Annotated in this window: 47 protein-coding genes (2 of these 47 only partly in view); 24 read left to right on the top strand and 23 right to left on the bottom strand. The window is 42.7% G+C overall.

Annotated features, from left to right (window positions below; all coding sequences use genetic code 11):
* Both BSZ04_RS01695 and phaC read left to right on the top strand, forming a co-directional pair.
* A protein-coding gene (locus tag BSZ04_RS01695) for a phasin family protein (RefSeq protein WP_005433494.1) crosses the window boundary here: on the top strand, positions 1-7 show its final stretch. The gene continues 341 nt to the left of window position 1, outside the view; only the last 7 of its 348 coding nucleotides appear in the window; the start codon falls outside the window, past its left edge; it ends in the stop codon at positions 5-7.
* Between the two features lie 65 nt (positions 8-72).
* Positions 73-1,848, top strand: a complete 1,776-nt coding sequence (phaC, locus tag BSZ04_RS01690) for a class I poly(R)-hydroxyalkanoic acid synthase (protein WP_088879325.1) — start codon at positions 73-75, stop codon at positions 1,846-1,848.
* A gap of 284 nt (positions 1,849-2,132) precedes the next feature.
* On the opposite strand, the gene BSZ04_RS01685 is transcribed toward phaC, so the two are convergent.
* From BSZ04_RS01685 to napF, 6 genes are all read right to left on the bottom strand, one after another.
* The gene (locus BSZ04_RS01685) at positions 2,133-2,267 is read right to left on the bottom strand and encodes a TIGR02808 family protein (protein WP_005433365.1); all 135 of its coding nucleotides are present in this window, start codon (positions 2,265-2,267) and stop codon (positions 2,133-2,135) included.
* 15 nt (positions 2,268-2,282) lie between these two features.
* Positions 2,283-2,861, bottom strand: coding sequence for a NapC/NirT family cytochrome c (locus BSZ04_RS01680; protein WP_005433285.1), 579 nt, complete (start codon positions 2,859-2,861; stop codon positions 2,283-2,285).
* 28 nt (positions 2,862-2,889) lie between these two features.
* The gene (locus tag BSZ04_RS01675; protein ID WP_010451318.1) at positions 2,890-3,345 is read right to left on the bottom strand and encodes a nitrate reductase cytochrome c-type subunit; all 456 of its coding nucleotides are present in this window, start codon (positions 3,343-3,345) and stop codon (positions 2,890-2,892) included.
* Positions 3,346-3,417: 72 nt separating this feature from the next.
* On the bottom strand, positions 3,418-5,907 hold the full coding sequence (gene napA, locus BSZ04_RS01670; protein ID WP_010451319.1) for a periplasmic nitrate reductase subunit alpha: 2,490 nt from the start codon (positions 5,905-5,907) through the stop codon (positions 3,418-3,420).
* The gene (locus tag BSZ04_RS01665) at positions 5,904-6,212 is read right to left on the bottom strand and encodes a chaperone NapD (protein ID WP_010451320.1); all 309 of its coding nucleotides are present in this window, start codon (positions 6,210-6,212) and stop codon (positions 5,904-5,906) included. The genes napA and BSZ04_RS01665 overlap by 4 nt, the downstream gene beginning before the upstream one ends.
* A gap of 41 nt (positions 6,213-6,253) precedes the next feature.
* Positions 6,254-6,739, bottom strand: coding sequence for a ferredoxin-type protein NapF (gene napF / locus BSZ04_RS01660; RefSeq protein ID WP_088879324.1), 486 nt, complete (start codon positions 6,737-6,739; stop codon positions 6,254-6,256).
* A gap of 246 nt (positions 6,740-6,985) precedes the next feature.
* On the opposite strand from napF, the gene narQ reads away from it, so the two are divergent.
* The 7 genes from narQ (at position 6,986) to BSZ04_RS01625 (ending at position 14,974) form a co-directional block, all read left to right on the top strand.
* Positions 6,986-8,707 (top strand): nitrate/nitrite two-component system sensor histidine kinase NarQ, encoded by a 1,722-nt coding sequence (gene narQ / locus BSZ04_RS01655; RefSeq protein ID WP_088879323.1) that lies wholly within the window; start codon positions 6,986-6,988, stop codon positions 8,705-8,707.
* Position 8,708: 1 nt separating this feature from the next.
* Entirely contained in the window at positions 8,709-9,341 is a 633-nt protein-coding gene (locus BSZ04_RS01650) for a response regulator (protein ID WP_010451324.1), read from the top strand.
* Between the two features lie 298 nt (positions 9,342-9,639).
* Complete coding sequence (locus BSZ04_RS01645; protein WP_010451325.1) at positions 9,640-10,644, top strand: response regulator; 1,005 nt, start codon at positions 9,640-9,642, stop codon at positions 10,642-10,644.
* The gene (locus tag BSZ04_RS01640; protein ID WP_010451326.1) at positions 10,644-11,081 is read left to right on the top strand and encodes a PAS domain-containing protein; all 438 of its coding nucleotides are present in this window, start codon (positions 10,644-10,646) and stop codon (positions 11,079-11,081) included. Before BSZ04_RS01645 ends, BSZ04_RS01640 begins: the two co-directional genes overlap by 1 nt.
* Before the next feature lie 77 nt (positions 11,082-11,158).
* Complete coding sequence (locus BSZ04_RS01635; protein ID WP_088880218.1) at positions 11,159-12,694, top strand: NAD(P)H-hydrate dehydratase; 1,536 nt, start codon at positions 11,159-11,161, stop codon at positions 12,692-12,694.
* A 442-nt stretch (positions 12,695-13,136) separates the two neighbouring features.
* The gene (locus tag BSZ04_RS01630; RefSeq protein WP_010451329.1) at positions 13,137-14,180 is read left to right on the top strand and encodes a GMP reductase; all 1,044 of its coding nucleotides are present in this window, start codon (positions 13,137-13,139) and stop codon (positions 14,178-14,180) included.
* A gap of 479 nt (positions 14,181-14,659) precedes the next feature.
* On the top strand, positions 14,660-14,974 hold the full coding sequence (locus BSZ04_RS01625; RefSeq protein ID WP_088879322.1) for a hypothetical protein: 315 nt from the start codon (positions 14,660-14,662) through the stop codon (positions 14,972-14,974).
* A gap of 98 nt (positions 14,975-15,072) precedes the next feature.
* Here BSZ04_RS01625 and BSZ04_RS01620 read toward each other — a convergent pair whose 3' ends face one another.
* The 3 genes from BSZ04_RS01620 to BSZ04_RS01610 all read right to left on the bottom strand — a co-directional run bounded on the left by BSZ04_RS01620 (position 15,073) and on the right by BSZ04_RS01610 (position 19,891).
* Positions 15,073-16,638 carry a sensor domain-containing phosphodiesterase gene (locus BSZ04_RS01620; protein WP_088879321.1) on the bottom strand — a complete coding sequence of 522 codons (1,566 nt, stop codon included), beginning with the start codon at positions 16,636-16,638 and terminating at the stop codon, positions 15,073-15,075.
* Positions 16,639-16,711: 73 nt separating this feature from the next.
* The gene (locus BSZ04_RS01615) at positions 16,712-18,634 is read right to left on the bottom strand and encodes a methyl-accepting chemotaxis protein (RefSeq protein WP_088879320.1); all 1,923 of its coding nucleotides are present in this window, start codon (positions 18,632-18,634) and stop codon (positions 16,712-16,714) included.
* Between the two features lie 84 nt (positions 18,635-18,718).
* Entirely contained in the window at positions 18,719-19,891 is a 1,173-nt protein-coding gene (locus tag BSZ04_RS01610) for a DUF3500 domain-containing protein (protein WP_088879319.1), read from the bottom strand.
* 454 nt (positions 19,892-20,345) lie between these two features.
* Here BSZ04_RS01610 and BSZ04_RS01605 point away from each other — a divergent pair, with 454 nt between their 5' ends.
* The gene (locus BSZ04_RS01605; RefSeq protein WP_088879318.1) at positions 20,346-20,912 is read left to right on the top strand and encodes a hypothetical protein; all 567 of its coding nucleotides are present in this window, start codon (positions 20,346-20,348) and stop codon (positions 20,910-20,912) included.
* Here the strand turns inward: BSZ04_RS01605 and BSZ04_RS01600 are convergent.
* Positions 20,907-21,485: a TMEM175 family protein gene (locus tag BSZ04_RS01600; RefSeq protein WP_088879317.1), complete on the bottom strand. Its 579-nt coding sequence runs from the start codon at positions 21,483-21,485 to the stop codon at positions 20,907-20,909. The genes BSZ04_RS01605 and BSZ04_RS01600 overlap by 6 nt on opposite strands.
* 255 nt (positions 21,486-21,740) lie before the next feature.
* Here BSZ04_RS01600 and BSZ04_RS01595 point away from each other — a divergent pair, with 255 nt between their 5' ends.
* A complete protein-coding gene (locus tag BSZ04_RS01595; RefSeq protein ID WP_151899058.1) occupies positions 21,741-25,919 on the top strand; it encodes a hypothetical protein in 4,179 nt (1,392 codons plus the stop codon).
* Positions 25,920-25,921: 2 nt separating this feature from the next.
* A complete protein-coding gene (locus BSZ04_RS01590; protein ID WP_088879315.1) occupies positions 25,922-26,185 on the top strand; it encodes a hypothetical protein in 264 nt (87 codons plus the stop codon).
* A 64-nt stretch (positions 26,186-26,249) separates the two neighbouring features.
* On the opposite strand, the gene BSZ04_RS01585 is transcribed toward BSZ04_RS01590, so the two are convergent.
* From BSZ04_RS01585 to BSZ04_RS01575, 3 genes are all read right to left on the bottom strand, one after another.
* On the bottom strand, positions 26,250-27,338 hold the full coding sequence (locus BSZ04_RS01585; RefSeq protein ID WP_161493750.1) for a formylglycine-generating enzyme family protein: 1,089 nt from the start codon (positions 27,336-27,338) through the stop codon (positions 26,250-26,252).
* 163 nt (positions 27,339-27,501) lie between these two features.
* The gene (locus BSZ04_RS01580) at positions 27,502-28,314 is read right to left on the bottom strand and encodes a heme/hemin ABC transporter substrate-binding protein (RefSeq protein WP_088879313.1); all 813 of its coding nucleotides are present in this window, start codon (positions 28,312-28,314) and stop codon (positions 27,502-27,504) included.
* 41 nt (positions 28,315-28,355) lie between these two features.
* Entirely contained in the window at positions 28,356-30,434 is a 2,079-nt protein-coding gene (locus BSZ04_RS01575; RefSeq protein ID WP_088879312.1) for a TonB-dependent receptor domain-containing protein, read from the bottom strand.
* A gap of 153 nt (positions 30,435-30,587) precedes the next feature.
* Between BSZ04_RS01575 and BSZ04_RS01570 the strand changes: the two genes are divergently transcribed.
* From BSZ04_RS01570 to BSZ04_RS01560, 3 genes are all read left to right on the top strand, one after another.
* Positions 30,588-30,806, top strand: a complete 219-nt coding sequence (locus BSZ04_RS01570; RefSeq protein WP_088879311.1) for a DUF2798 domain-containing protein — start codon at positions 30,588-30,590, stop codon at positions 30,804-30,806.
* Between the two features lie 93 nt (positions 30,807-30,899).
* Complete coding sequence (locus tag BSZ04_RS01565) at positions 30,900-32,270, top strand: EAL domain-containing protein (protein WP_161493749.1); 1,371 nt, start codon at positions 30,900-30,902, stop codon at positions 32,268-32,270.
* A 150-nt stretch (positions 32,271-32,420) separates the two neighbouring features.
* A complete protein-coding gene (locus BSZ04_RS01560) occupies positions 32,421-34,274 on the top strand; it encodes an RICIN domain-containing protein (protein WP_151899057.1) in 1,854 nt (617 codons plus the stop codon).
* 77 nt (positions 34,275-34,351) lie between these two features.
* Here BSZ04_RS01560 and BSZ04_RS01555 read toward each other — a convergent pair whose 3' ends face one another.
* On the bottom strand, positions 34,352-35,125 hold the full coding sequence (locus BSZ04_RS01555; protein ID WP_161493748.1) for a nucleotidyltransferase domain-containing protein: 774 nt from the start codon (positions 35,123-35,125) through the stop codon (positions 34,352-34,354).
* A 48-nt stretch (positions 35,126-35,173) separates the two neighbouring features.
* Positions 35,174-35,377 (bottom strand): DUF3955 domain-containing protein, encoded by a 204-nt coding sequence (locus BSZ04_RS25425; RefSeq protein WP_010451341.1) that lies wholly within the window; start codon positions 35,375-35,377, stop codon positions 35,174-35,176.
* A gap of 233 nt (positions 35,378-35,610) precedes the next feature.
* Between BSZ04_RS25425 and BSZ04_RS01545 the strand changes: the two genes are divergently transcribed.
* The 3 genes from BSZ04_RS01545 (at position 35,611) to BSZ04_RS01535 (ending at position 39,161) form a co-directional block, all read left to right on the top strand.
* Positions 35,611-36,132: a prepilin-type N-terminal cleavage/methylation domain-containing protein gene (locus BSZ04_RS01545; RefSeq protein ID WP_029561075.1), complete on the top strand. Its 522-nt coding sequence runs from the start codon at positions 35,611-35,613 to the stop codon at positions 36,130-36,132.
* Positions 36,133-36,312: 180 nt separating this feature from the next.
* Positions 36,313-37,575, top strand: coding sequence for a metal-dependent hydrolase family protein (locus BSZ04_RS01540; RefSeq protein ID WP_088879307.1), 1,263 nt, complete (start codon positions 36,313-36,315; stop codon positions 37,573-37,575).
* A gap of 155 nt (positions 37,576-37,730) precedes the next feature.
* Positions 37,731-39,161, top strand: coding sequence for a pyridoxal phosphate-dependent decarboxylase family protein (locus tag BSZ04_RS01535; RefSeq protein WP_088879306.1), 1,431 nt, complete (start codon positions 37,731-37,733; stop codon positions 39,159-39,161).
* A 322-nt stretch (positions 39,162-39,483) separates the two neighbouring features.
* Here BSZ04_RS01535 and BSZ04_RS01530 read toward each other — a convergent pair whose 3' ends face one another.
* Complete coding sequence (locus BSZ04_RS01530) at positions 39,484-39,804, bottom strand: hypothetical protein (protein ID WP_010451345.1); 321 nt, start codon at positions 39,802-39,804, stop codon at positions 39,484-39,486.
* A gap of 583 nt (positions 39,805-40,387) precedes the next feature.
* On the opposite strand from BSZ04_RS01530, the gene betI reads away from it, so the two are divergent.
* From betI to choV, 6 genes are all read left to right on the top strand, one after another.
* Complete coding sequence (gene betI, locus BSZ04_RS01525; protein WP_079401311.1) at positions 40,388-40,987, top strand: transcriptional regulator BetI; 600 nt, start codon at positions 40,388-40,390, stop codon at positions 40,985-40,987.
* A gap of 16 nt (positions 40,988-41,003) precedes the next feature.
* A complete protein-coding gene (gene betB, locus BSZ04_RS01520; protein ID WP_088879305.1) occupies positions 41,004-42,464 on the top strand; it encodes a betaine-aldehyde dehydrogenase in 1,461 nt (486 codons plus the stop codon).
* A 19-nt stretch (positions 42,465-42,483) separates the two neighbouring features.
* Positions 42,484-44,184, top strand: coding sequence for a choline dehydrogenase (gene betA / locus BSZ04_RS01515; protein ID WP_088879304.1), 1,701 nt, complete (start codon positions 42,484-42,486; stop codon positions 44,182-44,184).
* Between the two features lie 295 nt (positions 44,185-44,479).
* On the top strand, positions 44,480-45,418 hold the full coding sequence (locus tag BSZ04_RS01505; RefSeq protein WP_005530544.1) for a choline ABC transporter substrate-binding protein: 939 nt from the start codon (positions 44,480-44,482) through the stop codon (positions 45,416-45,418).
* 62 nt (positions 45,419-45,480) lie between these two features.
* Positions 45,481-46,323 (top strand): choline ABC transporter permease subunit, encoded by an 843-nt coding sequence (gene choW / locus BSZ04_RS01500; RefSeq protein WP_005425967.1) that lies wholly within the window; start codon positions 45,481-45,483, stop codon positions 46,321-46,323.
* A gap of 1 nt (position 46,324) precedes the next feature.
* Positions 46,325-47,509: a choline ABC transporter ATP-binding protein gene (choV, locus tag BSZ04_RS01495; RefSeq protein WP_088879303.1), complete on the top strand. Its 1,185-nt coding sequence runs from the start codon at positions 46,325-46,327 to the stop codon at positions 47,507-47,509.
* A gap of 94 nt (positions 47,510-47,603) precedes the next feature.
* On the opposite strand, the gene BSZ04_RS01490 is transcribed toward choV, so the two are convergent.
* The 7 genes from BSZ04_RS01490 to BSZ04_RS01460 form a co-directional block, all read right to left on the bottom strand.
* Complete coding sequence (locus tag BSZ04_RS01490; RefSeq protein WP_088879302.1) at positions 47,604-48,458, bottom strand: DUF3859 domain-containing protein; 855 nt, start codon at positions 48,456-48,458, stop codon at positions 47,604-47,606.
* 262 nt (positions 48,459-48,720) lie between these two features.
* Positions 48,721-49,377, bottom strand: coding sequence for an NAD(P)H-dependent oxidoreductase (locus BSZ04_RS01485; RefSeq protein ID WP_088879301.1), 657 nt, complete (start codon positions 49,375-49,377; stop codon positions 48,721-48,723).
* A gap of 209 nt (positions 49,378-49,586) precedes the next feature.
* Positions 49,587-50,369: a slipin family protein gene (locus BSZ04_RS01480; RefSeq protein ID WP_045386727.1), complete on the bottom strand. Its 783-nt coding sequence runs from the start codon at positions 50,367-50,369 to the stop codon at positions 49,587-49,589.
* 9 nt (positions 50,370-50,378) lie between these two features.
* Positions 50,379-51,749 (bottom strand): NfeD family protein, encoded by a 1,371-nt coding sequence (locus BSZ04_RS01475; RefSeq protein ID WP_088879300.1) that lies wholly within the window; start codon positions 51,747-51,749, stop codon positions 50,379-50,381.
* Positions 51,750-51,889: 140 nt separating this feature from the next.
* A complete protein-coding gene (locus BSZ04_RS01470) occupies positions 51,890-54,610 on the bottom strand; it encodes an EAL domain-containing protein (RefSeq protein ID WP_088879299.1) in 2,721 nt (906 codons plus the stop codon).
* A 415-nt stretch (positions 54,611-55,025) separates the two neighbouring features.
* Positions 55,026-56,678: a response regulator gene (locus tag BSZ04_RS01465; RefSeq protein WP_088879298.1), complete on the bottom strand. Its 1,653-nt coding sequence runs from the start codon at positions 56,676-56,678 to the stop codon at positions 55,026-55,028.
* A gap of 56 nt (positions 56,679-56,734) precedes the next feature.
* Positions 56,735-57,671 carry the 3' portion of an EAL domain-containing response regulator gene (locus tag BSZ04_RS01460; RefSeq protein ID WP_088879297.1) on the bottom strand. The gene runs 206 nt beyond the window's last position, so only the last 937 of its 1,143 coding nucleotides appear in the window; its start codon lies off the right edge, out of view; the stop codon is at positions 56,735-56,737.

Here is a 57,671-nt window from a genome sequence, read left to right as displayed (position 1 = left end):
TGCGTAATACGTCCGCTTGCGCCGCCCGATTTTTAGGGCGGCGTTGTTTTTTCCGAATATAGGAGTAAGACTATGTTTCAACACTTCTTTTCGGACTATCTTGTAAAGCTTCAGGAAACCAATCAACAGTGGTGGCATGATTTCGAAGTGAACAAGGCAGTCGTGAATTCTCCTTTGAATAAGGCCATGCAAGAAGTGAACTTTGAGGATACTGCTAAACTGTTCGAACAAGCGGCGAACCAGCCGGCTGCAATATTACAGTTGCAGGCTGAGTGGTGGGAACAGCAGCTTAAAATTTGGCAGAATGTGGCTCTAGCAGGCAATCAAACACAGATTATTGAAGCAGAGAAGGGCGATAAGCGTTTCTCAAATGATGCTTGGCAACAAGAAGCGATGTATAGCTTCATCAAACAATCATATTTGTTATTTAGCAAAACCTACCTAGATACACTTGATTCAATCGAAGGGCTAGACGAGAAAACCAAAGAGCGAATTACTTTCTTCTCTCGTCAAGCTATCAACGCACTCTCTCCTTCAAACTTCATCGCGACCAACCCCGAGCTGCTAAAACTCACTCTTGAACAAAACGGTGAGAACCTACTGACGGGGTTAGAGAAGTTAAAAGAAGATGTCGAGTCGAGCGCGGATATTCTCAAAGTACGCATGACCAACAACAATGCGTTTCGTGTGGGTGATGACGTTGCAACGACAGCGGGCGATGTGGTTTTCCAAAACGAACTATTTGAGTTGATTCAGTACCGTCCTTTGACAGAAAAAGTGAATGCGACACCTCTTCTGATCGTTCCGCCTTTCATCAATAAATACTACATCCTCGATCTAACGGCTAAGAACTCGATGGTTCGTTGGTTATTAGAGCAAGGTCACAGCGTATTTATGATGTCGTGGCGAAACCCAGGTAAAGAGCAGGCTCACGTTGAGTTTGGCGATTACGTAACGGAAGGCGTTGCTAAAGCTGTGACTGCAATTGAAGACATCACAGGTCAAGAGCAAATCAACGCTGCGGGTTACTGTATCGGTGGTACGGTTCTGGCGAGCACCGTGGCGTATTACGCTGCTAAGCGCATGAAGAAGCGTATCAAGTCTGCGAGCTTCTTTACGACGTTACTCGATTTTTCTCAACCAGGAGAAGTCGGCGCGTACATTAACGACACGATTATTAGTGCCATTGAAACACAGAATAACGCCAAAGGTTATATGGATGGTCGCTCGCTAAGTGTGACGTTCAGTTTACTACGTGAAAACAGTTTGTACTGGAACTATTACGTCGATAATTACTTGAAAGGTAATAGCCCGGTTGATTTTGACCTGCTCTACTGGAACAGCGACAGTACAAACGTGAGTGCTGCGTCCCACAACTTCTTACTGCGTGAACTTTATCTAGAGAATAAGCTAGTACAAGACAAAGGCGTCAAGATTGGAGGAGTGTGGATTGATCTGAACAAGATTAAGATCCCAAGCTATTTTGTGTCGACCAAAGAAGACCATATCGCGTTGTGGCAGGGTACATATCGCGGCGCACTAAATACAGGTGGCAACAAGACCTTTGTTTTGGGTGAATCAGGTCACATTGCTGGTATCGTCAATCACCCTGCAAAAAACAAATACGGCTATTGGCTAAACGACAATCTTGATGACTCGGCAGACGAGTGGTTTAACAACGCGAATCATCAAGAGGGTTCTTGGTGGACGCATTGGCATGACTGGTTGATGCAATTTAACCCGAAAGAGCAAGTCGAACCATTCCCGGTCGGCTCTGAGCAGAATTCTGTAATTGATGAAGCCCCCGGTCAATACGTTAAACAAGTATTGCCTATCAAAGAGTCCTAGACTGCTCCTTATAGCAGTTGCATTTGGCGACCTACACGGGTCGCCTTTTTTGTTTCTGGCGTATCTTAGGGTGCCTAGGAGGTTTAGTGGGGAATGAAGTAGTGAAGTACGGAAGCCTGAGCCGTGGTAATGAGAATTTGAGTCGGTGGGAGGTTGAAAGCAAAACTTCTTAGAGCATTGTCAGCGCTCTTGAATTCTCGGAACCACAAAGAAAAAACGCCAAGCAAATGCTTGGCGTTTTCCGTCAACAAAATAGGCAAAAATGTCGACTGGTTTGAGGCGGTTTAGACCTCTTTATCCTTACCTAGTGAGAGTAGCCATAGAGAGATTGCTGCTACTCCGACAAAGCCGGAAAGAATAATGACTGGCATTGCGCTGTATCCAAGGAAATGCCAGATAAAGGATTCAAGATTACTCATATTCTGTATTTCTCCTTATTGCCAGCCTTCAACGCCATGCATGTCAGGCAGTTTGTGTGCGATACCTTTGTGACAATCTACACAAGTTTTGTCGCCTGACGCCAACGCGGTAGAGTGTTGAGCGGAGGCACGTTTACCTTGCTGAGAGTAGTCCATGTAATCAAACTGGTGACAGTTACGACATTCCAACGAGTCGTTTTTCTTCATACGCGCCCACTCACGTTCAGCTAAGTGTTCACGACGAGCTTGGAATTTCTCCGGTGTATCGATCGTCTTCGTTACGAAGTGTGCAAACAACTCTTTAGATGCTTGAACTTTACGAACGATTTTATCGGTCCATTCGTGTGGTACGTGACAATCAGAACAGATTGCACGAACACCAGAGCGGTTCGAGTAGTGAATCGTTTCTTGAATTTCAGCAACGATAGGAGCGTGACAGCCAGAACAGAATTCTTCTGTATTGGTCGCTTCCATACCCGTGTTGAATGCGCCCCAAAACAGAAGACCACCAGCGAAGCCTAGGAATAAAACTACACCGGCGGCAGCTTTACTCGGGCTCGACAGTCTCTTCCAAAACGCTTTAAGTATTTTCATAAGTAACCTCTTAGTACTCGCGTTTCAATTACTGAAGCGAATCGACTGCCTTAAATTCGTTTACCACTAAAGGTTTTCCATCCGTTTGTGGAACGTGACATTGCAAACAGAAGTAACGACGTGGTGACATATCTGCCAGAACCGCGTCTTCACGGTTAACGTAGTGCGTTACACTGATCTTTGTAGCGCCTGCGTCTTTTGCATTTTTCCAGCTGTGACATGCTAAACATTTGTTTGCATTCAAAGATACTTCGTAATTGCGGATGCTGTGTGGGATCAGTGGTGGCTGATAAACAAAGCTGTCTGCAACGATTTGGTCTTTTGGAAAGTCTTTGAAGTCATCAGCAGGGCGTGTGTCTTCAAGTTGTGCAGTACCACGTAGAGACTCAAGTCCGCCGGTGCCGCCCGGGTTATCGAGTTCGGCTACTGCTGCACCACTAACTAGCGCACCTACAGATAACAGTGCAATTAGAAATTTTTTCATTATTAATTCTCCGCCTAATGGCTAAATTCTTAGGTATGACTGCTGCTTTCACAGCAGTCATCGCACTCTTAATTAAGCAATTTTTGTGATCTTCACTGGACACTTCTTAAAGTCCGTCTGCTTAGACAGAGGATCCGTAGCGTCTAGGATCAGTTTGTTAATCAAAATACGAGCATCAAAGAATGGTACGAATACCAAGCCTTCAGGTGGACGGTTACGGCCGCGAGTTTCAACACGAACGCGTACTTCACCACGTTTGTTTGCAATCAGAACTTCTTCACCGCGACGTACGTTACGTTTCTTCGCATCAGCAGGGTGCATGTAAACCACTGCATCAGGAACCGCTTTGTAAAGCTCAGGTACACGACGAGTCATAGTACCTGTGTGCCAGTGCTCAAGAACACGTCCTGTACACAGCCACATATCGAATTCAGCGTCCGGCACTTCTGGTGGCGCTTCGTATGGTGCAGAGATAATCAGTGCTTTACCATCTGGCTTACCGTAGAAGTCCCAACCGCTGCCAGCTTTAGCGTATGGATCTGAGCCTTCTTTGAAGCGCCAAAGCGTTTCTTTTCCATCAACCACTGGCCAGCGTAGACCACGAACTTGGTGGTAAACATCATATGGTGCTAAGTCATGACCATGGCCGCGACCAAACGCTGCGTACTCTTCAAACAGACCTTTCTGTACGTAGTAACCGAAGTGGTGTGCATCGTCGTTCAGCTCACGCGCTTCTTCAATTGGGTATTTGTTAATAACGCCGTTGGCAAATAGCATGTCGTACATGGTTTTACCGCGGTACTGAGGTGCTTTCGCTAGTTGCTCTTCGGTCCAAACTTCTTCCATCTTGAAGCGTTTAGAGAACTCCATCACCTGCCATAAGTCAGACTTAGCTTCGCCTACAGTACCGACTTGTTGGTACCAAGCTTGAGTACGACGCTCTGCGTTACCATAAGCGCCTTCTTTTTCGATCCACATTGCTGTAGGTAGAACTAGGTCAGCAGCTTGCGCTGTTGCTGTTGGGTATGGGTCAGAACATACAATGAAGTTTTCTGGGTTACGGTAACCAGGAAGACGTTCACCATTGATGTTTGGACCGGCTTGCATGTTGTTGTTACACATTACCCAGTAAGCGTTTAGCTTGCCGTCTTTTAACATGCGATCTTGAAGAACCGCGTGGAAGCCAGGTTTAGGTGGAATAACACCATCAGGAATATTCCAGATACCTTCTGCAATCTTACGGTGTTTAGGGTTAGCAACCACCATGTCGGCTGGTAGGCGGTGGGCAAACGTACCAACTTCACGAGCGGTACCACATGCTGATGGCTGACCAGTAAGTGAGAACGGGCTGTTACCTGGAGTCGCAATTTTACCTGTTAGCAAGTGAATGTTGTAAATCAGGCTGTTCATCCATACGCCACGAGTATGTTGGTTCATACCCATTGTCCAAAGTGACATTACTTTTGTGTTTGGATCCGCGTATTGTTTTGCAAGCTCGATCAACTTCTCTTGCTCCACACCAGATAGCTCAGAAGCTTTCTCTACTGTGTAAGGTGCAACGGATTTTTTGTACTCTTCGAATGAAATAGAGCTCATTTTGCCAGAGTTAGGGTTAGCGGCAGCTTTTTGAAGTGGGTCATCATCACGTAGGCCGTAACCGATATCTGTTGTCGCTTGCTTGAAGTTTGTATGCTTGTTTACAAAGTCCCAGTTTACGGCATCATTTTCGATGATGTAGTTTGCAATGAAGTTTGCGATTGCTAGGTCAGATTGAGGTTCGAAGATGTAACCTTTGTCTGCTAGTTCAAATGAGCGATGGTAGTAAGTCGATAAAACGTTAACTTTAACATGTGGGTGACTTAGGCGACGGTCAGTAATACGAGTCCACAATACCGGGTGCATTTCTGCCATGTTTGAACCCCAAAGCACGAAAGCGTCAGCGTTCTCGAAGTCATCATAACAGCCCATTGGTTCATCGATACCAAATGTACGCATGAAGGCACCTACAGCAGAAGCCATACAGTGACGAGCGTTAGGGTCGATGTTATTTGATCGGAAACCGGCTTTCATCATTTTTGCAGCCGCGTAGCCTTCCATTACTGTCCATTGACCAGAACCGAACATACCAACACCAGAAGGGCCTTGTTTTTTAAGTGCTTCTTTCCACTTATCAGCCATAGTGTCAAATGCAACATCCCAAGATACAGGCGTGAACTCACCGTTCTTATCGTATTTGCCATCTTTCATACGCAGTAGCGGTTGAGTCAAGCGGTCTTGACCGTACATGATTTTCGATAGGAAGTAGCCTTTGATACAGTTTAGACCCTTGTTCACTGGTGCTTCTGGGTCACCCTGCGTTGCTACTACTTTACCGTTTTGAGTACCAACAAGAACAGAACAGCCTGTACCACAGAAACGACAAGGCGCTTTGTCCCATGTGATTTTGGTTTGATCAGAGCTCGCAATCAGATTGGTTGCAGAAGCTGGTAGTGTAATACCTGCGACAGCAGCAGCTGATGCAGCCGCGTTTGCTTTCACAAACGCACGTCTTGTCATTTTCATACTTCACCCTCAATTTGGGAATGTTGTGTTCCAGTGTCTTCTTTGTCCGTTTCTTCTAGCCCAGTTTCGATTTGGTGATAAACCAGCACTGTGCTTAAGACATTCGGTAAATTATTAATCGCATCGATCGTATCGGTGATGAAACCTTGGTTTTCGGTTTCTAGCACCACCACAATTTTGCCTTCTGGGCTATCCCCATAAATTTCTGCGTTTTCGTACGCTTCAATCTGGGTCTTTACTTCAGCCAGGTGCTCAGGCAGAACATGGATTACCAGACTCGATATGTGCACTTCGTTTAGTGACATGTATGTCTCTCGTTTCTATCGCCTTTAGCGCTAAATAAGGGCTAGGCTGTTATATTGCTCACATTGATGGATGAAGTAGGGCAAACTGATACACAGGCGCCGCAGCCGTTACACTCATCAAGGTCTATATTTGGTTGTGCTACTTTGCCAATTTCCAATTGGAACTTAATTGCCATTGGGTCGCACATATCCCCACAGCTTCGGCATTCGACATTTTGCGTTGCTAAGCAGCTATCGTTGATCGTTGCTTTTGCCTGCCATGGTTGCTCTTCTTCTGCTAAAAAAAGCGGCTCAGGACAAGCATCGGCGCATTGATAACAAAACGTGCACTCATCAATCGAAAAATCAACGGCAGGAAAACCGCCGTCACTTTTGGTAATAATCTTGGCTTCGCAAGCCTCGATACATTTACCGCAGCGAGTACAGTCATCGATGAACTGAGTTGGTTTTGCCAGCCAAGGAAGACGTACCGAATTATCCGGTTGCGTTTTTCTTGCAAAAAGTCTTCGTCTAGAAAGGTCTACCACTTAGTTACCTCAAAGTTAGAAACCCAAACTAAGCATAGTCCACAATTTCATTAATAAACTGTCATTTAAGTACACGAAATTGTAGTTTTTGACATATATCTATAAATACCTCTTAGGAGGTAATTGGGATGCAATGTTGTTTTGGATCAATAAATTCCAACGCAGGTGATCACATATTGATAAAGTTAAAAGATAATGCGTGTTACATAGTAAGAAATGCGGTTGTCGTATCAGCGGAGTTCAGAGTTGTTTAATAATGTGAAAAAGTCAGTAACACGTACCATCGCATCTGCCATGATGTTGATTTTGCTCCTCTCAGTGGCGACGACTGGCTTTGCTATTTTCACTCTTGCATCGAGCCTTAATGATGCAGAGGCCGTCAATGTGTCTGGTTCAATGCGTATGCAGAGCTATCGATTAGCTCACGATATTCAGAGTGAATCTGTAGATTATTCTTCACATATTGACTTATTTGAGCAGTCTATATACTCCCATTCGATGCTGGCTCTGCAACATTGGTCAGTACCTGAAGACATCACAAAAGATTACTACCGTTTGATCCTTCGCTGGCATGAACTGAAATCGGTGTTGAAGAGCCAAGATAGAGACCGATATTTGGTGTTGGTAGCGGGCTTTGTGAAACAGATCGATGCGTTCGTTTTTAAGCTACAGCATTATTCTGAGCAGAAACTGATCAACTTAGCGTGGATTGGTGGATTAGGGCTCGGAGGCATTTTGTTTGTTAGCATGTTTGTTGTGCATTTTGTCAGGCTTGAGGTGGTCAGGCCGTTACGTGCATTAGTATTTGCTAGTGAGCAGATTCAGAATCGTTCATTTAACGTGTCATTGAACGTTTCAAGTGATAACGAAATGGGTATCCTAACCCGAACCTTCAACAACATGGCGCACGATCTAGGCCAGTTGTATCGGGGATTAGAGCAAGCAGTTAATGAGAAAACTCGAAAATTGCAACATGCTAACCAGTCGTTACAAGTGCTTTATGACTCATCGAAGGAGCTGACCGCTTCGCGCATTCATCAAGAGAACTTTCAAGCAATCCTACAACATATTGTAAGCTTGGAAGGTATTCGTGCTGTAAAGCTTGAAATCGACCAAATTGGCGAACCAAACTGGATACTGACTGAAGGTGAAGAGTGTCGTCATAATTGCGATAGTGAGTGTCATAGCAAAACACTGACTCTCGATGGTGAGCACCTTGGTTACTTACACTGGAAAGCGGGCTTACCGTGTCCTAATGAGTCACTTATCGATAACTTTGTGCAGATCTTATCTCGTGCGGTATATTACAACCGCGCACAAAGGCAAGCCGAACAGTTATTGTTGATGGAAGAACGAGCCACCATTGCGCGTGAGTTGCATGATTCATTAGCTCAAGCTCTTTCTTATCTTAAGATCCAAGTCTCGTTACTAAAGCGAAGCGTAAAAGGACTACCGGATGAGGTGGCTGTTGCGCAAACTGCGCAAGTTATTGCCGAACTCGATACTGGGTTATCGTCAGCTTATACTCAATTACGAGAGCTTTTAACGACGTTTCGTCTCTCGATCAAAGAGGGCAGCTTTGGGCAAGCCCTACAAGAAATGGTTGCAACACTGGATGAGCAAACCACAGCGGTCATTTCATTGAATAACCAACTTTCGTCTACTGAGCTTGATGCGCACCAGCAAGTGCATCTACTACAGTTGATAAGAGAAGCGACAATCAACGCCATTAAGCATGCGCAAGCTGAGAACATTAACATTGAATGCCTTGAATCAGACGGTTTTGTCACCGTGAGAGTCGAAGATGATGGCGTTGGGTTTGATAGACAAGATGAAAAGTTAAATCACTACGGTATGAGTATCATGCAAGAGCGTGCGGCAAGGCTCCACGCAGATTTGAGTGTTGAGGCTCAACGCGACATGGGCTGTACCGTAACATTAGAATTCCAGCAGAGTAAGGAAGTATAAATTGACAGTGTGTAAAGTAATGCTGGTGGATGATCACCCACTGATGCGCCGTGGTATCCAACAGTTATTGAGTTTCGAACAAGAATTCGATGTAGTTTGTGAGGCAAGTAGCGGTGCAGATGCGATTGCACAAGCGCATGAGCATGAACTGGATTTAGTGTTACTCGATCTAAACATGAAAGGTATGTCGGGCTTAGACACACTAAAAGCACTACGTGCGGATGGTTGTGAAGCTCGTATTGTAATTTTGACGGTTTCTGATAGCCCAGCAGATATTGAAGCGATTGTTCGTAGTGGTGCAGATGGCTACCTTCTAAAAGATACGGAACCCGATGAGCTTGTTGAGTTGCTAAAAAGTGCACATCAAGGTGACAAAGCCTATAGCCAAGCCGTGGCTAACTATCTAAGTGAGCGTTCTGATCAAACGGATGTTTTCGATTCACTAACGGATCGTGAAACACAAATTCTGCAAGAAGTTGCGAGGGGTTTCCGTAATAAGCAGATTGCAGACCGACTGTTTATCTCGGAGTCTACGGTTAAAGTGCATATGAAGAGCCTTTTGAAAAAACTGCAGGTTCCATCGCGTACAGCCGCAACGGTTTTGTATCTGGAACGATACGGTGAGGTGAAATAAAAGGTCTCAGGGAATGAGCCGTTGAACTAAACAATTACACACTGCAAAGCTTCTCGTTCTCACTTAAAACCTTTGATTACTAATGCCTGCGCCTTTAAGCGTGGGCATTTTTGTTCGTGACGTCTCTTTTTTAGGGCTCTTTCCAAGAGTTTACTTGGATTGGTGTTCACTCAACTATTCATCTTGCGTATGCTAGAAGCCATAATAATGAAAATAAACTTGTCAGTTTTCTCGTACTATATGCGGTAACAATCTGATAAACTTCTGATCAGGTTGTTGAATATTTGAAGGTGGTTGAATGTCTTTTCCTGTACTCATCTGTGATGACTCAGCGCTCGCGCGCAAACAGATGGCGAGGTCACTGCCTGCAACACTGAATGCAGATATCACTTTTGCCATTCACGGTAAAAACGCGCTAGAAGAGCTAGCGCAAAAAGAATTTAAGCTCATGTTTCTTGACCTCACCATGCCTGAGATGGATGGTTTTGAAACACTTGAAGAGATGCGTAGGCTGGGGAACACCACGCCTGTTGTTGTTGTATCGGGGGATATTCAGCCTAAAGCAAAAGAGCGCGTTTTTGCGCTTGGCGCTAAAGCATTTATTCAAAAGCCCATCGGTAAAGACGAGCTAAAAGCAACACTAAAAGAGTTGGTTGAGCCGCCTCAGGTTCCGCAAGTTGTTATGCCTAGCGTTGTTGAGCTGCCAATTTTGCGTAGACGCGATATCTACATGGAGGTGGCCAACGTCTCGATCGGTCGTGCAGCGGATGCTTTGGCTCGCCATTTCGACGTATTTGTTCATCTGCCTTTGCCAAACGTTAATATTTTTGAGCTCAGCGAGCTTCATATGGCGCTAAGAGATTTGGCCTCACATGATAATGTCTCAGGTGTTTGCCAAGGCTTTTGTGGAGAAGGGATCGCCGGAGAGGCCTTGGTTATCTTAAGCGATTCGAGTGTTTCTGATCTGAAGAAACTCATGAAGGTACCTGCTGATAGCGAAGAGCTTGAAGAGCTAGAGCTGCTAATGGATATCTCCAATATCTTAGTCGGGTCATTTTTGAATGGTTTAGGGGAACAAGCGGAAGTTCGTTTCTTCCAGAGCTCTCCTGTTCTTTTGGGTCAGCACATATCAATTGACTCGATTATCGAATCCACGACGGGCGCGTTCAGTAGAACTATGACCTTCGAGGTGAGTTACAATATTGATGGCACTTCAATTCGTTGTGATCTTTTGTTTATGTTTGTCGATGAGTCGCTTCCGCTTCTTGACAACAAACTGTCGTATTTGATGGAGGATTTCTGATGTTGAATCTGCCTGCAGAATTTGAACAGTTCCACTGGATGGTCGACATGGTTCAAAATGTCGACATGGGATTGGTGGTTTTGGACCGAGATTACAATGTTCAAGTGTGGAATGGCTTCATGACTCACCACAGTGGCCTTCAATCTCATGATGCAATTGGCCGCTCGATCTTTGATATTTTTCCAGAGATCCCTCAAGAATGGTTCAAGCTAAAAACGAAGCCTGTTTATGATCTAGGTTGTCGAAGCTTTATTACTTGGCGCCAGCGTCCATATCTTTTCCGTTGTCGTAACGTTCGCCCTGTTACACAACAAGCGGAGTTTATGTACCAGAATGTAACGCTTAACCCAATGCGGACCCCAACTGGGAAGATAAACTCATTATTCCTTTCTATTAATGATGCGACCGCAGAAGCGCTACTCGCTCAACCAAAATAAACACAGAGAAGCCGAGGTTAACCTCGGCTTTTTTGTATACCCTTATAGATAGGGCACACGGTATGCAGATTGATGATATGGACTTTAGTTTAGCGTTGAAACTCTACACCGCAGAGCAAGTGAAAAGCGGAGAGGTGGAGGCTGCTCGCTTGGCGGGCATCTCTATGTATAGCTTGATGCAACGTGCGGGGATGGCGGTATACGAACGCTTTCAAACTCTTTACCCTAGAGCGAAGAAGGTCGTTGTTTTGTGCGGAAAAGGCAATAACGGTGGTGATGGGTATGTCTTTGCGACGCTCGCACAACAAGCACAACTTGATGTTTCAGTCTTTCAAGCCGGAAAAGAAGAAGCACTCAAGGGTGACGCCCAACTCGCTTTCCAAGAATGGGTTCTTAATGATGGCAGGCATTCAGACTGGAATGATTGGGAGGAAGCCCTGTTTGAAGCGGATGTCATTATTGATGCCTTACTAGGCACTGGTCTAAGTGGGGACGTTAAGAAGCCGCTAAGTGAGCACATTGACCAGATCAACCGCATACGATGCCCCGTCATTTCTATTGATATTCCATCAGGTCTTTGCGCCAATACAGGTAATGTATTAGGCCATGCCGTTAAAGCCGACCATACCGTTACATTTATCGGTGTTAAACAAGGACTCTGTACTGGGCAAGCGCGGTCGAACGTCGGGGAGCTTCATTTTGCTGGATTGGGTGTTGAGCGAGAGTTCCAGTCTATCACTGATGAAAGCGCTCTAGGCATTGATCAGAAAATAATTAGTCGGTTGTGGCCAGAAGCGAATCCAACGGCCCATAAAGGTGACAACGGTAAGTTACTGTGCGTGGGTGGTAACCAAGGAATGTCTGGAGCCATCCGATTATGTGCATCAGCGGCAACTCGTACAGGAGCAGGCTTAACGGCCGCCATAACCCATCCGAATTCTTTAATACCTTTACAGGTCGCCTCACCAGAAGTCATGAGTCAGAGTATTACTCTAGAGCAGCTCAAAGATACCGATAACGAACTAGTGAAACGAGCAGACTGGGCTGATGTTTTAGCCTTTGGCCCAGGTTTTGGCGTGGATGAATGGGCGTATCTGGCTTATGTAATGCTATCTCAGCAACATAAACCCAAGGTGATTGATGCTGATGGTTTGAACCTTCTTGCGATGCTGAATAAAAGTGCTGATGTGGCATTTGTACGAGACGAGCAGCGCGTTATGACACCACACCCAGGTGAAGCTGCACGTTTACTTGATGTTTCAACCAAAGAGATAGAACAAAATCGCTTCGCGGCGGTGAAACAACTCCAAGAATACTATGGTGGTGTCATTGTCCTCAAAGGGGCTGGTTCATTGATATATGATGGTGCACGTATGTATGTTTGTTTGGCCGGAAATCCCGGAATGGCTAGTGGAGGGATGGGGGATGTTCTTTCAGGTGTGATAGCCGCGCTATTGGCTAAAGGTTTGCCTATCGCAATTGCTGCACGTCTAGGTGTTGTTCTCCATAGTAATGCTGCAGATTTAAACGTTGAACAAAATGGCGAAGTTGGACTATTGGCAACTGATGTCATTGAGTCGCTTCGGCATGCAATTAATTCTCAGCGTTTGTAAAAAGTCTTCTTAAAGCTCAAAAAAGTGACGTTAAGCGTGAAAATTTTGAAGTAAATATTATTAATTAATAGGACGTGAAGAACTCGTTTGGCGTAATTTTAAGCGTTTATGAGGGGTTGTACGGTAGCCAGTCATGAATTTCACGCAAAGGTTTGCGCAAAGGATTACCTAAAGATTGGTTTTAACTACTTGATATTGCTGATTAAGTTGTAATTTGGAGGTTTTGGGGGGTGTTTTTGATATGCGATTTCCAAGATGGTATCACAAAAAAAATTCAAATATCAGACTTGTAGGAAATAAATCACGGCCTATAATGCTGAAAACCGGAGCGTCTGCCAACGCTCCGGTTTTTTTGTGTCCGAAGAACAGTGAACTCGTCTGCCAACGACTTCACTACGCACTCTGAGGTGACACATATACATATGAATCAAGGAATTACACAATGCGTATCGAACAAGAACTTAAGTTAGGTTTTAAAGATGTACTGTTTCGCCCGAAACGTTCTACCCTGAAAAGCCGTTCTCAAGTAAATTTAACCCGCGATTTTACATTCAAGCATAGTGGCCGTCAATGGTCAGGTGTGCCTGTAATCGCAGCTAACATGGATTCGGTTGGTAGTTTTGCAATGGCGAAGGCACTAGCAGAGCATGGTGTAATGACCGCTGTTCACAAGCACTACACAGTGGAAGACTGGGCAGAGTTTGCAAAATCAGCAGACAAAACAACGCTAAACAATGTAATGGTGTCTACGGGTACATCGGACGCAGACTTCCAAAAAACCAAAGACATTATGGCTCTGTCAGATGAATTCATTTTCATCTGTATCGATATCGCGAATGGTTACTCAGAACATCTGGTTGACTATGTAGAGCGCGTTCGTGCAGAGTTCCCAGACAAAGTCATCTCTGCTGGCAACGTCGTAACTGGTGATATGTGTGAAGAGCTGATCCTAGCCGGAGCAGACATCGTTAAAGTAGGTATCGGCCCTGGTTCTGTATGTACCACACGCGTTAAAACTGGTGTTGGTTACCCGCAACTTTCTGCAATTATTGAATGTGGCGATGCGGCACACGGTCTTGGTGGTATGATCGTTGGCGACGGTGGCTGTTCATGTGCAGGTGATGTAGCGAAGGCATTCGGCGGCGGCGCTGATTTCGTAATGCTTGGCGGCATGCTGGCTGGTCATGAAGAGTCAGGCGGCGAAGTGATTGAGAAAGACGGTGAGAAGTTCATGAAGTTCTACGGCATGTCTTCTAAGAGCGCGATGGACAAGCACTCTGGTGGTGTTGCGGGCTACCGCGCAGCTGAAGGTAAAACCGTACTTCTACCTTACCGCGGCAGTGTTCACGGCACTATCCAAGACATCCTTGGCGGTGTTCGCTCAACATGTACATATGTAGGCGCAGCAAAGCTTAAAGAGCTAACCAAGCGTACTACATTCATCCGCGTACAAGAGCAAGAGAATAACGTATTCGGTAAAGAGTAATCTCAAGATTATTGGGATAGTATTCGATAGATTAAGAGCCGCATTTAGCGGCTCTTTTTAATGGAGCGTCTGCTCTTCAATCTAGAGAATTTATCTCTAATCTAATCTTGTATTTCGAGCTTAACCAAATTTATCTCTTAACACTTCCTGACATTTTGGCAGTAATGCCTGATGCTCATATTTGTATAGAGTTTTTATTCCATTTTTGTGACTAATTATCCACATATTTTTTACATTAAAAATGCCACTATTGATTCATAGCTCAATAGCCGGGAAGGTACATGGAAAATAATCAGTATCGAGGGGATACGAATAGTTCAAATTTTAAATATAGCAAAGAAATTTTTAATTCTAATTTTCTTACGGTGATCGAGAGTAAGAAGGCTAATCGTTTGTTGATGACTTTATTTGCAATAGGGTTATTAGTTGGGATTTTTATATAACCCATCAATTGGTAGCATAAAATAGGAGTATTATCGATGATAACTTTTACGCCAGACTCTCTTTTTCTTTTAATTGAAATTGAAGAAAGAATTAATTTTTCGAAATCAGTGGTGTTTATAAATATTGGCGACCATAATTATCAGATTGAGAAGTTAGAGACGATTAATGATTTTTTTGAAGTAAATGGAACATACCAAAGCTTTCCCATTAAGTATATATTACACCTTAGAAATAGTGCATCTTTGGAGTTTTCTTTTAAAAATGGTAAAGTCGCGCTATCGCCATTCAGAGTTAAGGCTCATAAAACTGATAGTAGAACAGAGTTAGAAGTATCCCCCTACGCTTTTTAATAATCTTGAAGCAAAATTCAGGCTCTAGTAACAGCCAACACAGATTGGAATTACGGATTTTGTAATTTAAATACCTGCGCGCCTACGCAGGTATTATTTTAATAGATTAGTATAGGTTTTCCTAAGAAATAACCTTGAACATGGGTTACTCCATAAGACTTGAGCTTACATAGTTGATCTTTACATTCAACGCCTTCAGCAACTAATTCGATGCCCATCTTCTTAGCTGTTTCAGATAAAAATACAAATAATGATTTAAAGTGGATATTTGAGTCTAATTCTTGTGTGAAAAGTTTGTCAATCTTAATCTGGTTGAATGGCAATTTGTACAAGCTTATTATAGAGCTAAAACCAGTTCCAAAATCATCTAAAGATAATTTAAAACCAAGTCCTGATAGTTTTAATAGCCTTTCCTGAACAGCAAGGTCATGATCTAAGAAAATTGACTCAGTTATTTCTAGTGTTAGTTGTGAAGGAGATATTTCATATTCCTTTGTCATTTTTAGTAATTTGCTTATGAAGTTTGGTGACTTAAGGAAACTAACAGATATGTTAATGTTGACACTTTCGATTCTATTGTATTGAATGTGTTTACAGCATTTTTCTACAATTAGCCATCCGAAGGTGGAAGAGTAGCCTAACTTTTCAATCAAAGGTATAAACTCTAAAGGAGTAATATTTCCAACCGATTTTAAATGCCATCTGGCTAGTGCTTCCAAGGAGTGTATCGTATTTGTTTTATTGTCTATGATCGGTTGTATTGCTATTTGGAATTCGTCATTTTTAATAGCAGATTCTAAAGCAGCAGCTATATTCAATTGTCTAGAAATTATTCTATAGTTTTCTCTGTCTAACTTTAAGTATTTTGATTTTACGTTTATATTAGTATAATTAGTTATATTTGTAATGAATTGATATAAATTGGTAATGTCTTCAATAAAGTATGATTGCATTGACACTAATGATAATTCATCTTTAAATATATACCCATTTAAATCACATTGTTCAATTATGGTTTTTATAATTAAACTGTCATCGACACTAATTTTATTATCTATAAGAGCGACAATGTGCGATTCATCAATAATAAAAAGTTCAAATTTCAAATTTAGTTTGTAGAAAGTTTCTTCTATCAAATTGACAAAATTAAGTATAATTTTTCTTCCAAGAGACTTTACTCTAGAGTCAATACGATTACTGTTTACGACATATAGTTTCTTATTGATGTGACTTTTATCTAATTCTCTTTCTAAAGCTTCTAAACCTCTTAACCCGGTAAGTTGGCTTAGTTGCGTTCGACTAATGTCTGTTGTTATTGATTTATGTATACCTATGAATTTATTTTCGCCATTTTCTTGGTATAATATTCCGGTTGACTCTATATTGATATAATTATTATCCGCGTTTTTTATGCGGTAATTACTAGAGCCAATCTCTTTTTTTGATGTAAGATGACTATTAACTTTGCTTAAAAATAGTCCTCGATCTTCGGGATGGATGATTGATACCCACTCATCCATTGTTATTGGATCTGTAGATATTCCAAATTGACGATAAAACTGTCGATTGTGGAACGAAAGTAGTCCATCACCTCTACGATACCAAATGCCAATGTTTGAATCATTGATTGAGTCAGCCAACTTTACTAGTAGTGACGTTTCCATAATTTACCATTTATATTTAGTAGATTGTAAAGTGTTAAAGAGGCCTGTAAACAGAGAACAAGCCTCTTTATTATTAATGCAGCTTAAATGCTTGGACCAATTTCTTTAAAGATGTTGAATTGTCCGAAAGCTCATTGGACATTTCTCTATTCGCTTGAGCTGAAAGATACATATCTTTTGATACAGCATTGATCTCAGTAATACTCGCATTAATATCCGCAGCGACATGTGTCTGTTCTTCGGTCGACGTTGCAATTTGATGGCTCATGTCAAGAATCTGATTCACGGCGTTTGCGATATCTTTTAGTGCATTATCTACATTTTCTGATTGTTCGAGCGTTTTAGAAAGTGCGTTGGTGTTGTTTTCCATTAGCTGTACGGACTGTCTTGCTTCATTTTGAAGCTCTTCAATTACGCTTTGGATTTCACTGGTGCTTGCTTTCGTCTTGTTTGCTAGGTTTCTGACCTCATCTGCGACAACGGCAAACCCTCTTCCTTGTTCACCCGCACGCGCAGCCTCTATGGCTGCATTCAAAGCTAAGAGATTCGTTTGCTCTGAGATATTGTCAATGACCTCTAAAATTGAGCCAATATTGATCGTTTGGGATTCTAGAGTGTTCGTCACCGTTAGTAGTTGATTCAAACCAGACTGTAAGGTTGCTAGCTCATTATTCATATCAGAGACTACTTTATTTCCGGCGGTCGTAAGTTGTTTAGCGTTCTCGGCAGATTGAGACGCGTCGTAGGCACTTCGCGCCACTTCGTCCACGGTAGCGGTTACTTCTGTCATGGCAGTTGCAGATTGCTCTAATTGAGAGGATTGCGATTCAGCGCCAATGCTTAGTTGTTCAGATTGAGTGGAGGCATTGGTAGCTAAATCCCCAAGAGACAGGGAAGATTGATTGATTGCTTCAAGAGTAGAGCGAAGGTTAGCCACCATGATGCATAGGCTGGCATAAATGCCCGTTTTTTCGCTTTGCGTTTCGTAGATATTGCTAAGATCGCCTTTTGCGACACGCTGCAGAATTTGTTCAATTTCCTTTGGTTCGCCGCCAATTGGCTTATAGATGGCCTTCGTAATGATAAAGTATAGAACAATTAACGAAACTACGAGTAACGCTGTTGATATAAGAGCCGATCGTTTTACGTTCGTAATAGATGCAGATTCGATTTTTTTTATGTCTTCCCATGACCAAAATGTCCAGTTCAAAGAAGGGATCTTGGAAGACACAACAAAAAACTCATCAATACCCAATCGATAGGTATGGCTACTAGAGTCTTTATTACGATGGGCGGCATAGCTAGGGCGTTCCTCGTATAGGTTAGTTCCTATCATTTCAGGGTATTTTGCAGCGAGTATATAGCCATCATCTCTAGCAACAAAAATTTGGTTGTGTGAAGAGTGTTTTTCGAGATATTCGCTTAACTCTGTAACGGAGATATTCGCAGATAGCGCTGCGACGACTTCACCTTTGAACATAATCGGTACAGCTAATGCCATAACTGGTTCATCACCCGCTAGATATGGTGTCGTCATGACTCTATCTTCTTTATCTAAGAGTATTCTTTGGTACCATTCACGTTTTAAGGTTTTGGCATTGAAGTCAGGTATCAAGCCTGTTGGGAGGTAGGTATCGCCGGACTGGGTTCCAAAATAAATGGCTTTAAATCCCATCGTCTGCTGGACTGCTAGTAATAACTCACTAGTTGTAGAGTCTGAGACGAGTGAATCTTCGCTGGAAGATAGCTCTTTTGCTACAGTCTCTAATGACATGAAGTAGCTATTTATCTTTTCTTCGGTTAGCGCACCTAATAACCTACTTTCTACGACTAACGATTCTTTCGCGGCATTGATAGAGGCGTTGTCAAAGTTCACAAAGCTTGTAGCGCTTAAGCTGACCACAATTGACGTTATCATTAAGCCAAATATGGCCAATAGATGGGTTCTTAAATTCATTTTATAATATGGCGTTTGTTTTATAAGTGAGACAATCATTCCATAATATTTGTGAATTTTTTGTGTAATTTGTAGATAATAAAGTGCGCCGTGGATAGCTCGGCACACTCGGGATTAGTAACTTTATTTTTTGTCAGGTCTAGTCCCCTTGACATGATGCTCACTAATGTGGCGTTGTAGCCAGTTTTCTCCATAATCATTCGAAGGGTCACGAACGATTGTGTGAGGGTGAGTATTCCAGTCAAAGCCTGTACGTTGGTCAACAAAGTCTATCAAGATACTTGGGCTATTAACCCTAAAGAATACTTGCTCGCTTCCGTCCACTGGTCCCATCCACATGAAGTAGATGTTATCCCAACCATCATGTTGGATTTTTTCGAGCTGTTTGTCAGCGACATCGAAATCTGCATTGCGAACGTACTCTTGAATAAGGATCCAAAGAAGCTCTTTTTGATCTTTGTTTAACTGATCGCCTCGGATGCCGCGTTTCTGAACTTCGTTATCCTTGGTGCCTGGGCCAAAAAAGTCTTTTGCTCCGTACTTATTGAATGGAACAGTATTGCTTATCACCGCGATAGATTTCTGCTTTGAGTCCAAACTATTTAATAGCTCGTAGCCTCGGCGTCTTTCCTGAGGTAAAAATTGATAGCCGGCTTCAGCTCCGTGTCCAATTACAGCTGGGTCGGAGCCATAAAACATGGGTACAAACGTTGTTTTACCATCGACGACGGTAAAGTTTGCCGCTAAGTGATGGCCTGTAATCATATAGCCCCATCGAGCTTCTGTTCTTGGATCTCCATAGAACGAAACCCAATAGTTGTTTGCACCTAAGCTTTGATTTTTATTAAAAAACTTTTCAGAAGTTAGTTCTCGGTTTTCACCTTCCTTCTTCAATTCGTTATCACCTTGCACAGCGGCCCATATTTTGTAATAGCCTTGGGAACTGGTCGAAGATATCAACAATTGATGTAACTGATGACGTTGTTCTACTGAAAGCCTGCCGATAGGTAAGCCGTTTCTTGCTTGTGAATCAACAGGTGCATTAGTCCAATAAGTTCGGTTTGCGTCATCGGAAAACTGATACAAAATTGCAGAAACTTGCTCTTCGCTGAGTAACTCAAATAGCTTGCTTGCTTCGCTTGTCATTTGTGTCGCGCTGGAAACCGCTTCCGCTACTTGCGTATTTTTGGAATGCTTATGGTCATGTGTATGATCATGATCCGAATGAGAAAATGCGTTTGATGTAAATGTTGCTGCGAGTGCTGCGGCGATGAGTAGTGTTGAGCTTTGCTTCACCTTTCTTTCCTATTTTTTGGTAGTTATTCGATATTCATTGCCAGTGTGTCGTCACTGGCATGAAAAATATGTAGAAGGTGCCTATTTATTCTGTAAAGGCTGACTGGTGCGTGGTTACGTGGGTTGGTCGTGATGAACCGGAAGAAATTCCAATAAGTACGCTAAAGTCATGTCTTATAGAGTGTAATTAATTGTTATCAAATGGGTTTGTGTGCTGCTGTGGTGGTTTCTTAGCAGGCTGTACGTGCGATAAATGATAAAATATGGTGATGAATTACAAAATATGTAAGATTATTATTGATATTATAAATTATAAATATATCATTAGTTGCTTTTGAGTGTGTAGTTATAGATGGACTTACCAATACTTTCAGTTTTGATGATTTTGAGCAGCTTATTGTGTTGCGCTTCATTGTACATTTGCTGTCGTTTTGTTGCGTACGAAAGAATTGATATGAGCCATTCTTTATGGGGAATTGCTTGTATCGCCGTTTCTATTTTTCCTTTGGCATCAAACTACCCACAAGCCCATTCCCATATCATAATAATATCTAACGCTATGTATGTATTGGGGCATTATCTTTTTGTCGTTGGCATAATGAGGATTTATATAAAAAAGCCAAGTTTTCAAGGTGTCTTGCTTCTTCTTTTATTAATGAGTGTTTTAGTTGTATTTCTTTCTCTCAATATGAAAGACACAGCATGGTGTTTTGTTTTGAATCGCAATGCTTTCATTTTTTTGAGTTTTTTAGTGTTATGTTATTTGCTACTAAAAAGCCCAAGTTTTGCCAAGTGTAAGTTAAATATATTATTTGTGGGCATACTAACTATATATGTTAGTCACGCGGCATTTCGTGTTTTTTCTTGTCTTTTTTATTCAGAAAAGAGTGATTTTATAAGAGGAAAAGCTCTCTATGAATATGAGTTTAAAGTATTGGCTGCTTTTTTGTTCATTTCGAGCTTTTACATGATGCTTTACAGCTACCAAAGAGCAAAAGATAGCTACAATAAAAGTTTATAGTACATCATCTCTAGCGCTTTGATTTTTAAAATCTAGCTGAACAATCCAAATGATTGGGACAAGTGCATATAAAATACAAGCAGCGTAAGTGTTGATGCTAGATATCAAAATCGCAATTAAGTATATACAAATTGAGATGCTGCCCTTTTTCCCTATTGAACGAAGTATAGGCTGTAGGCCTTTGTCGACTTTAGATAGAGAGTAGTGCACAAGTGATAGTGAAATTGCACTCATCAACAATACAATACCATAGAATAGTACCGGTATAAATGCTTCATGGCTGTCTCCTAGCCATGCCGTTGATACTGGTACAAGCGATAACCAAAATAAAAAATGCAAGTTTGACCAGAGAGTGAAGTTGTCTATTTTTTTTACTTTGCTAAATAAGTGATGATGGTGATTCCAATAACTACCCACATATAGAAAACTCACCAGGTAAGATAATACCTTTGGAATTAGTAAGGTTAATGAATCAATTGTGTATTCTTCAGGAGGTCTAATTTCAAGAACCATAATAGTAATAATTATTGCTAGTACGCCATCACTAAATGCTTCTAACCTAGATGCTTTCATTACCTCTACCTAAATCTATATTAAAAAATGTTGTTTTAATGTCTGTTTATTTTATTTTCTTTATAGTGAAATAAAAGTGAATGAACGCCCTTTAGAATAATCATATTTTCAATCGAAAATTCGCCCTCATAACTGCTCTTACCTCTTTGGTTTGCACACTTAAATCAACAGTTTTTTTACATTTTTGGTGTTACAAGATTTGCCCGCGCGCGTAAATGTACGCACATGTCAAAATTTATCTTCGAGGTAGATACTATGAAACCAAATTTGAGACGTCGAATATTCCTAGCCATGCTTGGGATGTCGCCTTGTCTTACTTGGGCCAATTCTGTGCCGATTGACGTTGGGGTAGAGATGGTGAGAGAAGCATCCTCTTCTAGAACATGTAATGCTATGTTGTCACTGTCATTACCAGAAGCAGAGTTGTTAAACATTTCACCAGAGGTGCCTGTATTTTTTACCCTGAACGGTATCAAAGATCACGCTTTGATTGGCTCTGAGCGATTGAGCGGTCATTTAGGGGAGCTTGTATCTGGAGAGCTGAATGTAACTGCTGTTGGTCGTGTTTCTTACCCACTAGGTATTAGCTGTCAATTGAGTAACATCAGTTTTAATGACCGCTTTCTAAATACGAGTATAAGTGATCCAAGTACTCGCTCTGGTACTGTTATTCGTGAAGTTGACCTCCCTGAGAATTTGACTCAGTTCGAACAGGCATTAATGCTTATTAAGCCTTTGGTCGAGGCTCGGAATAACCCAAATAAGGTTGTTGAATATGATTTAGATTCGTACGGATATCAGTTGCTAAGTCAGGACATCATTTCCTTCAATCAAATGGGGTTAGTTCCCGAGTTTAATGGTCTGACGAAGCAACAGATAGCCGATTTATTAGCCCAAAACATCCTCCCTGTTGCTAAACAGCATTCATACTCGTCTTCTATATCTGGTGAGTTACTTCGACAAGCGCTTCTGACGCGATTAGGGCAAGACTCATTATTTGAGTATGGCTCGATAATGAATCTGAAAGCGACTACGGCACATCAATTGAATGAGGCTTTAGGAACAACCAATCACCGTATACTCACCGAGGCTAGTCTAGATAATCAATTGACTTACCTTGAAGAGCGATTTGCTTTGGGGGAGCTATCGGTTGAGCCGCTTCAACATACAGCACTGTTGTATGCAAGCCTAAATCTTGAACGCTGGGATATAGATGATAAAGATCAGCTTGTAGCCAGCCTTTTGTCCTACGGAACACTTGGCTTAGAGAGTAGTAACCAATTACTGTTTTTATCTGATGGCTCAGCTCCGATCGGAGCGAATTTATATCAGTTATCTGATGTAATGTTCGAAAACTTACCAAACTTCATGTCAGATGACGACATTGAGTTCAACAAAGTCAAAGCGAGCTTAACCGGCATTTTGTTAGATTTAATCGTCGTTGACCGCGATTATCCTTACGGGAGTGTCGACAATATTAAAGCGACCGTAGCTAAACGAATGGCCGCACAATTTGACAGCTCTGAGTTCTCGGGAAACTTCGCACTAGGGGAGTGGAGTCTCGTTTTTGACCATTTTGTTAGTGCTTGGGAAAATCGAGATCCTCTTTCTTTTGTCGACCGAGTATATGCTAGTGTCGGGATGTCCAAACACCTAACACATAAACGAAAAGCAGACTTTACAGTTGAACTCACTTACGCACAGTGGGAGCTAATGGGACGCCCTGACGAAGCGACATTTCACTACCGTTATGGAGATGCGCCACGCCAGATATCAACTCAATTATACATAACAGATGAAGGGTATTGGTGGGAGAGAGGAAATGTTAAATATTCTGTGAAAGACTCTCGCACATTTACCCAGGGCAAAGCATTTACATTAGATAAAATTACATTCAATAGTGAATTGGAGTTTAGTGGGGCTATTGTCGATTCTTCTACTCGCAATCCGGAAGTGTATGGCCACTTATCAAGGCCTGAGCCCGAATTTACTTATGTAGAGTATAAAGACCCTAGAGTTCTTGCTGGTGAGATGCTAATTGCACTTAATCCTAATTTTTACCATGACAATCCCGCAGACAGTTTTAATTTATTAACGCAGGCATATCAGCGTATCAATCAAAGCCATGAATTAATTGGTGAAGCATCTAGCCAAGAGTTCGCTCCTTCAGAAAGCTCTTTGTTATTGTTAACCAGAGAAGCCGTAGCTAGGCATCAGCTTATGCTGTATGGCGCAAATGATGAGTTCATTGAGCAGTATTGGGGTAAGTATATTGGTAACCATACGATCAACCAAATGTGTGTCAGTGCTGTCAACTGTGGTGGGGACCATGCACAAGCTGTGAAGGCGGCAGAAGCACGATGGTACGAAGAAAACGGCTATAATAACCAAGGGGTTTACTCCTATACCATTACCCATATTTGGGAAGAGCAATATCGTAAGTCAGCACGATTAATTGCTAGAGCGTTAGCGTATCAGATTCAGCTAGAACAGATATCGCAAGGTCGCATGAGCGTAGCAGAAGCGCTCGAGAAGCATGAATCTGGACTCACGTTAGACTTGTACACTCAAGTCAATATTACTGATCCGAGGCATAGAAACACAAACGGCAGTGTGCATGGGTTACATTCAGATTATTGGGTATTGGATATAGGGGGCCAGATACAGGACGTTAAGCTTAATACCAGTTTTCTCCAAGACTTTAACATTCACGGGAATGTTAAAAGTGTTGATGAGATATCTTCTGACCAAAATGAAATTGCCCATCATATAGCCTCTGTGGCTGGGGTTTGTGGCCACGATGTCGAATACATCGACATAGATGGAAGAACAGTAGAACAAGCATACAAGACGGTAAAGTGCGCCAATACAGTTTACACAGCAAGCTCTGAGCACTATTCAAATGTACTAGAGGAGGCGATATATCTCGCGCTAGCTGATAGGCAAGATGGCTATCGTAGTATCACAACGGCGAATGAAATATTAATAGAAGTAGGTAAAGCGATAGTTCCACTCTGGGGGACAGTCGAATCTTTCAAAGAGGGAGATGTCGGTGCTGGCATTACCGGTTTGGTCACAGATGCGTTTTCGTTTATACCAATTGGTAGTGCAGGTGTAAAAGCTGCAACATCAGCAAGTAAAATCGCTAAAGTAGTTAAGACTACGTCAAAAGTTGCCTCTGTTGCCTCAAAAGTTAGCCGAACTACGTACATTGTCGGTAAGTTAAAAAAACCGATAGTTCTTATCTCTCGTATTTCGGCAAGTAACAAAGCTACGACGTTAGTTAAGGTAACCAAAGCAATAAGTGTTGCTACGCTACAAGAGCTAAACCCTCTTTCTGGTTTTAGCGATCTTGCGTTTAATGCGTTGAAATCAACAAAAGGAAAAAAATTAGCAAAAATCACTCAACTTGATATATCCAGTTCTCGACAATTAGCATCTGGCAACACAGTTATTTCGAGTAGTTCTAAGTTGGACCCTTTGCCGTTGTCCCAGGATAAATTTGATGAAATCCTCGGTATTGATAAAGGTTTAAGACCAGAACCCTCCAGTTATCTGTCGGAAGAGTATATCGAATCACATTTGTCTAAATTCGATGATGGTGCGGCTCGATTCTCTACTGAATCTAACTTCCAAAAATACGGTTTGGGTCAACGCGACGGAACAACCTTTGTTCTTACCAAAAAAGAGGCTGATCGCTTAAGTGATTTGACGCCCGAAGAGCTTGAACAGGCATTAGGGTTGCCCGAAGATTTCTTACAGGGTAATAAACTGATCAGAGTTGATATCGACAGCCCGAGAGATTGGGGGTTAAGAATACCTTCCGGTAATGAAGCAGGAGCAAATAGCCAGTGGCTACCTGGAGGAAGGCTACCTGATGGAAACTTAGAAGCTATTATTGATGGCGGTAGTATACCTGCTGATAGATTAAATTGGAGATACGTCGGTGATACCAGTTCGGCTCCGCTGTCACAAGCCCAAATTGATGGCATTAAATCCATTAGTAAGGGGCAGAGGCCGAACCCTACAGAATATTTATCAGCAGACTACATCGAAAAGCATCTTGCTGAGTTTGATGAAGGGGCATCAAGGTTTGTTACACGCAGTAACTTTGATAAATACAAAATTGCACAACGCGATGGCACCACATTTGTGCTAACCAAAAAAGAGGCGGATAAGCTTAGCAGTTACACGGCAGAAACACTCGAAGAAGCTCTTGGGTTACCAGAAGGTTTCTTACAAGACAATGAACTGCTCCGTATCGATATATCGAACCCGCGTCAGTATGGCTTGCGTATACCATCAGGTAACGAGGCAGGAGCGAATGATCTCTGGATCCCTGGAGGTAAGTTGCCAGATGGTAATTTTGAAGCCGTATTAGATGGTGTTAACATCCCTGAAAGCGATTTAATAATTAATAGTCTAGAGTTTTGAGTATGCGTTTTATTGACACAAAAGTGAGTAAAGAAGGGCGATATTCTTTAGGTATCGAACAGGAAAGCGGAGAGCACTATATTTCAATACCAGTCGCGAATTCGTACGTAGATTACGAAGAATATTATCGTTTATCTATCGATGAGTATGCTGCTCTGCATGTTTCATCTAACCAAGCGGTTGAATTCGCAGAAAAATGTCGTCGCAGGGAGTGTGATGAAAGGTTGATTGTGGCACCTGGTCGGTTAAGAGGTGAGCCAGTTTAATCAATAACAATCAAAGGCCAATCACAGCTAGATTGGCCTTTTTAATGTGCTTAGTTTTTACATTTTAGTTTGATTTTACCACTCGGAAACCAAAGTGATCATTACCTGTATTAGGTTTGGCAGCATGATTCCAGTCGAATCTCATTGTCTGTGGGAAATAATTGAATGAGCCACCTATCAAGCCTTTGAGATAGACACCTTCAGATTGTGCGAAGGTCATCGAATCATCGATAAAGAAGTCTTCAGTTTTTTTACCTTGAGAGAATACGTCATAGCCGTCGTACCAGTCGTTGACCCACTCCCATACATTGCCACCCATGTTGTACACACCATATGGGTTTGCTTCTTTGGATTTCGCAGGCTGAACATGTCCTTTGTGGATGTGAAGTGGGGCGTCTTGATTAATCCAGGCTATGCCGTCATCTGAAGTACCATTTGAGGTTGCGTAGGTGTAACTTGCTCCTCCTGAGGCTGCCTCTCTCCATTGAGCTAAACTTGGGATTGAGTATCCGTAATAGTCAGCAAAAGCTTTGGCACCATAAAAAGTGATAAAGTTAGCAGGCCAACTGCCGATTTCTTCTAGTGTAGGAAGCTCGCCATCTGTATCTCCCTCGCCGAAGAAGCCAGACGAATTTCCGCTCAATTCGAACCAATCAGTGATTGAGTCAACGACGTTCGGATATTGGTTTGGGTCGAAATATTTTTGCCAATCTACCTCTTTGGGATCCTCGAGTTCAAACTGTTGTGTGCTTTCATTGAACTGAATGAAATTCATATTTAGTGGATTTTCCATTTCATCTAAACTAAAAATACCATCACTATTATGATCTTTAATGACTCGTGATCCAGCTAGCTCTGTCATTTTTATACCGTTGGTATCGTATACGACTTGAGTATTGGCGTCATAAGTAACTAATCCGTCAGAGTATGCGGAGTTAAGAAAGTTCAGGTAGTCCGAGTAGGTAACTTCTGTTGAAGATATTTGAAACTCAGCCAGCTCGCCATTACTTGGTATGGTTACGAATGCTATTCCCGTCGTTGGCGAGTCTGCCGCTGGCGTTTCACTGGAGGTGTTGTTTGATGTTGATGAAGCATTACAGCCCATCATCGAGATACTACTAATTAATAACAGAGCAGTGTTATTTCCTTTCATTGTTTGTTCCATTGGTTGGTGAAATGAACAAACAACGTATAACTTCGAGAGTGAATGCTTTGTAGAAAGCGTTTTAAATTGACGTATCTTTACTTTGTTTTACAAACATAACGCTAGTTGAAAATAACGAAAAGGATCAACGACGGTTGACCCTTTTTTACTACTACTTTTCGTAAAAGTGTTTATTTAGTTCTAACGCAGTGTCGATGGTTTTCAAACCGATGTTCACCTGCTTGATTGGTATCGTTGTGATTGACTTGTTTTTTCCTGCGTTTGTCGCCGACATGCCCGGAAGTTCGAAGAAGCGAGATTTATCCTCTTCTTGTCGAAGGGCCTTGTCCACGGTAACCAGTGCGTCCGGGTTAGCGATTATTACCGATTCTGGGTTTACAGGTTTTGTGCCCTCAAAGTCGAAACTATTTTTAATTTGAGCAAGTGAAAATAGATGATCAACCGTAGTGTTTGCTCCCATCATTAGCAAGCTTCCTCGGCCATATAAAAAGGCGGCTTTAACTTGTTCTTTCTCCGGAATGCGTTTGAGCTTTGCTTTTTTCTCGGTAAGTTCATGAATAAGAGCTTTGCCTTCTGCTGTTTTACCGTAGTGCACAGAGATAACTTTAATTTGTTCGAAAAGATCATCGAGTGTTAGGGCTTGTTTCAAGACTAATACATCAATGTTTGCAGCTTCCAATTTGCTGATAAGGGTTGGATTAGGAAATCTATCATCAGAGATATAGCTAGTAGGGTGATATGAAAAGACACCTTCCATTGAGACATTACTAGGGTGTCCTAAAGTCGCGATTTTCTCCGCTTCAGGTGGAACTGTGCTTGTTTTGTCTGCGGCGACAACCTGGTCATCTAAATCAAGAGCAAATAGTATTTCGGTAATGTTGCTGCCGACAGAGACGATTTTATGTTCGGCCGATGCATTGAATGAAGTCGCTAGGATTAGTGCCGATAATATTAATTTTTTCATAATGATACTTTGTATAAAGCCCCCAATAGGGGGCGTGATGATTAGAATTGGTAAGCGATATTAAGATTAATGCTTCTACCTTCTTCGTAGTACTCTGCTTTTGTATCGGCACGGCTGTCATTTTTTAGTGCGTAAGCTTCATCGAACAGGTTCGTGATAGAGGCAGTCAGAGTTAAATCAGACAGTTGCTGTGGAACATACTCTGCGTATAGATCGACCGTCGTCCAACTTGGAACACTGTCTTGTTTGTCTTCTTCAATCGGTTCCAAAACCCCACCAGTTGAGATGCTCGCTGTTGGAACTCGGTGCAGTTTAAATGCATGCGTTATTGCAGTACCTAGCATCCATTCATTGCTGATATTGTGATCGAAGGTGGCAACAAGTTTATCGGCGGGCATATCTGATAGGTATAGATCCGTTTTTTGATCTTTACCGATAGTCATGGAATAACTTAATGTAGCTGCCCATTGCTCTCTTTGATATTCACCTATTAATTCACCACCGGTGAGTCGTACATCATCTCGGTTTACCTTGACACCATCTTTATAAGCAGGGTCACTATAGTCGGTTCCAATGTAGTCTTTGATATCATTTTGGAAAATATTCGCTTTCAATTTCAAAACGTCCGAGTGAGAGAGAAGGTTATCTACGAGGTAAATACCGCCAATCTCTTTGTTTTGTGAGCGTTCAGATTTCAAGTTCGGATTTGGTTTGAAACCACGACCAGAGGTAAATAGCTGACTGAGACGCGGCGGTGTTAATGCCTCATCAAAGGCAGCGAAAACACTGAATTGTTCAAAGATTTCATACTCGGCTCTTAGACCAAATGACCATTGGTCTTCTGTTCTGCCGTTACGAAGAATAGGATCACCGTTTAGGATGGCGTTAGATGATTCAACGTAAAACTGGTCATAACGTAACTTAGGCGAAATTTCTAAGCCGTTGTCAAAGTAAAACTGGCTGTTTAGCCACACGCCATATAGGTTTGATTTAGCAGAAGGCTCATTTGTTGCCGATTCATCAACCCATTGGTCATTTTCATATGTTCGCACATTACCTTTGTGGGTTGTAAAGTGTGCCGAGGCACCATAGTGCAGAACTAGTTCACTCCAACTCAGATCAGTAGACGAATTGTTACTGACGGAGAAACCATAGGAATCATCGGTGATGTCTTGAACGTCTGTGAGCTGTGACTCAGAAGCATCGCTGTACTCATTGGTCAGTGTATCAACATTATTCATATAGATGTTTGCGGTAATGTCTAACCAAGGGTTGTTAGGGAATGCATTTGTGTAAACCATGCTAGCGCTGGTGTAGTCGCGAGTGTTAAGTCCAAAATCTTGTCTTACCTGATTCCACGAGGACTCATCAAAGTAGTAGTTGATTGCGAGTCGTTCGCTATCAGAAAAGTCGTAGCCACCGTTGAATAGGTACGAGGTTTGCGCGGCCTCGTTTTTGTAGTAACTGTCTGAACCATCAGCTTGATACCCGCCGCCAATCCGGTATGGATCTTGTTGATTATCAGAGACGGCGAGTAGCCAATCAAAACCGTTCGACTCAGAAAATACGCTAGCAGTGATACTTTGTCGGTTGCTGTTCGTTCGGTACCCCGTTTTTAGAAGAGCGCCAAAATCGTCACCACTCTTCAAAAGTGTATCGGCGTCGATAAATGACGCCTTTATCGCACCAGCTGCGGCGCCAGAAGAGGTGCCGTTGATGACTTCTAAAGACGATAAAAGTTCTGGGTTTACTGCAAGGGTACCTTTTTTACTATGCGAGTATGTTTGGCGTGCACCGTCTACCTCAACATATGTGTGGTCAGGGCCTAAGCCTCGGATGCTAATGTTGCGCACCATTGGATTCGGTCCACCTTCGACCCAAACATTTGGTGAGTTTTTGAGGGCATCGACAAGGCTGATAGGTGACTTTACTTGCAGCTCTTCTCTGTTGATTGTTTCGCCGGATTGGGTTGAGTCTTCTAGCTCTGATACCGGAGAACCAAGCACCGTCACGGTATTCAACTGGTAGACATCATGGTTATGGTTCTCATGGGCATGTACTGAACTAATTGTACCAAACAGTACCAAACTGACCTGAGAGGCAAGCAACGAAGGTTTCATCTTTTACTCCTTTAATGAAAAGCATTCGTATTATCATTTGTTGGCGTGGAAAATTTGTAAAAAATTTAACGAATGATGTCTCGACATTTTTTCTACAAAATTTTCTGTATGCTCCGTTCCCCTTTTTATAAATCTAAGATAAGAAAGATAACGATGACTCAGTCAAAAAAACAATTCTGGATAACCGCTTTATTGTGTTCATTTACCATGGCGCTAATCATGTCAGGAATAATATCTGCAGCAAAACTTGGATTTACTTATGACTGGTTAATATCATGGCCGGTTAGCTTTCTATTTGCGTGGCCTTGTGCTTTATTACTAAATTTAACCTTATTACCTAAGATTAGGGTATGGGTAGTAAATAACTTTTAAGTCATTAATATAAATAATAACATAACTAATAATAAGTGAATTATGGATCTGCACGACATACTACATATTACTCTTTATTTCATAGTGTTCATTATGCTTGTGACAATTTTGTATTTTGCCAAAAATAACGTAAAATTTAGAAATGATTATGATCTAGCGCTAAAAAGATTGAAGAAAGAAGTTACAATTAAAAATAATCACATATATACAACGCTTGGTCTTCCTAATCTTAACTACCTATTAAGTAAAAAGAAAAAATTCTCAGATGGTCATAAGGTCACTTACTACAGTTTAAACGTTGTTTGTGTTGGGCGTTCTTCGGATTATTATAATTACTTTGATGAACAATCGGCCAAAAAAATTAAGCATGAACTACACACAAAGCTAACAATGACGTTTCCGAATACATTAATATGCTTATTCGAAGAAAAACACATTGTAATCCTTAAATGTGCCAGTGAACCGATCAAGCAAAAAGAGCTTATAGATTTTCAACAGAAATTATCAGAAACGCTACCTTTGTATATTAAGGTTAGTACTAAAAAACTGCCAGTCCAATATGCCATCACGACGCTCAACTATTCGAGTAGAATGCCGTTCTCAGAAGAGGGGAAACTGTTGAGAAGAGTTACATTTGGTTTACAAACTGCCATTAAGTCAGAATCTGGGATTTATACTTTTTCTGAAACGCATTACCAATCATTTTTGAGAAAAAGAAATATATTAGAAAATCTAGTCACAGATATAAAACAAGGCTCAAGTCAATTCTCACTTAGAGAGCAACCTATTTTCAGTAGTATGAACACTAATGTACCCTATATATCCGAACTGCTAATTTCGTGGAATAGGAAAGGGGCGCCTGGCCCTAGTGTTTTTATGCCAATGCTAGAGAGTGAGCCTCATCTTCATTTTGAAATGACGAAGTTAGTCATTTCAAAATCAGTTAAATACATAAAGTCAAAAAAGCCACTGGTTTTTTATTCAATTAATATATCTCCAACTGACTTATCAAGAACCGATTTCGTTAAATACTTTTGTGGTATAACGAGTGATTGTTCATGGGTGAGGGAATTAATTATATTTGAAGTGACAGAGGGTGAAAGGTTAACTCTAGATAATCAAGCTTTGGATAATATCAATCAACTCAAATCTTTAGGTTGTAAGCTGGCCATTGATGACTTTGGTTCTGGATACGCCAACTTTGAGCTGCTAACCGGTGATCTGTTTTCGATAGTAAAACTAGATAAAAAATTCTTATCAGACTCTGCGCTACTGAATATTGGTTATCAAGTTATAAAAGCATTGACTCGAATTGTTGAAGATAAAGATATGAAGTTGGTGATAGAGGGAGTTGATAATATGGATAAGATTAAATATTTGAAACCAAATTATCGTATTTATTATCAGGGGTTTGCTTTAGCGGAGCCTAAAAAAGCATTGCCTAAATTAGGCTTTGATCAATGATAAGTATGTCAGTATTTTTGTGAAAAATAAGTGGAAATTAGTGGCTACTAGTAAGGTAATTTAAATCAATGTTTGATGGCAATTAGTTGCTTATATACCTTGAATATAGAGCGGTTGCTCTTTTGTATATATAAGATAAGGTATGTTATTTTGAATAAAAATATATTAGCGTTAGCTGTTGCTTGTTGTTTTTCCAGTGGTGTTTTGGGAGGAGAGATCGACTCCTTGTCATTGTCTAATAGTGAAGTATTCAATGAAGTTTGTCATATTGTTCCAACAACTAGCTTGGAGATTCCAAGTGAATGTGTGAATTATGTATTACTTGAAATGACTAAGTTGTCAAATGAAGATAGGAAAGAAATAACGTCTCAGGTATTTGGTTTAGGGATAGTTGAACCATTTGTTTTGGTCACATACTCTGCTATGACGCCAGCGCTTACACCTATGAGCCAGTTTGATTCAGATCTAATTACTCATCTCATTGATTCTCGAGACAACTATGCGTCCAAAGCTGCTTCAAGCGCAAGCCAAATTGAATCGGCCTATGCCTCTAGAGTTGCTAGGAGCGCATCATCTGGACCAGATACATCGTCAAATCCTCCTGTATCTTATTCGTGGATATATAACCAAGTTATTGATTTGAATAATACGTATCTATATCGAAATGAAAAAGCGGTCTTATCCTATGAGTTGGAAGCATTCTCTCGACTGCCAATTTATGATGATTTAGGTCAAGACCACTCACAAAACCCAATTTATATAAGACTTACTCTTGTTGGCGGGGATGGGGTTAATTTCAATACCATTAATTATTCAAACTCTAGTTCTGTACAAGAGGTTGGGCACCCTTGGAGGCCTAGCCATCAACATAATATATATAAATATCGAGAGTACTTAGATCAAGTTCATATTCATACCTCTTGGAATAATATTGCCGCAGGTGTGTTTGATCGATTTCCGAAGAACAATGACCAAGATCGAACTGGGCTGACTTATACATCGTCTGTTCAGTTTGGTCTCGGTGTTAGCATTCCTAAACTACCAATTAATAAACTAGACTTTGCCTCCACTAAGTCACTTACTTTTACCAATGGCGAATACTTTGACTACGATGAGGAAGTTGGCTTACATCAACATTCTATTCGTTATTTCAATAAAACTTATGGAACTCAACAGACTCCAAAAAACGGCTATTGTGAATTCTTAGGTCCGGCGTCTGGTTGTTGGAGATATGTAAATGGTGGACCAAACCCACCGCTAAGGGAGTTTGACCAACGTCTAATGGATACTCCATATGTGAATGGATTTGTCCCTGATTATTCAATAACTTATCAAATTCCAAGGCGTGAAGCTCAAGAACAAGGCTCTTCATTGTTTACTGTTCGCACCCAAATTGATGGAATGGCTCTACTAGGTTACGAATCACATCAAATTGGGAATCGCTTCTATAGTGGTTTGGCCAATGGTACTGGGCAGCATTATGAATTGTCGGAATATGTTGATAATTTGCAGCTAGATATTAATTGGAACAGTCCTGTTTTTTCCGGGGTTGAGCCCAGTGTGATTAAGGCTGATTACGGTTCTGATGACGGTGCAAACTGTCTGACTGTAAAAGGCAACATTGTTCGTAGTACGAGCTGTCCTCAAAGTAGTACAAGCAACGAGGTGCTATTTGTATACACAGCTGATGGGCAAATAATTTCTTTCGCTAATGATAAGTGTTTGGATAGCTCGAATGAATATTTATCTTTAATGGCTTGCGATCAGTACCCTGATAATAACCAAAGTTGGTCTTGGCAAGATAGCCACGGGATTTTGACATCGATACTCCACACTAAGATGTATGGTGGTAGTATCAAAATCTTAGACTTGGAGAATGAGACAGAAGCAGGTATTCCACTTGTGATTACCACCTTAGAAGACGCAATTCTGAATTATCCACAAGCAGGCTTCACGACACTTAGTGCAAAATATCGTCAAGATGCAGTTAGCTCTCGCAATTAGAAGCTAACACCAACCTAAGAATTTGTGTTGTTCAAAAAAGAGCTGCTTCTAGTGGCTCTTTTTCCATTCCTGCTTAGCTACTGGCTCGAATATAACGACACTCCATTCAGCTTTTGTGCGAGCTTAGTACCAAATGTTTGATAAATCTTAATGGCTAAGGTGGAATCGGTGGTTTCACCAACAGCTAAGCGCAGTGCGTCATGAATCGCTTGTTTATCGTCAGGGTAGAATTTTAAGAGACTTTCTAAGCACTTATCGAGATCCGTGTACCAGCTGTCGTCTTCATGTGCGATGAGATAATAAGCTGTTCGTAATATCTTCTTTGCGATCGATTTACTTTTGATCGCTTCCGTCAAACTTTGATTATCTTTAATAGCGATGATGAAAGCTGCCAGATCATGATTGAGTTCGTGTGCAATTTTGATATTTGGCTTATGTTTGCAAAAGCCTACAGACAAGTCTTCTCCCCAAATGCAGCAGCAACAATGCTTCAACCAAAACTGCCATCGATATTTTTCTCTCGGGTTAAGAACTTCTTCAACATGGCCTGGGTCAAAGTCAATCTTACTGACGATAGGGAATTGCAGCTGAAGATCGAGAGACAGATGGGCAAGGTACTTGGTATCTACGTCGTTGATTGGTTCATTAAAGACCAAAGACAGATCCAAGTCTGATAGAAAAGGTATAGCGCTGCCTTTTGCGATACTGCCATACAAGTAAACGCTATGAAGCGTGCCGGTAAGGCTTGATTGCAGGGCTGTTTCAATGAGGTGAGTAAACTCAGGTTGAATACAATCTTGTGAGCACGGGTTGATGATGTAGCCTTGATGATCTAATCCGTTATTTTTCAAATATCCACCTCCATATGCGGCCGAGCGCTTGTTCGTTATGGGTTTAAACTATCTTTTATTTCGCCAGTAAGTTACGAGAAAGGCGATAGCCGATAGCAACAGGAAAAACCAAGAAAGAGGTATGAAGCCAAAAGCCTCAACTAGAAAACCGTTCTCATCTATATAAGACGGAGTAGTACCGTATAACGCAACACATAAACCGCTAATTAGAGCAAAGGTGATACTTAACCAATAGTCTTTTAGATAGTGCATTCTTTACCTTACTTTTATTTTTCGACGCATCTAATTAGTAGATACCCACAGTATCAAATCTATTTGAAGGCGTCGAAATTAAAAATGCACACTAAAAGTGAAATGTTAATTATCGTTATTGAATTTTTTATCAATTGTCGTGAGCAAGGTTGGATTTTTAGTGCGCTGTGATTTCTATCATGTTAAAAAGTGCAAGAATGGAAAAACAAAAAACAATAATGGGTAAACACACGATGAAAGTGAAAGGTTTCACGTTAATTGAGCTTGTTGTCGTCATCGTAGTTCTTGGCATTCTTGCTGTGGTCGCTGCTCCACGGTTTTTAGGTGTTACTACAGACGCACATGTCGCTTCAGTCCAAAGAAGCGGTGCATCTTTTAAAACGGCCATTAGCCTTGCACACTCTAAAGCGATGGCTATGAATGGCGGTGGTCCTGCGGATAATCTTCAAATCTACGGCGATGCTCCAGACGATCAGCTTGATATAAATCGTTGGGGATTTCCTGCTCAACAATGGCCACCATTTGAGTCAGACCCAAGGCTTGATAATAGTGATGACTGTATTTCGGTATGGAATGTTCTATTTGTTGAACCACCATCTATTTCGACATCCAACGACGTAAATCAGTCAGAATATCAGGCAAATTATATTGACCCAGGCCAATGCCGTTACAACTATAATACTCTGCCGGAGTTATCTATCTTTTATAACTCACAAACGGGCGATGTCATTATTGATGACGACCCAGATTCATAACTAAAAAATAATAGAGGGCCGCATTATGCGGCTCTTTTTCTATCGTTAATCATAACCGCTTAATCATTAAACTTTACGCTAATTCGCGATGTAATACTGTGTCGCGAAATGGCAATTATATCTACGAACAGCTCGATATGATGCACCTGTATTGAGACAACTGACTCGGAGATAGAAACCATGAGTATCGTAATTAAAAATGCAAACGTGTTTAACGGTGTGGATGAGCAACTTCTGAAGAACGTGGACCTTCTGATTGAAAACAACTTAATCACACAAATCGGGAAAGTGGATGACTCAAAGGCAGAGAAAATCATTGAAGCCGAAGGCAAAACGGTCATGCCAGGTCTGATTGATGCACACGTACACATCACGTTATCTGCACCTTTTAACGTAATTGATACGATGACTCGTGAAGAAGTGGCGATTCGCTCAGCAAAGATCTCTGAAGAAATGTTAATGCGTGGCTTTACTACGATTCGAGATGTTGCTGGTAACACCCTTGGTTTGAAGAAAAGCATCGATAATGGCTATGCAAAAGGTCCTCGCATTCTGCCATCAATGGCGGCAATTTCTCAAACTAGTGGTCATTCAGATTACCGTCAAAATCAAGCTCAAGAACGTTTAGCAAACGGGCATGAAGATTCGCCAATGATGAAGTTAGGGGCGATGAAAGTAGCTGATGGCCGAGCGGAGGTACTCAAAGCGGTTCGTGAACAACTATTCATGGGTGCATCTCAGATCAAAATCATGGCTGGCGGCGGCGCATCTTCAACGTTTGATCCACTAGACACGCTGCAATACACACTGGATGAAATGAAAGCCGCTGTTGAAGCTGCTAGTGATTACGGTACGTATGTCGCTGCTCATATTCATACCGCAGATGCAATGCGAAGAGCGGCAGAGGCGGGTGTGATGTCCTTCGAGCATGCAACTATCATGGATGACGACATCGCTCAAACGATTAAAGAGAAAGGTATTTGGGTTATTCCATCTTACTTTACTTCATCTTTAATTGCAGAGCGTAAGATTCCGCTACCAAACGAAGAGACTTATCGCAAAACTGAGCGAGTAGGCAAAGCAATGTTTAAATCTGCAGAGCTTATCAAAAAGTACGATATTCAAAACCTAGCGTTTGGTACCGACTGTGTAGGTGAAACCAGCGTTCATGCAACGCAATTGAATGAGCTTGGTGCGATTGAAAAAACGTTCGATACCATTACAGCGCTTCGTATGGCAACGTCGAACTGTGGACGCCTATTTGAAATGTCGACATACCAACACCCGTACCAAGAAGGAAAACTGGGACAAATCGTCGAGGGTGCTTATGCAGACTTGTTGATCATTGATGGTAACCCCCTTGATGGCGTTGAGTGTGTCGCAAATACAGAGACACAAAAGCTAATCATGAAAGACGGTGTTGTATACAAAAACACTCTATAAATACGTGATTTCCTACACTAGCGGCGCTCATTGAGTGCCGTTTTTTTATGTGTAAAAAAGCCAGCAAGCTTAATTTGTGCTTGTCGTGATGTGGCAATTAATCTCGGCTGCAGGCGGTATATTGAAGATAATTTCCGACAACAGAGAGAAACATTATGTCTCATCATTTCAAAGACTACCGCCCTTTACTAGAACGTTCACTAGAACATGCGACCGCTTACCTAGAGTCACTAGGCGAGCGTCCTGTTGATAAAGAAACCACATCTCAGCAGCTAAGAGAGTTGATTGGAGGTGATTTACCGAGTGGTGCGAGTGAGCCAGGAAAAGTCATTGATGATATGGTGAATGCACTGGATGCCGGCCTAGTAGCGTCAGGTGGACCCCGTTTCTTTGGTTACGCAATTGGCGGTACATTTCCAGCGTCTTTAGCGGCTGATTGGTTAGTCAGTGCTTGGGATCAGAATGTCCCTTACTATGTTTCTAGCCCTGCGATGGCAGTCGCTGAAGAAACCGCAGCTGAGTGGATGATTGACTTGCTGGGTCTTACACAAGGCTCGGCAGTTGGCTTTACCTCAGGAGCGCAAGAGGCAATTTACACATCTCTGATCACTGCACGTAACTCGTTACTCGCAAATGCTGATTGGGACGTAGCGACAAAAGGTCTGTATGGTGCACCACGCATCAACGTAGTGGTGAGTGACCAAATCCATTCAACTATCAAGCGAGCGCTTTCCATGATTGGTCTTGGAGTCGAATGTATTAAAAAAGTACCGACAGACAGCAATCTTCGATTGATTCCATCAGAGCTGAACCGAGTTCTGTCTGATTGCAGTGGACCTACGCTAGTTTGTGCTCAGGCTGGTTGTATCGATTCCGGTGCCTTTGACCCATTTGATGAAATCGCAGATGCGGTCGCAGCGCATGAAAACGCGTGGTTGCATGTTGATGGTGCGATTGGCCTTTGGGCTGCAGCGAGCGACAGCCAGAAACATCTATTGAAAGGTATTGAGCGAGCGGACTCGATTGATACTGATGGTCATAAATGGTTTAACATGCCTTACGATTGCGGCATGGTAATTGTTAAAGATCCTAGCAAAATTACGAGCGCGATGGGTGGTAGTAATATGGGTGATTACTTGAATGATGCCATGGAGAAACCGGACCGAAATGCGATCAACTTTGGCATCGCGGCATCACGACGTGCACGAGGCTTACCTGTGTATGCTGCATTCAAGTCATTGGGTAAAGAGGGTATTGTTGCCCATCTAGATAATTGTGTCACGTTAGCAAAGCGTATGGCAGATAAGTTGGCGCAAGTAGAAGGGGTTACCATCCTTAATGATGTGGTGTCTAACCGATTCTCTGCGCAGTTTGGCATTGGTGATGATGAATATCGTAATGAACTTACTGATCGTGTCGTACATCGGTTGCAGCAAGAGGGATTCTTATACCCATCAACATCAGGTTATAAAGGTCTAAAAACCATGTTGTTCTCGGTGCTCAACTATCACACATCAGAACAAGATATTGATCAATCAGCAGAAAAGATCATTCAAGCCTATAAGGCAGAACTTGCACTGATGTAGCTTCTATTTTAGAACCCAGCCTTTTAAAAACCGCACTTTGTTAAGTGCGGTTTTTGTTTTAACGATTCATGTATGGAAGTCACTTAATCCTTTCATTCCTGGGCATGTGAAAGTCCGTTTTTGTAGCTGATAGACTTAAGCTCACTTGAGGTAGAGAGTCGGCTCGAAACTCGTGTACGGGAGTTTGGGTACCTTATTTAGTAAGGCTTCGGTTTAGTGCATGCACTGTTGCGATAGAAATGGTTACTTGAAACGCTTGAGGGCGAATCTCTAGAAAAAAGCCACCACTAAACAGTGATGGCTTTGTAGTAATTTGGTTTTACTAGTATTTCACAAACAACATTTTTCGTAGGCTATTACAGCGAGACTTATCCAGCGGGTCACCTAGGTAATCTCCGTCTTCAGCGGCTTTCTTCATTACCAGCGCTCTTGCGCGGTCACCACTATCCAGATCTTGATACTCTTCCAAGGTCTTTAGCTTGAGCAAGCGGTATTTTGATTTGTCTTTGCTAGATGCAATGTGATCGTAGCAGTAACTCATCGCACCTGCATTCGCACCAATCTTACTAGCGTCTGTAATCGCGTAAGCATTAAAGCCAATTGTGCTCGTCAATAAAATCAAAAGGGCATTGCGTGCTTTCATTTCTCTTTCCTAATTCAAACAAGTTGATAAGTAAGATAAAGGGGAATGACTTTTAAAAAATGCCATTTAGCGACAGCGATAAACCTCAAAGAGCAACTGAGTGTGTGGTACAGAAAGTGAACGAGTGTGTAGACACCACTCTAAGAAGAAAGGGCAGATGGCAACGAACGATAAATAGTCTACTTGAAAGACCAAGCTTGTTTACATTTGATAACAATGTGAGAGATAGCTCAGCATGCTTTGTTCAACTGATAACTAAAAAATTAAAAGAGTAGAAAATATTTGAGTTCATTGCATTAGTCTTTATTTGTATTTTTGCTAAGAATGGGGCTTTCATGAGTTTTTGTATCTATAAATTTGCGTTTTAGTTGCTCTAATTGTTGATTTTAATGGTTTTTGTGTTTCTGTTTTTACGTGTTAAATCTTCATAAACTCTCTCTTTTCTCAAGTTTTAATAATGATTGTTGTCGAAATGATTCGGCTGTTTCTGTTGTTTTTTGTAGATAATTAGTTTGAGTTCGAACTAAATTTGAGGCATTTTATATTTAACTAACCGTTCAATTAAAAGTAACAAGGATGCAAAATGCCCAAGGTTGGGATGCCTGAAATCAGAAAACCGCAGCTAGTCAAAGCGACGATGTCGGTCATCGACAGAGTAGGTTTGCACGCTGCGAGTATCTCGTTGATCAGCAAAGAAGCAGGCGTATCAACGGGGATCATTAATCACTATTTCGGTGGAAAGCACGGTCTGTTAGAAGAGACCATGCGTGAGATCCTGCGCCAGCTTTCTGCCACCATCAAAGAGAACTTAAGCCAGCTGCCAGCTGATGCGCATCATCAACGTATTAATGCCATCATTGACGGCAACTTTGTGGGTTTCCAAGCCGAGAACCAAGTGGCAAAAACTTGGTTGGCATTCTGGTCGTACTCCATGCATGACGTGCAGCTTAAACGTCTGCAACGAGTGAATGAACGACGCCTCCTTTCTCACCTAAAAAAAGAATTAAAAGCTTTGCTGGATCAAGACCAAGCAGAGCTAGTAGCGCATGGTATTGCGTCACTGATTGATGGCATTTGGCTGCGCGGAACGCTCAACCCGCAAGGCATCGATGCCGAGAAAGCACGCGTCATCATCAACGACTATCTCGATAAACAACTCACGTTCTACTCAAAACTAAAATAAAGAGTCAAATCTTCAAATGGATATGAAAGCACACTACATCGATGGTGCCATGCATCTAGGATGCTCAGAAGAACACTTCATCACATACAATCCCGCCAATGGTGAGCCGCTTGCGAATGTGAAGCAGGCTAACCAGCAAGATATGCAAGCGGCAATTGAATCTGCCAAGCGCGGCTTTGCGATTTGGTCTGCCATGACGGCGACAGAACGCAGTCGTATTTTGCTTAAAGCGGTGGCGCTACTTCGTGAAAGAAATGACGAATTGGCGGCACTAGAAGTTGCGGATACAGGCAAGCCAATTCAAGAAGCGAACTGCGTAGACATTGCAACGGGCGCAGATGTGATCGAGTACTACGCAGGTCTTGCGCCTAGCATGCATGGTGAACAGCAACCGCTGAATGAATCCCAGTTTTTTTACACTCGCCGCGAGCCTCTGGGCATTTGTGCGGGCATTGGTGCGTGGAACTACCCAATTCAAATCGCTATGTGGAAATCTGCCCCTGCACTTGCTGCGGGTAATGCGATGATCTTTAAACCATCAGAAGAAACTCCGTTAACCGCACTCAAATTGGCAGAAATCTACAGCGAAGCGGGAATGCCAGATGGTGTGTTCAACGTCATTCAAGGTGATTACCGAGTAGGGCAAATGCTCACCGCACATCCAGACATCGCTAAAGTCTCTTTCACGGGTGAATCTGGTACGGGCAAAGTCGTGATGGGTGACAGCGCAGAGACACTAAAGCAAGTGACTATGGAACTTGGCGGCAAATCGCCAATGATCATTTTTGATGATGCCAAGCTAGACGACGCGGTTTCTGCTGCAATGGTGGCGAACTTCTATACCCAAGGTGAGGTTTGTACGCACGGTACTCGCGTGTTCGTTCATGAAGGTATTTATGATGAGTTTGTTGCTCAACTTAAGAAACGTACCGAACTGCTGGTGGTTGGCGATCCGCTTGATGAGCAAACTCAAATTGGCGCGCTAATTTCCAAAGAGCACGAATCAAAAGTTCTTTCCGCAATTGAACAAGCGAAAGCAAGCAAAGCAACGTTGCTGACTGGTGGCTACAAAGTCACAGAAAACGGTTTGGCGAGCGGTAACTTTGTTGTGCCAACGGTTTTCATTGATTGCGAAGATGACATGCCCCATGTGCAGCAAGAGATCTTTGGTCCCGTAATGTCAGTGCTTAAGTTCAGTGATGAAGACGAAGTGGTTGCACGCGCTAACAACACCGATTACGGACTGGCAGCTGGCGTGTTCACGCAAAACCTCTCTCGTGCACACCGCGTTATTCATCAAATTCAAGCAGGAATCTGTTGGATTAACACCTGGGGCGACTCCCCAGCTGAAATGCCAGTTGGCGGTTACAAACTTTCTGGCATTGGACGTGAAAATGGTGTCGAGACCCTTAAGCATTACACCCAAACCAAGAGCGTGTTAGTGCATTTGGGTGATTTCGATAGCCCTTACGCCTAATCAGTCAGGAGGATTTGTAATGCAACAACACTACGATTACATCATCGTCGGTGCTGGCTCGGCAGGCTGTGTCTTAGCGGATCGTTTGAGTGAAAGCGGTCAGCATCAAGTCTTGCTGCTAGAAGCGGGTGGCTCAGACAAGAGTATCTTCATTCAAATGCCAACGGCGCTGTCTTATCCAATGAACACCGAAAAGTACGCATGGCAGTTTGAAACTGTAGCGGAAGATGGACTAGACGGACGCCAACTGCATTGTCCACGCGGCAAAGTTTTGGGCGGTAGCTCTTCGATCAACGGCATGGTTTATGTTCGTGGTCATGCTTGTGACTTTGACGAATGGGAAGCGGAAGGTGCAAAAGGCTGGAACTACCAAGCTTGTCTGCCGTATTTCCGTAAAGCGGAAACGTGGACAGGCGGCGCAGACGAATACCGCGGTGACAGCGGTCCGGTTGGGACGTGCAACGGTAACGACATGAAGTTGAACCCACTTTACCAAGCGTTTATTGAAGCAGGTAAAGATGCAGGCTACCCAGAAACGCAAGATTACAACGGTTACCAGCAAGAGGGCTTCGGTCCTATGCACATGACGGTAGACAAAGGTGTGCGAGCTTCTACATCTAACGCTTACTTAAGCCGTGCAAAAAGGCGTAGTAACTTCACTTTGATGAAAGGCGTAACGGCTCACCGTATTTTGCTGGAAGGCAAGAAAGCGGTCGGCATTGAGTTTGAACAATCTGGCAAAATCAAACAGTGCTTTGCTAACAAAGAGGTGGTGTCGAGCGCAGGCTCCATCGGCTCGGTACAACTGCTGCAACTTTCGGGTATTGGTCCTAAGACTGTGCTTGAAAAAGCGGGCATTGAAGTGAAACACGCGCTAGAAGGCGTGGGTAAAAATTTGCAAGACCACCTTGAAGTGTACTTCCAGTACCACTGCAAACAGCCGATCACGCTTAACAGCAAGCTAGGTTTGATCAGCAAAGGTTTGATTGGTACGGAATGGATTCTGACGCGCAAAGGTCTGGGCGCAACCAACCACTTTGAATCGTGTGCGTTCATCCGTTCTCGTGAAGGATTGAAATCGCCAAACATTCAATATCATTTCCTACCAGCAGCAATGCGTTATGACGGTCGTGCGGCATTTGATGGTCACGGGTTCCAAGTGCATGTTGGTCCAAACAAGCCAGAGAGTCGCGGTAGCGTTGAAGTGGTTTCTGCCAACCCAAATGACAAGCCCAAAATCGAGTTCAACTACATCTCGACGGAACAAGATAAGCAGGATTGGCGAGACTGTATTCGTCTAACGCGTGAAATCCTCAATCAACCTGCAATGGATGCGTTCCGCGGTGAAGAAATTCAACCTGGTCTTAGCATCACCAGTGACGAAGCGATTGATGAATGGGTGAAGCAAAATGTAGAAAGTGCTTACCACCCATCGTGTAGCTGCAAAATTGGCTCGAACGATGACCCAATGGCAGTTCTGAATGAAGCTTGCCAAGTGCGCGGCATTGAAGGCTTGCGCGTGGTGGATTCATCCATCTTCCCAACCATTCCGAATGGCAACTTAAACGCCCCAACCATCATGGTCGCAGAGCGTGCTGCGGACATGATCTTGGGTAATACCCTTGAACAATCGAATAACACACCGGTTTGGATTGCTCCGAACTGGCAAGAGACGCAAAGAATGCGTCCGCCAAAAAGAGACTTAAGCTCAATCTCATAAAGTCAGTAGGGTCTGTTTACCTTTCGAGCTGATTTTTGCAGCGAATTGTTGGGTATTTATACAAGGCAGAGACTTTGCTATGTAGCTAGCCTACATGAGAAGTCGATAACGCAGTAGAAATGACCAACAAACGCTGCCCAAAGGGTTCGGTTAAAATCGTTTTATGCTTTGTTAAGGCGTATTTGCTTAGAGTGACTAGGCGACACACTCCTTGCCTCGCCTAAAACGATTTTATCTCGAACAAAAATTAACCGCGCAAGGTCAACAGACCCTGATCATTACAAGGAATTTAAACATGTCTACGATGACAAAAATCTTTTCATCTATCGCGCTGAGTGCAGTGGCGACAGGTGCTTACGCTAACCAATGTGAAACCGTTCGATTTGCCGATGTCGGCTGGACGGACATTACTGCAACCACAGCGGTTACCTCTGAACTGCTCAAAGGCTTGGGCTACAAAACCAAGACCGATCTTCTGTCTGTACCTGTGACGTACTCTTCAATGGCAAACGGCGACATTGACGTATTCCTAGGTAACTGGATGCCAACCATGGAAGGCGATATCGCCAAATATCGTGAAGCTGGCACAGTGGAAACCGTTCGCGCAAACCTAGAAGGCGCGAAATACACACTAGCTGTGCCAAAGTACGTATATGACGCAGGCGTGAAAAGCTTTGCTGACTTGGCAAAAAATGCCGACAAATTTAAAGACCGCATCTACGGCATTGAGCCGGGCAACGATGGCAACCGTTTGATCCAAGATATGATCGACAGCGATGCATTCGGCTTGAAAGACTTCAGCCTCGTGGAATCAAGCGAAGCGGGAATGGTGTCTCAGGTGTCTCGTGCAGTACGTCGTAACCAATGGATCGTTTACCTAGGTTGGGCTCCGCACCCAATGAACAGCAATGTTGAGATGGAATACCTATCTGGTGGTGACGACTTCTTTGGTCCTAACTACGGTGGTGCAAATGTTTACACCAACGTGCGCCAAGACTACCTATCTGAGTGTCAAAACGTGGGTCAACTGCTTAAGAATCTAGAGTTCAGCCTAGAGATGGAAAACCAGTTGATGGAAGCGATTCTAAACCAAAAACAAAAGCCAGCGAAAGCGGCACAAGAATGGTTGAATGCCAACCCACAACAATTTGAAGCGTGGCTAGAAGGCGTGAAGACGCTAGACGGCAAAGACGCAAAACAAGCGATTACTTCTTACCTAAAAACAAACGCTTAATCATTCCTCTCTTTAGGAAAAGGTGGGCAGTGATGCCCGCCTTTTAACACAAAGGTTTTATTGTGAATTTTATTACGGACAACAAACTTCCGTTGGGCGAATGGATGGAAACAGGCGTGGATTGGTTAACCATGAACGCGTCGGGTTTCTTTGATGCTATCTCTATTTTTCTCGAAACCATCATTCTATTCGTGGTGGATATTTTCAAATGGATGCCACCAGCAGCACCTATCATCATGACCGCAGCGATTGCGTGGTTTCTACACCGCAGTATTCCTCTAGTCGTGTTTATCGTGCTGGCGCTGCTGACTATCCTTAACCTCGGCTACTGGCAAGAAATGCTGGAAACCTTTGTTCTCGTCTTCGCTGCGACAACGATTTCCGTATTAATTGGCGTGCCGCTTGGCATCATGGCGGCGCATCGCCCGTGGTTGTATACCTTATTGCGCCCGATACTCGATTTAATGCAGACCGTACCAACGTTTGTGTATCTGATCCCAACACTGGTTCTGTTTGGTTTGGGCATCGTTCCGGGGCTGATTTCCACCATTATCTTTGCTATCGCCGCGCCGATTCGTCTGACTTACCTTGGCATCACCAAAGTACCAGAAGAGCTGATTGAAGCGGGTAAAGCCTTTGGTGCTAGCCGCATGAAATTGCTATTCAAAGTCGAACTCCCAGCAGCATTGCCAAGCATTATGGCGGGTGTGACCCAATGCATCATGTTGTCACTTTCTATGGTGGTGATAGCCGCACTAGTAGGTGCCGATGGTCTGGGCAAACCAGTCGTACGAGCACTGAACACTGTGAATATTTCTCAAGGCTTTGAAGCGGGTTTAGCGATTGTTTTGGTCGCGATTATTCTCGACCGTTTGTGCAAAGCACCAAACCAAAAGGAGGCATAACATGGACGCAATTACGATTGAAAACCTCGACGTTGTGTTTGGTCAGCAGCAAGAGCAAGCATTGGCGCTATTAGACCAAGGCAAGTCTCGCCAAGAGATCATAGATGAGACCGGACAAGTGGTTGGTGTTGATAAAGTATCAATGAGCGTCAAACAAGGTGAGATCTGTGTATTGATGGGGCTTTCCGGTTCGGGTAAATCAAGTTTGCTTCGTGCCGTTAATGGTTTGAATGAGATTTCTCGTGGCTCACTAAAAATCAAAGATGGTGAAGACATGGTAGAGCTTGCCAATTGTGACGAGCAGACTCTGCGTAACCTGCGTACTCATCGCGTGTCGATGGTGTTCCAAAAGTTTGCGCTTATGCCGTGGCTAACGGTATTGGATAACGTGGCGTTTGGTCTTGAGATGCAGGGTATTGGCAAAGCGGAACGACGTAAAAAAGCGCGTGAACAACTTGAAATGGTTGGGCTGAGCGAGTGGGAGAGTAAATTTCCGCATGAGCTTTCTGGCGGTATGCAGCAGCGCGTTGGCTTGGCTCGCGCCTTTGCTATGGATACCGATATCTTACTAATGGATGAACCGTTCTCCGCGCTCGACCCACTGATTCGCGCTCAGCTTCAAGATGAATTAATTCAACTGCAAGAGAAGCTCAACAAGACGATTTTGTTTGTGAGCCATGACTTAGATGAAGCACTGAAAATCGGTAACAACATTGCCATTATGGAGTCGGGCAAACTGATTCAACACGGTAAGCCTGAACAAATCATCCTTGCGCCAGAAAACGAGTATGTGGCGGACTTTGTGGCTCACACGAATCCGCTTAACGTATTGAAAGGTCGTTCACTGATGCAAGCCAGCACCGAGCTTAAGCATCAGAACGACCGTGTATTGGTGTGTGCAGATAAACAGATTTGGGTCGAGCAAGAGCCGAAAGGCTTAACGCTGGTGGATTCCGATAAGTCATTGGTGAATTGGGAAAGCGATTTAACCACACTCGATGACATCGGCGAAAGCACGGTCGTTCAAGCCAATCCAGATATCAGCATGCGTGAAGCGATTGAGCTGAAGCAACGCAGCAATCAACCTATCTTGCTAGTAGAAGAGAACAAGCTAGTGGGCGTACTGAGTGATAATGAATTGTATGACGCGCTGCTTGGTAACTTTAAGTCTAAGCAAGTGGCGTAGCTGCTTTTTATCTCAAAACGTTTGTTACCTTCTTAAAATAAAAAAGAGCCGCACTGATCAAGTGCGGCTCTTTTCAATTCAACATCTGTTGTTGTTAAAGCTCTAGTTTTGCGTCAACACAGCTTTCGAAGTCGTCCAAATCACAACCTTTTTTGAAGAACTCTATTTTCTGTTCTTTAGTGTCAGCAAGTTTCGCTGCCGTGCGACAGCCAGAAACATCACCTAAATCACAGCTTTTTGCGTAGTAAAGTTGCGCGCCTACTTTATCACGAATGCGCTCTAGACCACGCCATGCAAAGTTGTAACAAGCTTGTGCGTCGTTGTTTTCACAACATGCAGTATGAGCTTCTTGTAGTGGTTTAGGGAAAAGTTCTACTTGAGCATCACAAACTTGCGTCACTTTCGCTGGCATTTTTGGTGGCACTTGAACGAAGAAGTTTTTCTCTGCGATGATTTCATCATTCAGCTTAACTGCCACTGTCCATTTACCGTTTGCAAGTTCTGCTTCTGATTCAAACTGCCACATTGCAAAGTTATCACGACCAAAGTAAAGCGTATCGTTCCAGCTGCTTTGAGTTGAGCCATTGATCTCAGGGTGAGTCACTTCAACGATAACTGGTAGGCTCTTATAAACTTTTCCTTCCGTTGCATCTGGTGTCATCGCCACTGACTGAGTTGCCGTGTAGCTAAAGCCAAAGAAGTTGCCAATTTCTGCAGGAACCGCGAAGCCTTTTTGGAAGTTATAACCAACAAGCTGCTTGTTTTTAAAAGCAGGCGTTGCAAGGCCAGATTTATTGATCTTAGCTGTCGCTCCAACTTTAACTTTGTTTTCAGATGTTTGCTCAACGTTGGTTTGTTGGTTGTTTTGCTCTTCTTTAGTGGTAGCACAACCACCAAGTAAAATAGAAAGGGAAATTAGGCCAAGTACTGACGCTTTACTGCTGATCATTATAATCCTGCTTATTTTGTGGGAGTTACATCGGATTTTTTATTTGCCAAACAATACTTTAGATTGGGAGGCTTTAAAGTGAGCGCGCAGTATATAGAGGGGAAACACTCAAGACAATTTGCTTGACTGCTAAGTGTTCAAAGTTTGAGGTTTATATACAATTAAGCTTAATTTGGTGAGTTTTCGATAAATAGTGAGAGCATAAAACGAGAAGAGAGTCGTATTAACGACTCTCTTCAAGAATACCATCTCGACTCATGATTTATAGGGTGGTAATCACGTCATCGATGTGAAGACGTGCTTTAGGCAGACCGTGGTTGTAGTCTTCGCCGTCTTTGTGGTAGCCGATTGCTAGCGCAACTTCACATACGTGACCGTCGAGTTCTACTTTGAACTCTTCGCCGATCAATGTTGAATCAACACCTTCCATTGGAGTAGAGTCGATACCTAGGCGCGCTAGTGTGTGCATAAGGTTACCAAGCGCGATGTAAACTTGCGCTTTTGTCCAACCGCCGTTGTAGCCATTCTCGTCCGTGTTTGCTTCAGCGAAAGCGTAAGCACCCATGAAAGTGTCGTACATCTCTGCTGGTAGGTGACCAGAGGTTACTTCAGCATCAACGCGCTTAGCGAATTTCTCTTTAGTGAATTTTGGATCGTACGCTAGCAGAATAGTGTGAGACGCAGCTTTAGCATGCGGTTGGTTAAACTGGTGCATGTTAGCAAACGTGTCGTGGAAACGCTGTTTCGATTCATCACTCTCAAGTACGATAAATTTCCAAGGTTGAGAGTTGATAGAAGAAGCCGATAGGCGAATGGCTTCTTTGATGATTGCCATATCTTCTTGAGAGATACGTTTCTCTTCGTCGTATTTTTTAGCTGTGTAACGGTTGTTTAGGTCTGTAATGATTTGATGAGACACGTTGATATCCTCTTAAAATTATTCAACAAATGAGGATGCGCTTATCATCGACGACCATGCGTACCTCGAAAGTGAATCCATCATATCGATTTTTATCGAATTGATAATACGTGTTTCGTTTAAATCACTTTCTATTTTTTATTGAAAATAAAATCTTGAGCGGCAAGTAACGTAAGAAATGAAGGGAGCTGGTTCGCCCCCTAAGGTGATTATGAGTTCGGTTCGGAATCATTTTTCTTCACTGCTTTAGCGATATCTGACACGGCTTCAACTAGATTGATCGGTAATGGGAAGATTATGGTGGAGGTTTTGTCGGTGGTGATCTCCGTTAGAGTTTGCATATAGCGTAATTGCAGAGCATTAGGTGCTTCGTTGAGCATATCAGCGGCTTCTTTTAGCTTGCTAGATGCTTCTAGCTCACCCGTTGCGTGAATAACTTTCGCACGACGATTCCTTTCTGCTTCGGCTTGACGGGCTAAGGCTCGAACCATGCTGTCGTTAAGATCAACATGTTTCACCTCTACCGTTGCGATTTTAATTCCCCAGTCATCTGTTTGTTGGTCGAGAATAGATTGGAGATCTTTGTTGAGACGTTCGCGTTCTGCCAAAAGTTCATCCAATTCATGCTGCCCAAGGACTGAGCGGAGTGTTGTTTGCGCTAACTGACTCGTCGCATCGCTGTAGCTTTCGATGTTATTGATGGCCATTTGTGGGTCGACGACTCTAAAATAAACCACTGCATTGACACGCACAGAGACGTTATCACGGGTAATTAAGTCTTGGGTCGGAACATCCAATACAATGGTTCGTAGGTCAACACGAACCATTTGCTGAATAAATGGAATAAGGATTATCAACCCCGGACCTTTCACTTCTTGAAAGCGTCCTAAGAAGAAGACGACGCCACGCTCATATTCGCGCAGCACTTTGAACATTTGCGTTGCCAGTGCAAACAGTAAAACCAGTATAACGGCAACAGTGTAGAGCATCATAATCGCCTCCTATCCTTTAGGGCGGTCATTAGGCTTCACAGTTAAGGTCAGCCCTTCCACGTTTATTATGGTGACTTGGTCACCTTGTTTGAGTTGTTCACTTGCTTTGGCTTTCCAGAGCGCGCCTTCTAACTGCACTCGACCTGTGCCATCGATAAAGTCATCACTTACAATGGCTAGTTTTCCTGGGTAGGCTTCTAAACCTGTTGTGGCTCTCCTGTTTCGTATTCTCAGTAATAAACCTACGGTAATGATGATCAGTGCGATGGAGAAAGTCGCTATTCCGAATATGAGGGGAAGGGCGATTTGAAAACCAGGTAGCTTGCTGTCCATCAAGAAAACGGAACCCAGCACAAATGCAACAACGCCTCCCAGCCCGAGTACGCCAAAACTTGGGCTGAAAGCTTCCGCGATCATCAGCGCGATACCGAGTAAAATAAGCCCCAAGCCCGCATAGTTTACTGGCATCATTTGTAGGGCGTACATTGCTAGTAGTAAGCAAATGCCTCCCAATACGCCGGGTAAACCGATACCAGGATTGTAGAACTCAAGTAATAGCCCATAAATACCAATGAGCATCAATATGTAAGCGACATTTGGGTTAGTGATAACGGCCAACATTTCTGCGCGCCAGTCAGGGACGCGTTCAATGAATACGGGATTTTCTAGTGACAACGTCACGCTCATGCTGTTTAACTTGATGCTTTTGCCCGAAGCTATCTTTACCAACTCTTGCGGAGAGGCTGCTATGTAATCAATGACCCCGAGCTCTAGAGCCTCTTGTGCATCGAGGCTTGCTGCCTCACTAACCGCTTTTTCGGCCCATTCTGCGTTCCTACCGTGAAGCTTAGCGAGCCCCTTTATATATGCTTTTGCGTCATTGACGACTTTCTTTTCCATTGTGGTTTTTGTGGTGACTTTATCGGGCGATTGCTCAGGAGCAGCCTCTTCCTTGTTTTCATCGTTTTCTTTTTCTGATGAAGGTTGTTGAGGTGCACCGCCAAGGGCGACAGGCGTAGCAGCTCCTAAATTGGTCGCTTCAGCCATAGCGGCAATATGACTTGCCAGAAGAATATAGGTACCAGCACTAGCTGCGCGAGAACCAGAAGGCCCAACCCAAGTCGCCACGGGAACGGTGGAGGTAGTGATTGCTCTGATGATATCTCTCATCGAGCTATCTAGGCCCCCTGGGGTGTCCATTTTCAAGATGACCAGATCAGCACCTTCTGCATTTGAAAGCTCGATCTCACGGACTAGGTAATCACTGATTGCGGGGCCAATAGCGCCTTTGACCGGAACTACCCAGATTTCACTCGCGGCATTAACGTTACTTGTGACGAGTGTAAAAAATAGGGCAAGCCAAGCATATAAATGTCTCATAGAGCCCTCCTTGTGCAATAACTAAAGTATAGCTATAGCAGGGCTAATCCTCGGAAATTGTTAGTAATAAGCTGTAAATGAATATGTACAAAAAAGCGCCACTAGTTTTTGCTAGTAGCGCTTCGGCATTTTAGATGGGGTTAAAGTGATGAAAACTGATCCAAGATGTCTTGCTTTGGCATCGGTTTGTAGAAGTAAAAACCTTGGAGCTCATCGATACTCCAAACCTTAAGCTTCCGCACTTGGCTCGCTGTCTCTACGCCCTCTGCGACGATGGTTAGCCCCAATTCTTGAGCCATGCTTGCGATATTTCTGACTAAGGTTTTTGCTCTGTCATTTGTTTCAATTTGATCAATATATGATTTATCCAGTTTCACGATATCTAGAGGGAAACTGCATAAACTGCTAAATGAGGCATAGCCCGTACCAAAGTCGTCTAAGGCAAGCTGTATGCCGAGCTGTTTCACTTCGTTAATACGATGAATGGTTTCAGCTTCCACCCCCATCAACATACTTTCCGTAATTTCGATGACAAGCTGGCCTGCTTCAATGCAGTTATTATCTAAGGCTTGCTTTAGATGTGAGGTTAAATTGGCATGGTAAAAATGCTGCGTGCTCAGATTTACATGCATATTGAGAGCATTAAGCCCTTGCTGTTTTCTCGTTTTATTTAGCTGATTCAGGAATTCACATGCTTGCTCTAAAATTGATTCGCCTAACTCAACAATCAGTTTTCCTTGCTCCGCTATTGGAATAAACACCGCAGGAGAGATCACACCAAGAACAGGATGAATCCAGCGAGCTAGGGCCTCAAAACCAATAACTTCCCCTGACTGGGTGCTAAGAATCGGTTGGTAGTAAGGAATAATCTCACGATTTTTGATCGCGAGCTCAAGATCCCTGTTAATGATCATTGCGGTTTGAGCTTGGGTAGAAAGTTCCTCAGCAACAACCACAACTTCGCTCATCTGATTTCCAGGTAATGACGAGGCAGAGTAGCGTGCGATTTGCAAAAGATGTTCTGATGGTTCGTGAGTGATCGCGGGGTCGATAATCACGGCTTTGCTTTCTAGGTTAAGTAATAACCCAGAAAGCTCGACTTTGTGAGACAAACGATCAAGCAGTTTATTCGTTGCATCCACGATTTGTTGATTGTTGCTATAGCTGCAGTCAGGCACCAAGACGATAAATTCACTTTCACTAATTCGTCCAATTTGGTATTCGCCGAGGACTGTTTTCATCGATGCGGAGATGTATTTAATCGCTTCGTCGAAGACGCGGTGTCCGTATAGTTGTGAAATTTGCTGTATATTCTCGCAGCTAATATAAACAAAAGAGAAGCGATTCGGAGATTGACGAATTAAGTCGTTAAGTGCGCCCAAGATAATGACTCTGTTACAAAAGCCTGATATCGGGTCGTAATCTGTCAATTCCTGGATTAGTTGTGCCTGCTGCTTCTTCTCTCTCAAATCATGAATCAGTAACATCAGAGCGTTACAGCCGTTGTGTTGTACAAGTGTTGCTTCTAAGGAGCAATCAATCACTTGCTGTTTACTGTCCAACATTTGAGCTTCAAACATGGTTGTACCGTCGTTTACCATCTTGAGCATCATATCCACATGGCACTCTTCTGTATCTGAGGCGCATAACGAGTCTAAAGGACGGTCAATGATGTCATCTCTTTGGTACTTCAACATGTCCAAAGCTTGTTGATTGATGTCGACAATATTACGTTCAATCACGATCAGCATTCCCAGCGATGAGCTGCGATAAAGCGCGCCCAACTTTTGCATGGAATCTTTAAGCTGAGTCTTTGTGATTGAGGTGTTTTCAGAGAGTTTTTCAACGAGCTTGGTTGCGACTTCGAGTTCGTCAGATGTGACAGAACGGAGATCTTCAAGGTGATATTGCGACGCGAGTTGTCTTATACCTTGAGAAAAATGGTTAAAGCGTATTGCGACGCGATTCTTAAACACCCAATAGGTACTCGAGGCTATCGCAGTTGCAACAACGCCAACAGTAGCGAATAAATAAAGGAATAGCGTATTTCCTTTTTCGTAATGCGCACGCTGGGAGTCTGTTTTAAGCAGTGCGATAGGTTGATTTGATACATTAGTCAGCACTGACCAGAGTGTGATGTTGTTGCCGTTTTTATTAACTTTACCAGCTAAGCTTTCATTCTCTGCTGTTGCGTTAAGTTCAATCAATTGGTTGTTTGCGGTAAGAATCGAGCTAAAGTCACCAGGAAAGCGAAGATTTAAATCTCGCCCCCAGACAAGCCAGCCTGGAGAGTTTTGATCTCCTTCACTGTTCCTTACGGGTGTTAAGCTAATCGACCATACATGTTGGTTGATTTTAAATAGCCCAGCCATGCTATCACGGTGGATATCAAGGGTATTGTTCGCGTTTGATATATGGTCTTTGACTTCAGGTAAAGAGACGACTTGCTTTACAAATTCATGCGATTGCTGTTTATCTTGTTCACGAGTCAAAGAGTCGAGAATTTTGCCTTCAAGCGTGACAAACACCATCAAGTCGAGTGCAAGTGTGTCGATAGACTCTATGTAGAGGTTTCTGTCCCGGTAAGCGTCAATGTCACCATCTTTGAGCAAGTAATAGGTTTCATCCCAATGCGCCCAGTCATAGGAGCTCTCTTCTTGCTGATTAACCATCATGTCAATGACTGCATGAGCCTGTTGATTAGCATGGGTAATTTCTGTTCTTTCCAGCTCATCAAGGCTATACAGAAAAAAATAGCGACTGATGAAAAGAAAGCTAATGATCATGCCTAGCAAACCGAGCGAAAAATACAGCGCGGTTTTGTATCTTAGGTTCAATGTTAGCAAGCGAAAGTTCGGCATAGAGGATTACTTGTTGTATTTATTTGCTGAAATTGTACGACATCTTCTATATCAATAACGTGATGTCAAGCTGCAGTGGTCTTACCTTAAATTTCACTTTGATACATTTGTAAGTAATTGATCGTTTGCTATTTAAGGTACAATTTAAAGGTATGTTTTAAAACCCCTACAGCGACAAGGGGTTAACTGAAACCGTTGGTTTATAGACGATATAATTCGAATGCGATTAATTCGTCATCGAAAATTTGTAGGAAATGTGATGCTTGTAGTTCAAAGGCTTTTAAAGCTTGCCGTAATTTGTGCGATTTTCTTTACCGTGTTTGACCTGATTCAATACGGCCATATTACGTGGATTGATCGTTTGATAGGAAGGTAAGTTTCTTCTATGGAGCCAGTTCCGTTGGCTCCGCTATGATCAATACTGCTTCATTTTTTCATTCAATTCAGCCTGATTGCTGATTTCTAGTGCTCTATTGTAAAACTTAAGGTAGTTGGTTTTTTCTAGCTCTTCGGCACTTACCAACTGTTGGATAATGGTATCGCAGCGTTGAATAAGAAGTTGAACTTCCAAAGCCGTTTTGTCTGAGGGCCATGCCCGAGTTAGGATTTTGATAATGTTTATGCAAACGGTACGCAGCATTGGGCATCGAAGCTGAAGCTCGATTAATGCATCCAATAGTGCTGGATAATCTTCCTCATGCGCCCTTATTTTTGTGTATTGCTCCTGCATCCAAGCCTGACGTGCACGATTCTCAGCTTCTAGCGTTTGTCCTAGGGTAATTTTGCTCGATAGTATGGTGTCGCTCGAGTCAGTCTGCAGGTTATCAAAGCACCAAGTAATTGCGGTCGCAAACTCAGTCTCAAAGTTCATTTCATGTAACAACCAAGCGAGATGGTATTGGGCATAGAAATGACGAAATGGGTTTCGACGATAGAGATCGCTCAGTACTTTGAAGGCCTTCATATAGTTGCCATCTTCAGCGGCAATATGCGCAGCAATGAGGTCGAGCTCATCCTGAAATTGGAACCCTTCAGCACTGGTTACTAGAGCTTTAAAATGTGCTTTTGCCTGGCGTAACAAATCATCACGGCCGCTGAGTTTTCTGTGGCAATACAGTAAAATTCGGATGAGATTCATCTTACTGTAAGCATTATTACGATAGGTATCTTTGTTGATTTCTAAATAGTTGTAATAATGATCAAGCGCCAACTTGTATAATCCTTCTGAAAGACACAAGTTCACGATAACCAGTTCTCGTTCCGAGTTACCTTCCACTAATTTGTTTGCGAGTGCTAAGTGTTTAATGGCCTCAGGAATCTCTCGCTTAACAATCCCATAAGCTGCCGCGCATTCACGTATCTGAACGTTATTCGGTGAGCTTTTAAGTAGCTCTTGCACAATGTGTTGTGCTTCATCTGTTTCCCCCAGCATCATTAGAGAGTTAGCTAAGCCTACTTTTGCCCAGTTAACCTCTTTTCGATCGATGACTTTCTGATAAACCACTTTTGCTTCTTCATGCAATTTAAGCTTTGTTAAGAAGTCTGCGCGAAACTTCTCCACGATAAAGTAATATTCGGGATGGAAAGGAGACAATTCATCGCAGGCAAGTAAGCCTGCATTCCAGTTATTTTCTAGCTCCGCTTTATAGATATCTTTAAGGGCTTCCTTACGGCGAATCGCGGAAGATATCCGCTCTTTTAAAGTCACGGAGTTAAATGGTTTTAGTAGATATTCATCCGGTTTTAACTCAATGATAGCGCGTACGATGGATGCTGAGTTTTCCCCTGTGACAAGAATGAACAAGGTTTCTGGTCGAATCAGCTTAAGGTGCTTCAACTCTTCGAACAGTTGTTTGCCATTCATGCCTTTACCAAAGTTGTAGTCGCAGATAACAACGTCTAGTGTTTCACGTTGAGCGATGGTTATCGCCCCTTTGGCAAGCCTAGCACTAAGAATGCGTTTGTCTGAAAATCCGAGTTTAGTCAGCATGTTTCGTAAAGTCAGCACAACGACAGGGGCATCATCTACGATTAAAACATTGAGTTCAGAAAATGATTTGTTACTCATGAAATTTAATATCAACAAAACAACAGCAGTGGATAGAAACGCTCCAAGCTTGCGCGTTAGAGCAATTCAATCAGTTGAGAAATAGGTAGGGGCTTTGATGCAATGTAACCTTGAAAAAGGTCTACCCCAATTTCGTTTAAGTAAGTCAAAGTCGCATGGTCTTCAACGCCCTCTGCAACGGAGCGTAATCCGAGTGACGTAGCAAGTTGCACACAGGCCGCAATTAGCTGGCGGCTTTTGTAATTTTGAACCGCATTACCAATAAACTTCTGATCAATTTTTAGTTCAGTGAATGGTAACGTCGCCAATTGGCTCAAAGATGAATAGCCCGTCCCGAAATCGTCAATCGCTAACCCAACTCCTCTCAGTCGTAAATTGGCTAAATTGGCCAATGAAATAACGCATGCGTTATATACCTCATCTTCGGTTAATTCGAGAGTTAGCCGTTCCACCGCAAATAGAGAACGCTCACAGAACTCCAGGAGTTGTTCGCTCATTGGTGTTTGCAGCGTCTTTTGATTCATGTTTATTGAAAGCAGCAATTGGTTATCGAAACGAGATAGATCGTTTAGTGCGGTTTCTAATGAGACCCAAAACAATTTGTCCAACATGTTGTGTTTGGTCATTGCGCTAAGAAATGCATTTGGTCCCAACACACCATGTGTAGGATGTTCACAACGAATCAGCGCTTCAACACCAATGATCTTGTTGTTAGATACTTGGTATTGGGGCTGGTAGTAATTACGAAACCAGCATTGGTCAAAGCCTTGATTAATATCCTCAACGGAGAGCGAGACCATTTGCTTACCCGAATCTGATGGGGAAGCGATAGCCTTAAAGTCGGACAATATGTCTTCTAAGGTACCTAAAGCGATGGGCTTAACTAGGGAGCGAACAAAGCAATAGCCAGCGGACACGCACATACTATAAGTAATATCGACGACATCTTTGTTTGCCGCGCTAAGAATCACCACGCCGGTAGGGCGCTGAGCT

The organism is Vibrio rotiferianus (assembly GCF_002214395.1).
Lineage (GTDB): Bacteria > Pseudomonadota > Gammaproteobacteria > Enterobacterales > Vibrionaceae > Vibrio > Vibrio rotiferianus.
This window is presented reverse-complemented; position numbering and strand designations above follow the sequence as displayed.

Coding starts and splice junctions, on each gene's coding strand:
- BSZ04_RS01580 (WP_088879313.1), bottom strand. CDS start 28,314: ATGAAAAAATTAATATTATCGGCACTAATCCTAGCGACTTCATTCAAT.
- BSZ04_RS01490 (WP_088879302.1), bottom strand. CDS start 48,458: ATGATCAGCAGTAAAGCGTCAGTACTTGGCCTAATTTCCCTTTCTATT.
- BSZ04_RS01505 (WP_005530544.1), top strand. CDS start 44,480: ATGTCTACGATGACAAAAATCTTTTCATCTATCGCGCTGAGTGCAGTG.
- BSZ04_RS01605 (WP_088879318.1), top strand. CDS start 20,346: ATGAGCCATTCTTTATGGGGAATTGCTTGTATCGCCGTTTCTATTTTT.
- BSZ04_RS01630 (WP_010451329.1), top strand. CDS start 13,137: ATGCGTATCGAACAAGAACTTAAGTTAGGTTTTAAAGATGTACTGTTT.
- BSZ04_RS01465 (WP_088879298.1), bottom strand. CDS start 56,678: ATGAGTAACAAATCATTTTCTGAACTCAATGTTTTAATCGTAGATGAT.
- BSZ04_RS25425 (WP_010451341.1), bottom strand. CDS start 35,377: ATGCACTATCTAAAAGACTATTGGTTAAGTATCACCTTTGCTCTAATT.
- BSZ04_RS01625 (WP_088879322.1), top strand. CDS start 14,660: ATGATAACTTTTACGCCAGACTCTCTTTTTCTTTTAATTGAAATTGAA.
- BSZ04_RS01480 (WP_045386727.1), bottom strand. CDS start 50,369: ATGATGCTCTACACTGTTGCCGTTATACTGGTTTTACTGTTTGCACTG.
- betI (WP_079401311.1), top strand. CDS start 40,388: ATGCCCAAGGTTGGGATGCCTGAAATCAGAAAACCGCAGCTAGTCAAA.
- BSZ04_RS01680 (WP_005433285.1), bottom strand. CDS start 2,861: ATGAAAATACTTAAAGCGTTTTGGAAGAGACTGTCGAGCCCGAGTAAA.
- BSZ04_RS01530 (WP_010451345.1), bottom strand. CDS start 39,804: ATGAAAGCACGCAATGCCCTTTTGATTTTATTGACGAGCACAATTGGC.
- betA (WP_088879304.1), top strand. CDS start 42,484: ATGCAACAACACTACGATTACATCATCGTCGGTGCTGGCTCGGCAGGC.
- BSZ04_RS01595 (WP_151899058.1), top strand. CDS start 21,741: ATGAAACCAAATTTGAGACGTCGAATATTCCTAGCCATGCTTGGGATG.
- BSZ04_RS01585 (WP_161493750.1), bottom strand. CDS start 27,338: ATGAAAGGAAATAACACTGCTCTGTTATTAATTAGTAGTATCTCGATG.
- BSZ04_RS01590 (WP_088879315.1), top strand. CDS start 25,922: ATGCGTTTTATTGACACAAAAGTGAGTAAAGAAGGGCGATATTCTTTA.
- BSZ04_RS01470 (WP_088879299.1), bottom strand. CDS start 54,610: ATGCCGAACTTTCGCTTGCTAACATTGAACCTAAGATACAAAACCGCG.
- BSZ04_RS01575 (WP_088879312.1), bottom strand. CDS start 30,434: ATGAAACCTTCGTTGCTTGCCTCTCAGGTCAGTTTGGTACTGTTTGGT.
- BSZ04_RS01545 (WP_029561075.1), top strand. CDS start 35,611: ATGAAAGTGAAAGGTTTCACGTTAATTGAGCTTGTTGTCGTCATCGTA.
- BSZ04_RS01570 (WP_088879311.1), top strand. CDS start 30,588: ATGACTCAGTCAAAAAAACAATTCTGGATAACCGCTTTATTGTGTTCA.
- BSZ04_RS01645 (WP_010451325.1), top strand. CDS start 9,640: ATGTCTTTTCCTGTACTCATCTGTGATGACTCAGCGCTCGCGCGCAAA.
- BSZ04_RS01475 (WP_088879300.1), bottom strand. CDS start 51,749: ATGAGACATTTATATGCTTGGCTTGCCCTATTTTTTACACTCGTCACA.
- BSZ04_RS01615 (WP_088879320.1), bottom strand. CDS start 18,634: ATGATTGTCTCACTTATAAAACAAACGCCATATTATAAAATGAATTTA.
- BSZ04_RS01535 (WP_088879306.1), top strand. CDS start 37,731: ATGTCTCATCATTTCAAAGACTACCGCCCTTTACTAGAACGTTCACTA.
- BSZ04_RS01640 (WP_010451326.1), top strand. CDS start 10,644: ATGTTGAATCTGCCTGCAGAATTTGAACAGTTCCACTGGATGGTCGAC.
- BSZ04_RS01675 (WP_010451318.1), bottom strand. CDS start 3,345: ATGAAAAAATTTCTAATTGCACTGTTATCTGTAGGTGCGCTAGTTAGT.
- BSZ04_RS01600 (WP_088879317.1), bottom strand. CDS start 21,485: ATGAAAGCATCTAGGTTAGAAGCATTTAGTGATGGCGTACTAGCAATA.
- phaC (WP_088879325.1), top strand. CDS start 73: ATGTTTCAACACTTCTTTTCGGACTATCTTGTAAAGCTTCAGGAAACC.
- napA (WP_010451319.1), bottom strand. CDS start 5,907: ATGAAAATGACAAGACGTGCGTTTGTGAAAGCAAACGCGGCTGCATCA.
- BSZ04_RS01665 (WP_010451320.1), bottom strand. CDS start 6,212: ATGTCACTAAACGAAGTGCACATATCGAGTCTGGTAATCCATGTTCTG.
- BSZ04_RS01635 (WP_088880218.1), top strand. CDS start 11,159: ATGGACTTTAGTTTAGCGTTGAAACTCTACACCGCAGAGCAAGTGAAA.
- BSZ04_RS01540 (WP_088879307.1), top strand. CDS start 36,313: ATGAGTATCGTAATTAAAAATGCAAACGTGTTTAACGGTGTGGATGAG.
- BSZ04_RS01620 (WP_088879321.1), bottom strand. CDS start 16,638: ATGGAAACGTCACTACTAGTAAAGTTGGCTGACTCAATCAATGATTCA.
- betB (WP_088879305.1), top strand. CDS start 41,004: ATGGATATGAAAGCACACTACATCGATGGTGCCATGCATCTAGGATGC.
- choV (WP_088879303.1), top strand. CDS start 46,325: ATGGACGCAATTACGATTGAAAACCTCGACGTTGTGTTTGGTCAGCAG.
- BSZ04_RS01685 (WP_005433365.1), bottom strand. CDS start 2,267: ATGAGTAATCTTGAATCCTTTATCTGGCATTTCCTTGGATACAGCGCA.
- BSZ04_RS01565 (WP_161493749.1), top strand. CDS start 30,900: ATGCTTGTGACAATTTTGTATTTTGCCAAAAATAACGTAAAATTTAGA.